This is a genomic window from Fructobacillus sp. ESL1129 (assembly GCF_058507945.1).
The window spans coordinates 1,037,501-1,094,159 of the sequence record NZ_CP196668.1; the positions used below are offsets into that span (position 1 = coordinate 1,037,501).

The following is a 56,659-nucleotide window of genomic DNA, read 5'->3' on the forward strand; positions in this document are numbered from 1 at the left end:
TCTTCGCGTTGCTTCGAATTAAACCACATGCTCCACCGCTTGTGCGGGTCCCCGTCAATTCCTTTGAGTTTCAACCTTGCGGTCGTACTCCCCAGGCGGGATACTTAATGCGTTTGCTTCGTCACTAAAGGGCGGAAACCCTCTAACAACTAGTATCCATCGTTTACGGTGTGGACTACCAGGGTATCTAATCCTGTTTGCTACCCACACTTTCGAGCCTCAACGTCAGTTGCAGTCCAGTAAGCCGCCTTCGCCACTGGTGTTCTTCCATATATCTACGCATTCCACCGCTACACATGGAGTTCCACTTACCTCTACTGCACTCAAGTTGCCCAGTTTCCAAAGCCATTCCACAGTTGAGCTGTGGGCTTTCACTTCAGACTTAAGCAACCGTCTGCGCTCGCTTTACGCCCAATAAATCCGGATAACGCTCGGGACATACGTATTACCGCGGCTGCTGGCACGTATTTAGCCGTCCCTTTCTGGTATGGTACCGTCACTGTCTAAGCATTTCCTCTTAAACCCGTTCTTCCCATACAACAGTGCTTTACGACCCGAAAGCCTTCATCACACACGCGGCGTTGCTCCATCAGGCTTGCGCCCATTGTGGAAGATTCCCTACTGCAGCCTCCCGTAGGAGTTTGGGCCGTGTCTCAGTCCCAATGTGGCCGGTCAGTCTCTCAACTCGGCTATGCATCATCGTCTTGGTGAGCCTTTACCTCACCAACTAACTAATGCACCGCGAATCCATCTTAAAGCGCTGCAAACGCAGCTTTTAACCTTAGTGCATGTGCACTTGGGTTTTATCCGGTATTAGTCACTGTTTCCAATGGTTATCCCAGACTTTGAGGTAGGTTATTCACGTGTTACTCACCCGTTCGCCACTTACTTGGAAAGTGCAAGCACTTTCCGCTGTTCGTACGACTTGCATGTATTAGGCACGCCGCCAGCGTTCATCCTGAGCCAGGATCAAACTCTCATGTTAAAAGTTTGAAGATTGCTCTTCGATTAAACTGACTAGTTGCTATCTCTCGATAACGCCTATCCGTTTATTGTTTGTTACGAATTGACTTCGCAAATTTGTTCGATTTAGCTGTCAAAGCTAAATCGCGTTACAGATTTGTTTGTTCAAAGTTTTGTTCAGTTTTCAATGTGCTAACCCGTTTGGGCAACTCATATATCATAGCAGGCATCATTTCTTTTGTCAACTACTTTTTATTGAGTTTTCTTGCCCTTCGACCTTTGCCGAAGCGCTTGTCCCTCGCAAGGAACAATAATTAGTATACTGACTTTCTTCCTCTTGGTCAATGCTTTTTTTGATTTTTTTATTAGATTTTTGATGACTTCCCATTTGGCCAAATTTTATTAGACTTTTTGAGCTATTTTATTTTATATTTTTTACTTTTCGATTTTAAAATTTATTTTTTTAAATTAGTCATCACTTTTTTCGTCATGATTTCGTATAATGTTATTAGAAAGATTCTTTTTATAGAAAAGGAGATAGCCATGCCTTGCTACATTTTAACCGACAAAGCAAAAGATCGACGCTACCTTCAAAAGGTACTTGTCGATTCGCTCTTCTTTGAAACACCTAATTCACTCCTCCATGCACTGGGTCGAACCAATCATGGACAGATTATTATCTTGGACTCCTCAATTCGTTCCTTTGATGAAGCCGGCTTACAAACTGCTAAAATTATTCGGCAACATGATCCAGATAGCCAGCTAATTATGATTGCTGAACGGGCCACTCTTGCCGAAAAATGTTTTGAAGCGCAAATCGGTCTTCTTGACTTTATCATTAAGCGTGATTTCAGTACATCCTTTTTTGCCCGATTACTTCGGGCGATTTCCCGTGCCGAACAAAACCTTCGTCAAATGCATGAGTCTCGCCCCATCCCCATTCGGCTACCGGATGGTGCTAATAGTCGTTTGTTTGATTTAAACAAAATCATCTACCTAACAACCGACAGTGGCAGTCATCACTTATTCATCCATGAGGAGAACCATGTTTCACGGATTCGTGCTTCCATGCGTGAAATTGAATCATGTCATAAGAATCTTTACCGCGTTCACTCGTCATTTATGATTAATGTTGCCTTTTTGCATGCTTATCATGCAGACGAACACATGTTATTACTAATAACTGGTGACCGCATTCCCGTTTCGCGCCATTACGCTGGTCGGCTAAGAGAAATTCTTCGTTGGCCATCTGAAAACCCGAGCACATCTGCATCCTTACAAAAGAACTAAAAAAAGCCGGTCGATATTTTATCGACCGGCTTTTTAGCGCTTGCATTCGCTAGCTTTGTGCTAATTAGTTATCTTGGGATGCTTCTTCTACATCCGCTTCATCAGCCATGGGTTCCAACTTTGTAAAAGTAGCAACCTTGGAATCATCTTCCAAACGAATTAAACGAACACCCTGAGTTGAACGACCAGTTGTTGAAACATCAGCAATTGAGAATCGAATCATCACACCAAGGTTTGTGGTAACCATGATGTCTTCATCGCCATCAACCGTGACCATTCCGGCCAATGGTCCGTTCTTCTCCGTAATGGTTGCCGTTTTAATTCCTTTACCGCCACGGCCCTTAACCGGATATTCGGCTGCAGCGGTTTGCTTACCATAACCCTTTTCAGTAATGATGAGCACCTTGCTGTCTGGCACCAGAATATCCGCACCAACCACTTCATCGCCTTCGCGAAGGTTGATACCACGAACACCAGCAGCCGAACGACCCATCAAACGAACGGCTTCTTCAGCAAAGGTGACGGAATAGCCATTATGGGTAGCAATGATGATGTTTTGCTCACCATTCGTTTCCAAAACCTTTAGAATTTCATCGTCCTCGCGCAGTGTCAACGCCTTCAATCCGGAAGTCCGAATGTTAGCAAAGTCCTGCACCTTCGTTCGCTTAACGACACCCTTACGAGTAACAAAGAAGAGATTGTCTTCACTTTCGGCAGGACTACCGTGAACCGTTAACAAGCTTTGGATGGCTTCGTCTTGATCGAAGTTCAGCAAGTTAATCACAGGGATTCCCTTCGCTGAACGACCGTATTCAGGGATTTCATAACCCTTCATTCGATAGACTTTTCCCTTATTGGTAAAGAAGAAGAGCGAATCATGCGTCGACAAATTGGCCAGTTGTGCCACGAAGTCTTCATCATTCAGATTCATTCCTTGAACACCACGACCACCACGGTTTTGTGCCTTGAATTCGGATGCCGCCACACGCTTAATGTAACCATTGTGAGTCAACGTTACAATGACATCCTCTTCTTCAATCAAATCTTCATCTTCAATACTGGTTACATCCCCAACCTGTAATTCGGTACGACGGGCATCCCCGAACCGGTTTTGGATTTCGAGCAGTTCATCGTAGATGACCTGATCAATGCGCTCTTGGTGAGCCAAAATGTCCTTCAAGTCAGCAATTAAGGCGACTAACTTCTGATATTCGTCCTCAATCTTATCGCGTTCCAGTCCGGTTAAGCGAACCAAACGCATATCCAAGATTGCTTGGGATTGCTTGTCCGACAAGTCATAACCATCAATCAAACGTCCCTTGGCTTCATCCGAAGTCTTTGATGACCGGATGATATGAATAATCTCATCAATATGATCAAGGGCAATCCGCAAACCTTCCAGTATGTGAGCCCGTGCTTCGGCTTTCTTCAAGTCGAACTGTGTCCGTCGACGAACAACCGAACGTTGGTGCTCCAAGTAGGCTTCCAGAATTTCTTTCAAGGAAAGTGTCTTTGGTGCACCATGGCTAATGGCCAGCATGTTAAATGAGAAACCGGTTTGCAGCAACGTCTGCTTGTAAAGGTTATTAAGAATAACCGAAGCAGAAGAATCACGACGAACATCAATGGAAATACGGAGTCCGTCACGATCTGATTCATCACGGATGGCGGTAATCCCATCAATCTTTTTGTCACGAACCAATTCTGAAATCCGCTCAATCAAACGCGCCTTGTTGACCGCATATGGCAATTCGGTCACGATGATCTGTTCGCGACCAGTCTTGGTTTGTTCGATATCGACTTTGGCACGGATGGTAATGGTTCCACGACCAGTTTCGTAAGCCTTTCGAATACCCGCCTTCCCCATCACAATTCCACCAGTTGGAAAGTCAGGACCAGGCAAAGCTTCCATCAAGTCGGCGGTTGTCGCTGCGGGGTTTTTCATCAAAATGTGCAAAGCCGAAATGACTTCACCCAAGTTGTGCGTTGGGATGTTTGTGGTCATTCCAACGGCGATTCCCGTTGCCCCGTTCACGAGTAGGTTTGGAATACGGGCTGGCAAAACATCGGGTTCACGTTCTTCGCCATCATAGTTAGGCACGAAGTCAACCGTGTCCTTGTTCAGGTCACGAACCATTTCCATGGCAACCTTCGACAAGCGAGCCTCGGTATAACGCATGGCAGCGGCTGAATCGCCATCGACAGACCCAAAGTTTCCGTGTCCATCAACCAAAAGATACCGGTAGGAAAAGTCCTGAGCCATTCGCACCATGGATTCATAGATGGCAGAATCCCCGTGGGGGTGATACTTACCCATGACATCACCGACGATACGAGCTGACTTTTTGTGTGGTTTATCAGGCGTGTTTCCCTGCTCAATCATCGAATAGAGAATTCGACGGTGAACGGGCTTCATTCCATCACGAACGTCCGGCAGAGCACGGGCGACGATGACCGACATCGCGTAGGAGAGGAAGGAGGTCTTCATCTGCTGCGCGAGGTGGGTATTTTTAATACGACTATCTTGTTCTTCTGGCATTTCTTACTCCGAATCAAGCAGTGGCTTAAATATCAAGGTCTTGTACGTAGACCGCGTTGTCCTCGATGAATTGACGACGTGGTGGCACATCGCCACCCATCAGCATATCGATGACGGCATCCGCTTCTTCCGCATCGGCTGGATCTACCCGCAACAAACGACGGTTTGCTGGGTCCATGGTCGTATCGGCCAACTGGTCGTAATCCATTTCACCAAGACCCTTGTAACGCTGAACCTTTGGCTTGGCGTTCGATGGCAATTGGGCTAGGTAATCGGCCAATTCTTCATCCGTATCCAAATAGGTCATGTGCTTCGCGTTTCCAATTGTCACACCATACAAAGGCGGTTGCGCAATGTAAATGAAACCAGCATCAATCATTGGCCGCATGTAGCGGTAGAAAAGCGTCAGTAACAGTGTTCGAATGTGAGCACCATCAACATCAGCATCGGTCATAATGATGATTTTATGGTAATTGGCTTTTTCAACGTTAAAGTCATCCCCAAAACCAGCCCCAAGTGCAGTGAAGAGGGAACGAATCTCTTCGTTAGCCAAGACACGGTCCAACGAAGCTTTCCCAACGTTCAAAATCTTTCCACGAATAGGCAAAATAGCCTGTGTCAAACGATTACGACCCTGCTTAGCCGAACCACCGGCTGAGTCACCCTCGACAATGAACAATTCAGAAATTTCTGGATCCTTTGACGTATTGTCGGCCAACTTACCTGGCAAGTTTGAAATTTCAAGGCCAGACTGACGGCGGGTCATTTCACGCGCACGTTTAGCGGAGAGCCGGGCCTTTTGAGCAAGCGTTCCCTTTTCAACGATTTGCTTGGCAACCGTTGGGTTTTCCAGCATAAAGCGTGAAAACGTTTCGGAAAACATGCGGTCAACCGCTTGACGAGCGTCTGAATTACCAAGCTTCGTCTTGGTCTGCCCCTCAAATTGGGGATCCGGGTGCTTAATCGACACGATGGCCGTCATTCCTTCCCGGACGTCTTCTCCAGTCAATGACTCACCGTTTTCTTTAATCATCTTTTGCTTACGGGCATAATCGTTAATAACACGCGTCAACGCGGTCTTAAAGCCGGTTTCGTGTGTTCCACCTTCGTAAGTGTTGATGTTGTTTGTAAAAGTCTTGAGGTTTTCTTTGATTTCCGTCGTGTACTGAAGAGCAACTTCCACGACAATGCCGTTCTCTTCTCCTTCGACGTAGACGGGTTGGTCAAAGAGGACCTGCTTTCCTTCGTCCAAGTAAGAAACGTACTCCTTGATTCCACCTTCAAAGTGGAAGGATTCAGATACTGGTTCATCCGGACGGTTATCCGTGATGGAAATCCGCAGTCCCTTGTTCAAGAAGGCCAGTTCTCGGACACGTGAAAGGAGCGTTTGGTAATTGAAAATTGTTGTTTCCTGGAAGATATCAGGATCGGGCTTAAAGTGAACGATTGTGCCTCGTTCAATTGGAAGCGGACCAGACTTTTTTGTCATGCCAGTCTTTACACGACCCGTTTGAAAGTCCATGTAGTAAAGCTGACCGTCACGAACAACTTGAACATCAAGTGAAGTCGAGAGGGCGTTTACGACCGAAGCTCCAACACCGTGAAGTCCACCCGAAACCTTGTATCCGCCACCGCCAAACTTTCCACCAGCATGCAAAATGGTAAAGACCGTCTCCAATGCTGGTTTTCCAGTCTTACTTTGGATATCAACCGGGATACCACGACCATCATCCGTTACGGTAATGGAATTATCCTTTTCAATCGTAACCGTGATATGGCTTGCAAAACCAGCAAGGGCTTCATCAATTCCGTTATCCACAATTTCCCAAACGAGGTGGTGAAGTCCTTGTGCAGTGGTGGTTCCGATGTACATACCAGGACGCTTACGAACCGCTTCAAGCCCTTCTAAGACTTGAATCTGGTCGGCATTATAGTCGTCCGCATCAGTAGTCATCTTACTGGCGTTTTCGATATCCTCGGCGGAAACGGATACGGTTTCCATCTCATTTTTTTCTTCTTCAGCCATGATTCTCCTCTTGCTCCTTTGATTCTTCCACCTGAATTGTTCCGTCCTTGACCAAAAAGATTTTAGGTTCTTTGATCAACGACCGAGCAACTTCGGAAAGGGAGGGAGCGGTAATAAAGGTTTGCACCTTATCTTCGATTGTCATCAATAAGTGGGTTTGTCTCGAAGCATCCAGTTCGGACAGGACATCATCGAGCAGCAAAATCGGATATTCTCCGGTCTCTTCGTGCATCAAATCAATCTCACCTAGTTTTAGCGCCAGTGCCGCCGTGCGTTGTTGACCCTGTGAACCGAAATTTGACACGTCCACCCCATTCACTTCAATGACAAAGTCATCGCGATGGGGACCAACCAGTGTCGTTCCTTGTTTTTTTTCACGATCGGCATGCTTTTCAAAAGCAAGCGTCAGTGCCTGTTTCAGCGTCTCTTCATCCGAAATTTCCTGGACGTTCACCGCCGTTTTGTACTGGATAACAAGTTCTTCTTGTTGATTCGCCACCTGACGATGAATACGCGCAGCAGCCTGTTCTAATTCCGTTAAGAAACGTTTCTTCAAAAGAATGAGCTTGCTAGCAAGTTCAATCAATTGCTCCGTCAATACCGAAAGAAAGACAGCATCTTTCTTTCCGCCGAAGGACCAGGCCTTTAAATAGGCATTCCGGTCCCGGAGCACTTTGCGATATTGCGCCGACAACTGTAAATAAGTTCGGTTCATCTGCCCAAACTCAATATCAATAAAGCGTCTGCGGACGGCGGGAGCGCCTTTGACCAAGTCCAAGTCTTCTGGAGCAAAGAGAATGACGTTTAATTGGCCAATATAGCTTGATAGGCGAGACTGGTCCAGATGATTCACCCGGGCCTGCTTTCCTTTTTTCGACCAAGTCAGTGAAAGCGGCGTTTTCCCAAAGCGACTCACGATAATCCCTGCTACCCGTGCTTGATCCTGGCCCCACTGAATAAGGTCCTTATCAACCTTTGTACGGTGGGAACGAGCCAAAGCCAAGGCATAAATGCTTTCCAACAAGTTAGTCTTTCCCTGAGCATTTTGTCCCAGAAAAACGTTGACCCCTGGTTGAAAAGTCAGGTGCGCCTCATCGTAGTTACGAAAGTGACTGAGCGTTAATTCGCTTAGTTCCACGAAGAAGGTCCCGTTGGTCTTTTCTGAGAGGGTTTCTTTTGCTCCAACCTCTTAGAACGAGCAGCCTTTGTCATGGCCTTTTCTTTGGCCTTTGCCGACTTGGCCTGCTGCTTTTGAAAACGGGCCAAAATAGCTGCTTTCTCTTCACGCTCGGCCAACTCTTCCGCTGACTCACGGTCAATGGTAAAAGCCTGCCCAGCCGTTTCAATCAAGTCACCGGGATAGAGTTTCTTTCCCCGACGCTGTTCTTCTTCGCCATTCAACAACACCCGTTGCTCAGCCAAGTAACCCTTGGCCTGACCCCCAGAGTGAATAATGTTGGTGATTTTCAGCAATTGCTGAAGCGTAATGTACTCGGTTGTAATTGCCAATCGTTCGGCCATGAGCCACCCCTAATTCCTAACAGACTTACCCCGTTATTATACCATACTTATCGCTATTTCCCTCTAAACGCTTGATTTAAGCAATTTCTCTTCTTTGAGTGACTTTTCCCAAAGAAAGACAAAAGCCGTTTGCCGCTTTCCTAGCAAAAAAGAACCACAATACCAGCTAGGTATCATGATTCTTTTACAATTTTAAATTAAAACGTCCGGACGGGCGTAATCAACTGGAGTTGCTTATTATCCGTTTCACCTTCAGGAATAATGATGAAGGGGCGTAGGTTCGTGGTGAACTTCAACTCAACGGTCTTCCCTTGAAGCACACGCAAAGCGTCACGAACGTAATCAGGGTTAAAGGAAATTTCCAAATCATCCCCAGCAATTTTGTCTGCCGAAAGCGTCTCTTTCACCTGACCAACTTCTTGGGAGTTACCAGAGATTTCTGCCTGTTGGTCTTTAATCGTCAGCAGAACCACGTTATTTCGCGATTCGTGTGAGAGGAGTGAAGCACGGTCAATGGCCCCAGATAGGACACCAGCATCGATCTCAATTTCCGTGTTGGCTTCAGACGGAATCAACCGGTCGGTTTCAGGGTAGTTTCCCTCCAAGAGTCGCGAATAGAAAGTCGTTCGGCCAAAGATAAAGACAGCCTGGTTGGCCGATAGCTTCACTTCAACGACGTTGTGACCTTCAAGCAAGGACTGTAACTCATTAAAGGCCTTAGCTGGAATAATAACGGAGGCATCATCGATGTTTTCAGCCCCGACAAGGGTAATAATCCGCTGTGAAAGTCGGTGTGAATCGGTCGTGACCGCCTTCATTTGGTTACCTGATAGGGAAAGGTGAATTCCCGTTAAAATTGGACGACTTTCCTGAGTGGAAGCCGAAATCTTTGTTTGGGCAATTAATTCAATTAATTGAGCTGCTGATAGTTTTAATGATTTGCTCTCTGATAGCTCAGGTAGCTTTGGGTAAGCCGAACTAGGTTGTCCGTTAATTTTAAAGGATGCCGATCCTGAAGTAATGAGTGCCTGTAGCCCTTCGATTGAAAGGGTCATATTCGTTGCTGGTAGGTGCTTAACGATGTTAATAAAGAAAGTCGCCGGAAGCGTGATGCCACCAGTTGACTCAATGACTAGTTCATTTGCCGTGTCATCGGCTGCTAATGAAATTTGAATGGAGATATCAGCATTTGAACCAGTTAAGACGAGTTGATCTTCTTCTAAATCTAGTTTTAAGTTCGTTAAGATTGGAATGGTTGTCTTTGATGAAATGGCTCGAGAAACATCATTCAAGGCCTTGATAAATGCTTGACGGTTAATCGTAAATTTCATGGCACATAGCCTCCTTTGTGGCAGGTGCGTTTAATAAATAAATAGGGTAATAAATAACTAGTAATAGTAATAAGGGCTGTGGGTTCCGGGGATTAGGGAACAAAGCCCGGAAACAGAGGCTTTAGCCTGTGGAAAAGTCCGTGAAAAACTCAGACGAAATTTAATGAGTTATCCACAGGGTTATTGGCCATTGCTGATCTCTTCGGCCAGTGATTGCACCATTTCTTTCATACGGGTATCTTTTTCAATCTGTTCTTCAATTTTCGTGAAAGCATGGGAGATTGAAGAATGATCACGATTGCCAAACGCCTTCCCGATTTGTGGTAACGACATGTCTGTCATGGTCCTAGTAAGGTAGATGGCCACGTGTCTGGCACCCACAATGTCAGACTGCCGACGACTCGATTTCATGTCGTCAACCGTTTGCATAAAGTAAACCGCCACAACCTCTTGGATGCGCTCCACAGTAATCACTGGTTTTTTATTGGCATTGATCTCTTCCAGAATAATCTTGGCTGTTTCAATCGTTGCGGGCTTATTTTGAAAACGGATTTTCGCTTCAAAGCTGTGAAAGGCGCCTTCTAGCGTTCGGACATTGCCGTCAATTGATTCACCGATTAATTGGAGAACGTCGTTTGGAATATCGAGTTCGTTTTTTTCCTGCATGTTTCGCAGAATACCAACTTTTGTTTGGACATCGGGCTTTTGGATGTCTGAGGTAATTCCTTGTTCAAAACGGGACTTTAGACGGTCTTGTAAATCAGGAATATCGTTCGGGTAACGATCTGACGTCATGACAATTTGTTTGTTGGCTTTGGTCAGGGCATTGAAGGTGTTAAAGAACTCTTCCTGCACCTGAGGTTTGCCAGCCCAGAACTGAATATCATCGACCAGTAGCATGTCCAACGAACGGTATGTTTTTTTGAAAAGGGCAGTTGCGTTTGTCTCGTTTCCCTTCCTTAGGGAGTTGGTAAAGTCGTTCAAGAAATCTTCAGCCGTGGCGTACTTGATGCGAGCGTTTGGGTTGGTTTTTGCGTAGTGGTTTCCAATTGCTTGCATCAGGTGGGTCTTTCCCAAACCAACGCCACCGTAAATCAGGTAGGGATTATAGACTTTACCGGGGCCTTCCGCAACTGCCAGCGCAATGGCTCTGGCGTTCTCGTTTCCAGAACCCATGACGAATTTTTCGAAGGTAAAGTCGGGGTTTAAACCGGCATCCTGTGAAAAGGGAATATGTTCTTCGCTAGGGGCAGGGGTCGTTAGTGAAGTCTGAGGACCGTCGGCTAATTGTGTTTGGGTTACTGCCGAACGTTGGAATTCAGGTCTTATGAAGGTTCCGGTCTCGTTACTAACAAATTCAACGAATTTCATGGAAATTTCTTGATTCCATTGATCGATAATCTTGTCAGCGAATTCTTCTGGCACCGCTAAAAGGAAGCGCTTATCTTCAATGCCAATTGGCTTTAAGGGTGCGACAAAGGCATCAAAGCTAAGTGGACCGAGATCTTGATACAGTTTTAAATTGAGCTTATCCCAAAGTTTATTTGGGGAGAGGGTATCAGCCATTGAAATCTCCAGTAAAAACGTAAAAATGAAATGATGAAACTAAAATCAGTATAGCAAAAAAAAAGTGACTAGCCTAGTTATCCACAGAAATGAAAGTCGAATTGAAAAAATCCCCGGTTGTGGGAAATAAAAAAAGTGAATGTGGAAAGCAAAGGGAACAAAAATTCGCTTTATCCACAAGTGAACAGAGTTATCCACAGGATAAGGCCTATTAAGTCAAGATCTTGTCGAATAATCCACGTTATCCCCAGATTGGCACCAACAACCTGTGGATAAGTGGATAACTTGTGTAAAAGTGCTGGGTAACTTGTTTTATTAGCTGCTTTATTCAAGTCCCTTTGATTTCCTTTTGATAAATTTGTGGATAAGTTTTTTCTATATATATAGTCGATTTTGAGGTAAAAGCCTTTCCATGCTTGTCAGGGTAGGGTATCCATGGTATGATTAATCTCGAATTGCAAAGAATTTTGCAGACAAATAGTTAATGGAGGTAAATCCTAATGAAGCGTACATTCCAACCAAAGAAGCGTCATCGCGCACGCGTACACGGTTTCCGTAAGCGTATGTTAACGAGCAACGGTCGTAAGGTTTTGGCTCGCCGCCGCGCGAAGGGCCGCAAGGTATTATCTGCCTAAACAGGTCGCTGCTTGCAGTGGCCTTTTTATTTTCATTGATTCATGCAGGGGAACCTGCGTACATAACAGTTTAGGTGGACAGTATGCGTAAGTCATTTCGTATTAAAAAGCCAGAGGAATTTCAAAAGGTTTTTGATCACCATCACTCAGTAGCCAATAAATACTTTGTGGTGTATCGTTTGCAAAAGAAGGATCAAAAACATTTTCGTTTAGGTCTTTCAGTCGGAAAAAAGATTGGAAAGGCGCATGATCGCGTGCACGTTAAACGGCGGATTCGGCAGACGATGTTGGAATTAAAGCCCTTGTTAGACCAGCAAAGCGATATATTAGTGATTGCACGACCAAACATTGCCGGGGCTTCACAGGCTTTTATCAAAAAGCAACTCGTGCACGTCTTGGGATTGGCAAAATTATTAAAGGATGAAAAACATGGTTAGAATTAATAAGTGGGTTAAGACAATTGGTTTCCTTCCGCTCTTGCTAGCGGCCCTGGCCATTGTTGGGATTGTTGCAGCCGACCTGTCGTACACCGGTCATGTTCCTGGTTCAGGAATTTGGGGGGGCTTTGTTGCCTTCTTTATCCGTTCCATTCTTGGTGTTTCTTCATGGTTTGGGACATCTTATGGGTTGGGAATTGTGTTGTTCACCATTCTCATCCGTTTCTTCATCCTGCCGTTGATGGTCTATCAAATTGATTCAATGAAGAAAATGCAGGTTCTTCAGCCACAATTGAAGGTTCTTCAAGAAAAGTACGCTGGCCGTGATACCGAGACGCGTACTCTATTAGCCCAAGAACAGCAAGCTCTTTATAAGAAACATGGTGTTTCACCATTTGCCTCCATGTTGCCACTGCTTGTTCAGATGCCTGTTTTGATTGCCCTTTATCAAGGAATTCATAATTCTTCAGTTTTGCGGTCGGGTTCGTTCCTTTGGTTGAACTTGGGGAATCAAGACCCATATTTCATTTTGCCCGTTTTAGCGGCGCTCTTTACCTTCGGATCATCATGGTTGTCCACGCAGGCTAGTCCTCAACAAAACACCATGACGAAGGTGATGCCGTTCATCTTCCCATTCATTATCTTCTTTACGTCACTGGCCGTGCCAGCTGCTGTTTCCCTCTATTGGGTAGTTGGAAATCTCTTCCAGATGATTCAGACTTTCATCTTGCAAAACCCATTCAAAATGAAGAAGGAACGTGAAGAAGCCCGTGCCAAAGAAAAGGCAAAGGCTCGTAAGATGCGGAAGGCCAAGCGTTCGAAGAAGCGCTAAGGGTTACTTGTCCTTGATATTTTAAAAAGGTGGTTCGCCATGATTGAAATGTTAAAACAGACCCCGAAATTTTGCTGGTATCACGTGACCAATATGTCAGCTGAAGATCGTGATGAACTGCTTTCAAAGCACGGGTTGACTGAGCAGATGCTTGGCTACGCGAACGATCGAAATGAATCCGTCCGGATGGAATTCGATTCGGATGCTGATGAAGCGCTCATCATTTTGGACGTCATTTCGGCCGAACCAGAACCCGTGTTAACACGACCCGTTGGAATTGTTTTGGTGAAGGGGAACCTTTATACCTTTGCGCATCGGCCAACGGATTACATTAAGAAGGAAATTCTGACTGGTTCCATCAATGGCAAGCGGCCGGAAGATGAACAGCTCTCTGTCTTTGAATTCTTAATTACAGGGATTTATCCATTGATGACCATGTATGGTGAAGAAATCACTGAGATTAATCGACAGCGACGAGCTATTCAGGCACAATTTGGTAATCGTAAGCAACTAACGAAGCAGACGAATGATTTGTTACATCTGCAAATTCAAATGATTTATTTACAGAATTCGTTAGCCAATAATTTGATTATGTTGAACCAAATTCGGCGATCGTATAAGACTAATGCGACCGAAGATGATTTGGATCTCCTCGATGCTGTGCGAGTCGAAGTTGAACAGGCGCGTGACATGGCTGGTTTAGCGATGGAAGTGATTAACGCCGTGACGAAGGCTACAGGTACACTTGGAAACCGTGATTTGAACTGGACGATGAAAGTCTTGACTGTTTATTCAATTGTATTCACGATTCCGACAGTTGTTTCTGGTTTTTACGGCGAAAACGTCGATTACTTACCCTTTGCTAGTCATAGCTCTGGATGGTGGGTAACGATTGTTATAATGATTGTCTTAATGGTGGCGGCAACTTATGCTTTCCATCGTTACGGTTTCTTAAAGAAATAAAAAGGACGAATATTTCGTCCTTTTTTTGTTAATTTAACCTGCTTTCCTTTTTTCTAAAGAACAATTGACGTATAATGGTAGGGAACTAAATTATTTTAGGAGGCGTCATGTTGTTTAAACCTCGGGAAAAAAAGGAATTTTTAGATACCCGTGACCGACTGCTTAAAAAATCATCGGAAAGCATGGTATCTTTCCGCCGCTTTATTTTTGCACCGAACCTACTAACCTTTGTCATTTCTGTTGTTGTTGGTAATGCATTTGGTTCAACGGTTAAAGAATTAGTGAATACCGTTTCACATTTCTTTTATGCATTATGGCGCTGGATTGTTCGATCAGGTCATCCGTTGAATTTTGATTCAACACTATCTGCTTTGTCTGATTTGTTTACTTCTTCGCTGACGTTAATCTCCATTGCGCTCGCCGTGTTCTACTTTATTGAGTTCATCAATAATTGGTTGATTGGTACGGAACAGGAGAAGTGGGGTTACGATGAACCGCACCAAGATTCATTAGATATGCAGGCTTTGCAAAAGAAAAACAATGCCTTGGTCAAGGAAAACATTGCCTTGCAGAAAGAAATGATTGAACTAATGAAGGATATCAAGAAAGATAAATAAGGAGAGAAATCATGAAAGTTACTACTGTCTATACGGCTATTGCAGCGCTTGTGTTGTTATTCATTTCAATCGTCACTTGGGTGTTTAACTCGAAGGACATTGCCTTGTTAGCGGCTAACCTCGCTACAATTATGTTGTTGGTTGTCTACCTTTGGGGAAACCGCAAAAACGACAAAAATTAAGAAGATGTTAAGAATATAAAGAGTAGTTTAAGCTAAGCCCGTGTGCTTAGCTTTTTCTTTAAAAATGTTTCACGTGAAACATTTTTAAATGGTTCTTTTACGAGAACTGAAGGAGGGGGAAATGCTATTTAAAGACCAAGAAGTATCATTCGAAGCTGCTAAAGTGCCGGATTCAGTTGAAGAAGTAGTGAGAAATCAGCAATATGGACCACAAAAATGGGAACGCTATGATTTGTATCTACCAAAAGGTAAAGAAAAATTAAAGCCGCTGCTTCTAGATTTACAAGGTGGTGGGCTTGTTAGGGGGGATAAGTCTACTGAAAAGCTTGAACCCAATCTTCGATTAACAGCAGATGGTTTTGCCGTAGCATCCATGAACTACGAGCTGATTTCAGAACGTAATTATTCTTTCCCGAACCAAGTTGCCGAGGTGCGTGCGGTGCTCATTCAACTAAAGAAAAGAGCGCAAGAATTCGGCTTAGATACGCAGCGCTTTTACCTAACTGGCGAATCGTCTGGAGCCCAACTGGCGTTATTGACGGTTGCTTCTGTAACAGCAGGGGTTAAAGTTGGACGTAAAAAGGGCTTAGATGATTCATTAGTCGATATGCCAAGCATTCAAAAGGTCATTGCTGCCTATGGCCCTTATGAGTTTGATGTTTTTGATGAACAATTTAAGCGATTGCATGTTCAAAAGAAATATTCAGAATCGGGCGAAGCTAACTCCTTTGAAGGGATGGCAGTGGCCGGCCATCAGGTAACTGATAACCCAATTGCTGTTAGCCAAGCAAACCCAGCAAACTATTTTACAAAAGCCATGCCACCAATTTTTGCGATGGCGGGATCGGCAGATCAGGTTGTTCCTGAACTACAAAGTAAAGAGATGGTCGAAAGATATGAGAAGATGTCCGGAAAGCAGGCCGTTACTTACTGGCTACCAGGAGGTCATCACGGCATTTCAGATTTTGATACGGATGACGTGTATCAGATGAAAAAAGAATTTCTTAAAAAAGGCTAAAGAAAAAGGACTGAAAAATTCAGTCCTTTTTCTTTAGTATCCGGTGCAATTGAGGTGAGCGAGCGAGAAGAGAATCGACTAATCGCTGAGACTCTTGGAAAATCAAGGTATTGACATAAGGACGGGGAATAACTGTGTTAAACCAGCGTTCTCCTTCCAATGGAATACCAGAGATGTAGAAGCCATCAACTGCCTGGTCTTTCTTATTCAAAACGGTGAAGGTGTTCGGGGCAATTTTAATCGTGTTTCCAAATAGTAATTGACCATTCTCTTTTTTAAAGCGATCATTTGGCTCAATTAACCCTTGCCTTGCAAGTGAACGAATTAATGGTGATTTAGCAATTCGAAAATCAATTGTTGATAATCGTGCTTCAATCAGAACAGTTCCCTGAAAATGTTGACCGAATTTGTCACTCGCTTCAAAGAAATGCTCGTTGTGACCCGTCTTAAATCCGGGACCAGCAATGGTAATGATTCCGGCTTTTAGTAATGCGAGTAATTGACGCATTCGAACTAGAGGAGGACCAGCAGATAGTTGATTATCGAACTGGCGGAACTGGGTTAGCATCTTTTCGTAGCCATCTTCGGTGAAGTAATTTTCATTATAGAGCGTGCGAACGATATCGCGCATGTCTCGTAGAAGATCATAAGCGCCGGTCAAAGGCGACCAGTTGTTACCGAGTTGAGCCGATTGAATATCGTTTTCAATGTGAGTAAGGAGCTCTTTATTAAAAGTTTCAGTATCCTGCCAGTTCATGGCTGGGAAGATTTTTCCATCCCAATCGATTTCAGTTTCAAGATCTAAGTTGAAACGATCATTTAGAGAAGACCAGCTAAGTGGATTATCGAGCGCATGTAAGATGTTGGCCTTGGTCGAATCGAAGGGTAAATCAGACTGCATGACTTGATTGTAGATAAACTTATAAGTCATTTCCTGCTTAAGAAGTGACATAAATTGACTAAAAGGAATCTTGCCGTGGTTCATGGCGGCGATTGATTTTAAGTGCTTTAGTGTAAAGAAGCGAGGAACGTACAGTTGTGAAGCTTCCTTTTGGTTAATGCCCTTTGATCGAGGGGGAAGACCGTTGAAGGAACCGGCAACAATCACCGGCTCACGTCCAGAAGGACGGTAGGTTAAAGATCCGTTACGGTTCGTGATGAAACTACCACCTTTACCTGCGGTTAAGGATAGGAGAACATCGAAGAAAGAAAGACCCAACCCTTCAATTAAAACAGTATCTGATCCAGTAATTGTTTCAAAGTCGTTTTCAGCGGGGTGCGAGGCAGGATAGTAGACAAAACCCACTTTGTCGGCGAATTTTCGTAATGATTCTTGTTTTTCGTTTAACTGATTGTCGATATGACCAGGCGCTAAGATCACGCGGTCGTATTTTTCAATGTAGTTGTTTCGGGTCCATAGTTTAAAGCGACGGGGACCCTTCGTCATGTTGATGATTTCTGTTTGATGAAAGCGAATCGTGATATTTTCGGGCTTAGCCGCTAATAGTTCATCAAAGTACCAAGCAGCGTATATGCCAAATAAACCACGGGAAGCAAAGGTATTCGAGGAGATTAATGAAATCACTTCGTTTTCATATGCTTTAGGATATTCTGGATGTTCCTTTAAGTAGTCAAAGGCTCTAGTATGTGCCCAGTCAAGCAGATTTGGTCGATCAATTGGTGAATCGTTATCATAAAGCTCATAATCATCGAATAACGTCACTTGATTGGCAAAAGTATTCATTAAAAAAGTGTGGTTATTGGTTAGGAACGGATCCCAAACCCGACCACCAATGGGACTAGGGTCGAATAAGTCGATTTCAACCTTCGCTGCTTTATTAATTGTAAAAAGAAGTCGGCCAAGGATCGAAAGATTACGAGGCCCTGCGCCAATTAATGCAATTTTCATCGTTTTTTCACCCCGTTGTTAATGGAAAAAGAACAACGTTTCTCATCAATTTAAGTTAAGAATAGATCACTTTGTTAGCGCTTTTATTCTTTTATTCACATTCTCTATTGTAAAAAAGACGGGGAATGATGTCAAAGTTCTGACCGGTTCTTACAGGTAAAAAGTGCAAAAAAAGCGCATTCTTGCTATAATGAACCTATCATTTGTTGCAGAGCGAAGGGGCACTGGGGAAAAGAGAACCAACGGTTGCTGTGAGTTGGGCTTAACCTCTTCGGGTACACAACAAAACAAAATGACGTTTGCGCCGCGTTAAGGCAGTCTGAGTGACCCAGTTGGGTAATTTTAGGTGGTACCGCGGCAGGAGTCGCCCTAATTCGAATGGATTAGGGCGACTTTTTTATATCATTGAAAACAAGATGAGTAAGGAGAAAATCATGAATTTTATTGAAGATTTAAAGTGGCGTGGTGCCTTAAATCAGGTAACGGATGAAGAAGGATTGCTACAGGAAATGAATGAAGGGCAGATTGGTGCCTATGTGGGGACTGATCCAACGGCGGATTCCCTGCACCTAGGTCATTTGATTCCGTTCATGGTCTTAAAGCGTTTTCAAAACGCTGGAGGTAAGGCGGTTATCATCGTTGGTGGTGCCACGGGATCGATTGGAGACCCCCGCCCAACAACTGAGCGAAAGCTGCTTTCTGAAGAACAGTTAAAGGAAAACGAAAAGGGAATTGCTGCTCAAGTTACTAAGCTGTTCGGACAAAACGGAACGAAGATTGTTAACAATGCCGACTGGTTAAACACGATGTCTTTGCCAACCTTCTTGCGTGATTATGGAAAGCTTTTTTCCATTAATGTCATGCTGAAAAAAGATGTCGTGGCTTCTCGTTTGGAAACAGGCATTTCATATACGGAGTTTACTTATCAAATCTTGCAGGCCATCGACTTTTTGCATCTTTGGCAAGAAGAAAACGTCCGTCTTCAAATTGGAGGTTCCGACCAATGGGGAAATATCACTTCAGGTGTGGACTTGATCCACACAATTGAAGGAAACGATGCGCCAGCGTTTGGATTGACGATTCCGTTGATGACGGACTCGACTGGAAAGAAGTTTGGTAAGTCAGAAGGAAACGCCATCTGGTTGAACGCTGAAAAGACCTCACCCTACACGTTCTACCAGTTCTGGTATAACCAGGCAGATGCCGATGTTGTGAAGTATCTAAAGTACTTTACTTTCCTATCGAAGGAAGAAATCGAAACGCTTGAAAAAGAAGTAGCCGAAAATCCAGGTGCTCGTTTGGGACAAAAGCGTTTGGCTGAAGAAGTGACGGCCTTTGTTCATGGAAAAGAAGCTGTGGAAGAGGCAGAAACTTTGTCAAAGGCTTTGTTCTCTGGGGATGTTGCTGAATTAACGGTGCAACAAATAAAGGATGTCTTTTCAGGGGTACCCGGCTTTGAAGTGGCGCCCGATAAGCAAAACATTGTCGATTTCTTGGTGAACGCGGGAATCGAAAAGTCAAAGCGTCAGGCTCGTGAGGACGTCACGAACGGGGCCATTCGGATTAATGGTGACAAGGTAACAGATGTTGACGCTGAAGTTGACCCGGAAGCGGATTACGAAGGGCAGTATGTCTTAGTTCGTCGTGGTAAGAAGAAGTATTTCTTGGGAACAGTTAAATAAATTTTGATTAATGATGAAAATTTAGCAAAAAGCTTGACCGCTTTAACATTAGTTTAATCTCATCAGACCATAATAAGAAACATGATATAGCAATATATCAAAGGATCAGATACCTAACCATATAAATACTTCTCTCTAAACCTAATTTATACCTTCTCTCCCGGTTAGGTGTCTGATTGATTTGAATTGCTCCCCGTAAGGGGAGCTTTTTTTATAGAAAGGTTAAGGATAATGGAATGACTGTTCCAACCCCTTCACTTTGTTATAATGAAGACGACTCGAAATAAGTTTAAGCCCGGTGAAGAATTCACTATGTGGCGTTTACAAAAGGAGACAACGCATATGTCATTATTAGAACTGCGTCACGTGTCGAAAAGCTTTGGTTCTTACAAAGCTTTGGACAACGTGTCATTCAACGTCGAACCCGGTCGCATTGTCGGATTGATTGGTCCAAACGGTGCCGGTAAGTCCACTGCCATGCGTGCAATGACTGGATTAATGCGATTTGACTCAGGTGAAGTCATTTTTGACGAACAACCAGTTAAATTCTCTAAGACAAAAGCTCTGTCTAAGATGGGAAACTTAATTGAATACCCATCAATCTATCCAAACTTCACAGCCGAAGATCACATGAAGTATTACGCCATGGATTCAAAGGATCCAGAAGACATTCATGAATTGATGAAGTTGACCGGTATTGATGGTCCAAACTTCGGTAAGCGTAAGGCTAAGCATTTTTCTCTTGGAATGAAGCAACGTTTAGGAATTGCCATTGCTTTGGTTCGCAAGCCCAAGTTGGTTATCTTAGATGAACCAATGAATGGATTGGACCCCCAATCAGTCCGAGAAATTCGTTCGCTAATCCAACACTTAGCGGAAAAGGGCATTGCTTTCGTGATTTCTTCCCATCTTTTGGATGAATTGCAGCGCTTAGCTGATGACGTAGTCATTATTAACAAGGGAAAGATTATCCGTCGTGCGACGATGGCGGAATTCCTTTCGGAAGACAAGGCGCAAGTGAAAGTCAAGACTTCGGATAACCACGCCATGGTGCTCGCGGCAGAAGCTGCTGGTTGGCAGGTTAAGATGTCAGAAGATGGTGAAGTGTTGATTACCGCTGAAAACGGTGTGAATGCACAGGCTGTTTTGGCCAAGGCAACTGAGGCTAATGTGGAAGTACAAGACATCCAGACAGGAACTGTCAACTTGGAAGACCACTTGATGGAAGTGCTATCTGAAAACAGCACACGCGCTTAAACCTTAGCAAAGGAGAAATTATGATTACCCTATTAAAACAAGAATGGATGAAGGCTGTTAAGCAAAACCGCTTTTACATTTGGGCTTTGTTGGCCTTCATTATGCCAATTGCCGTTCTGAACACATTGATTCCAGCTGAACAACAGTTTTACGCTTATTACTACTTTGGTGGTGCAAGCATTATCGTTGCCATCGCCGGGTCGGTGATTGCGGCACTGACTTTTACACAAGAATTTGGTTATGGAACGATTCGCCCACTCCTATCACGGCAGTATTCCCGCTTTGAAATTTTCATTTCAAAGATTGTGATGATTATCGTCGAATACGTTTTGGTTCTTGCTTCTGCTATTTTGGGAACATTGGCGGGGCGTGCGATTTTCCAAATGATGCATGGAACGACGGGGACTGATATTGACTGGCAGACTTTCTTCTTTGCCCAGTTTATGGACGTTGTCATGACGTTGTTCTTCTTCGCCATTGTTTTGCTCGTATCAAACCTAGCTAAGTCCTCAGCAGCGGCCGTTTCGATTGGAATTGTTTTGTCAGTAGCAACTTCAGTGATTACTGCCATTACGACCTACTTGGTTCGCTTCTGGGAACCATTCAAGTGGAATCCTTTCACGGTACAAGCACTTCTATCACAGTTTAACGGAAGCAAAATGATGAACTTCCAGTTGAAGATGTACTTTGGTGCTGATGTATGGGTGATTTGGTTGGTTTATATCGCCTATTTGTTGGTAATTTATGCGCTGACTTTCATGATTTTCCAGCGTCGTTCTGTATAAAAAACGATAAAAAGCAGGCTTCGGCCTGCTTTTTATGTGGCATGAGTGAATTAATTAGGTCTCTTTCTCTTTTTTTGCTACAATGAGCAGAGGAGTTACTTATGTCACGCGAAAAGAATGTCTTTAATGATAAACAACGAATTTTACGACTGTATTCAATTTTAATTTCAAAGCAGGCCATGTCAGTGGAGCAAATCGAAGATCTTTTTTTCGTTGGGCAAAAAACAGTACAGCGAGACATTGCTGCGATTCGGGAGTTTTTGGCCGACTTACAACAGGGTGAAGCGGTTCAATCTGAAGTGATCTATGATCGCAAAATGAAGAAATATAAAATTACCGAGCGTGATCATCTTTTTGACGTATTTGATAAGATTAACTCGGAAGAAAATCCCTTTGATTTTTAGACAATCAAAAAGTCGGACAGAATGTTTATTACATTCTGTCCGACTTTTTATTCCTTTTCGTTAGCGTGTAAAGTAGCGAAGAAGGTCTGTTTCAGTTAAAGCCTCTTTCTCTTCGTCACGAACATCTAAAATGATTTTGCCGGCATTCAAGACAATGAGCCGGTTGCCATAAGTGAGGGCGTCTTTTAGATTGTGGGTGATCATGAGGGACGTGAGGTGGTTATCCTTGACCTGATGGTTTGTCGCTGCCATCAGCTGGTCAGAAGTCTTTGGGTCAAGGGCCGCGGTGTGTTCATCTAGAAGGAGCAAGCCGGGTTTGACTTGTGTTGCCATTAAGAAAGAAAGTGCCTGGCGTTGTCCCCCGGATAGGGAGCCAGTGGCGGTTTGCAATCGATCTTCAAGGTTATTCCCCATAGTCTTTGTCAGCTCGTAGTATTTTTCGAGCTTCTTTGCCGTTAGTTGCCGGTTTTTGAGTGTCCGACGGGAGCCTCTTTTTTCTGCCAGTAGTAAGTTTTCGGCAACGGTCATTCGAGGAGCCGTACCCAATTTGGGGTCCTGAAAGACGCGGGCGAGGAAGGCTGTTCGCTTGACAGCAGGAACGGCGGTAATGTCTTCCCCGTTGTGCTCAACCCTACCAGAGCTGAGTGGGAGGTCGCCAGAAATGACGTTGAAAAGGGTGGATTTTCCGGCCCCGTTTGTTCCCAGAACAGTGATAAAGTCTTCTGGATAAATGTCTAGGTTCAAGTGGTCCATGATGGTCGTACCATTTGGTACGGTCACAGTGGCCTCTTTCAATGAAAAGACTGGGTTAGTCATGTGCCTTACCTCCCATGTGTAGGACTTTATCGAGCTTAAGATACTTACGTGCCTGCGGAATCATCATGGCAATAGCCAAAATGATGGATGAAATCAGATTCAAATCGTTGGTTGAGAAACCAAGTTGCAAAACAGCCAACAAGACCAGGCGGTAAATAATCGAACCAATGACGACAGCGACCAAACGTTGGTTCAGTGACAAATCACCGAAGGCCACCTCACCAATGATGATGGAAGCGAGGGCAATGACGATAATGCCAATTCCCATGTTAATGTCAGCAAAGCCGTTATTTTGGGCAATAACTGCACCACCAAAGGCGATGAGGGCGTTGGAAACCATTAGTCCCATGATGGTCATCTGATCGGTTTTAATTCCAAAGGCGGCTGCCATGACTTTGTTATCACCGGTAGCGATAAAGGCTTGGCCGAGTTCGGTTTGTAGGAACCACATGAGGAAGCCCAAAATAATCGTAATAACGATGAGGCCGAGAACCACACCATCGAAGTACTTTGGCAAGTCCTGTAGGAAAGACAAGGAAAAGATGGTCTTTTGATCCAAGAGGGAAATGTTAGCGGAACCCATGATGCGCAAGTTAATGGATAGACAGGCGGTCATGACCAAAATTCCAGCCAACAAGATGGGGATTTTTCCTTTGGTATAGAGAACACCGGTAATTAGGCCGGCCAAAGCACCAACAAAGAGGGCGGCGATGGTTGCTAAAAAGGGGTTCGTGCCGTGAGCGATTAAAGCGACAGCGGTAGAGGCACCTAAGGGGAAAGAGCCCTCAACCGTCATATCCGCAAAGTTTAAAATACGGAAAGTCAGGTAGAGTGCAACGCCGAGAACAGCCCAGAGAATTCCTTGTGAGATGGATGAAACGATAATAGACATTAGTAGGCCTCCTTATTGGCTTTGGCATCGGCAACCATGTGTTCCGGCAGCGTGATACCGAGGTCTGAAGCAGTTTGCAAGTTCACAGCGTAGTTTCCCTTTTCAACGGACTGCACGGCCATGTTTGAGGCTTTTTCACCCTTCAACACGCGTGCGGCCATTTGGCCAGCCTGGTAGCCAACCTGGTACTGAGACTGTGAATAGGTCACAAGACCACCATCAGCAACCATCGTATCGTTTGATGGAATCACCGGAACATTCTTTGCCTTAGCCGCTGAGACAAGGGTTTTCATAGCCGTGGCCACGGAGTTGTCTTGTGGTGCGTAGATGGCGTCTACTTCACCAGCCATGGTGTTGGCGACTTGGAGCATGTCGTTGGTCGATGAGATGGTGTAGGACTTGACCGTGTAACCCGACTTTTGCAAGGTTTTTTTCATCTGGGCCGCGTTGTAAGTACCACCTGAATCGGAAGTGGTTGAAATGATACCGATGGTCTTTGCCTTTGGCAATACTTCCTTAATAACAGCAGCTTGTTTTTGGTAAGGCGAGTCGCCGGCCACTCCGGTCACGTTCTTACCTGGCTTTGACAAAGAATTGACTAATTTCGCACCAACCGGGTTGGTGATACCCGCAAGGATGACGGGGGACTGCCCCTTCTCGGCCTGTGCTAACGATAGAGCAGCTGGCGTGGCGATACCAACGGTCAAGTCCATGTTTTTATTAGCAAAGTCTTGTGCCATGGTTTTCAAGTTCGCTTGGTTTGCCTGGGCATTTTGGTAGGAAATCTTAACGGTCTTTCCGTCTGTATAACCTCCAGCCTTCAAACCGGCGACAACACCCTCATGAATCTGATCCAAAGCAGGGTGCGTTACGAGTTGCAGAATACCAACGGTTGGTACCTTATTTTCTTTCTTGCTAGTTCCGTTGCCTTCTGCAAAGAAGGCAAAAACTAGAAAAGCAAGAATCACCGAAGTGACGGCTAATAAACGTTTATTCATGATTTTCTCCCATAAATGCTACCTAAGCTGTTTTTTTGCATGAAAAAAGCCTGCTTGGGTATTGTGATGTACCCAAACAGACTTTTATACATTAAAAAGAAGCCGGTTGGGACAAACTGTCATGACAGCTTGTCCGTATTCCGTCAAGCTGCGTTCCTACCGGCGCCACCATTGGCGATTCAATTGCGTTTGAAATGCAGTCATGTAATTGCTCCTAAAACATTAAAAGTTGACTTAAGCATACAAGAGTGCGCTACCCTTGTCAACAAAAATTAAAGAAAAATGTCTTTTCTCTAAGAAAATTAATCAAAGAGCTTAAAACGTTCGTCATCCTTTACGAAAGTCTTTGGATCCGCTGGTGCTTCGATGGAACCGAATGGCATCTCGCCACGGAGAGTCCAGCTGGCAGGAATATCAAAGGCTTCCTTCACTGCTTGATCAATTAGTGGGTTGTAGTGCTGAATGGAGGCGCCGATGTTATCTTCAGCCAAGCGCATCCATACCGAGTAGAGGGCAATCCCGATGGCCTCTTCGGCCCAACTGTCGAAGTTAGAGGCGTAGAGCGGTGCTTGTTCCTTCAAGCCCTGAACGATGTTTTCATCAGTGAAGTAGAGGACGGTTCCGAAACCAGCTTCAAAGGCGCCCTTGACTTTGGCAGTGGTTGCTTGGAAGGCTTCTTCTGAGGCTGAAACCTTTTTTAATTCTACTAAAGTCATTTCCCAAAGCTTTTCGTGAGCAGCACCCGTCAAAACAACGGCTTTAACTGATTGTGAATTAAAGGGGGATGGGCTTTCCTTAACGGCTTCCTTAATCATGTTGAAGAGCTCTTCTGGACTCTTCTTAACTTCTTTTCCCAATGCGTAAATTGAACGACGCTTTTTTTGTAATTCTTCGAATGTCATGGCTTACTCCGTTTCTTGTATTTTATAAAAGTACAAATAGTATGTTATACTAGTCGAGAATAAAAAACAAGGGGGAATGGTCATGAAGCCATCGTTAAAATTAACCAATGCCATCCACATTTTGATTTACATTTCGACTACTGACCAAAAGGCTACCTGCTCTTCCAAGGAAATTGCGGCCTCCGTGAACACTAACCCTTCGCGGATTCGGGCCCTCATGGCCGATTTACAAAGTGCGGGAATAATTGAACGCCTTGGCGATCACTTTTCACGACCAGTTTTAGCGAAACCTGCTGCTGCCATTAGTTTGGCCGATGTTCTTCAAGCAGTTGATCCTAACCCAGGCGTTTTTCCACTGGATAACAAAGTCAGTGATGACTGTCCGATTGCCCAGCAGGTTAACCCGGTACTTTCCACTTACTATGAAGAGATTGACCGGGCCCTCATTGAAAAGATGGCTGAAATCAATCTTGAAAACATTCTACAAGACGTTAATCAAAGGGCTGGGACCAATCTCTGTGTGATTAGCGGGGTTTCAAATGAAAAATGAGCGCTTGCCGTTGCTGGCCTTGGCCGTGTTTTTGGGAGGAGCAATCGGCGGGGCTTGCCGCTTTGCGCTTACCCTGGTTCCCTATTTGGGCGGCTGGCCAGCCATGACGGTTTTCATTAACTGTCTTGGAACCTTGGTGCTTTCAACATTGGGTGCCTACTTGAAGTCCTCAGATGAGGCACCAGCCTATTGGCAGGCGTTCATTGGAACAGGTTTTTGTGGTGGCTTCACAACTTTTAGTACCTTGATGTTGCAAGATGGTCATAACTTGATGACTGGGCACGTTCTTTTGGCCCTTTTCCTATTAGTTAGCAGTATTATCTTAGCCCTAGGTTCGCTTGCTTTTGGTCAGCGGTTCGGGAATTGGCTGGCTAACTGGAAGAAACGGAGGGAACGCTTATGATGGGACGGTTCTTGTTGGTCATGGGTGGAGCAGGTCTTGGCGCGTTGCTTCGCTATTTACTGCTGGCAATCTTTCCTTTAAAGAAGTCCTATTTTACGGGGATTTTTTGGATTAACGTGCTTGGATCTTTGGTCATGGGCTTCCTGTTCACTGTTCATCTTGACCAAAAGCTGGTAATCTTGTTGGAGACTGGTTTATTGGGTGGTTTTACAACCTTTTCGACAATGATGACGGAAAGTGCCCAACAGCAAAACGGACAAAAACAAATGGTGTACCTGCTGGTGCAACTATTGGCGGGCCTCGTTGCCTTTACCATTGGCTTGGTGGCCGGTCAATTACTCGAAATAAGACTTTAGATAACGATTTAGGAGACATGATATGGCTAAAATTGCGGTCATTACCGATTCATCATCCGCCCTACCACAGAGTTTACGAAATTCATTTTCAATTATTGAAGTGGCCATTCCCATTTTGTTTGGCCAGGAAACCTTCTTAGGTGGTCAGGACATCACTTCCATCGCACAGCTGGTGACAATGATGGGGGAGAAAAAAGAATTACCCACGACGTCGCAGCCCTCTCCGGCACAGTGGGAAATGGCGCTTAACCAGGCTAAGGACGCGGGCTATGACGAAGCGGTTATTATTACGCTTTCGTCTGGAATCTCCGGTGCTTTTCAGACGGCTAAGTTGGTTGCTGAAGGCTATGAGGGCTTGAATCGCGTTGAAGTAGTGGATTCAAAGCTTGTCAACATGGGCCAGGCCGCCCAGGCCTTATTGGCAGCTAGGTTGTCAAAAGAAGAAGCCACGATGGATGACATTCTGGCTAAGCTGGCGGATTTTCGAACACACATGGGCGTTCGCTTTGTCGTCAATGATATTTCGCACTTAAAGCGAACCGGTCGCCTTTCTCGGGGACAGGCGCTGATTGGTGGCTTGTTAAACATTAAGCCGATTTTGAACTTCGACATTGAGGGAGATGGCAAGATTGGGGCGGTTGGCAAGGCACGGAAGATGTCAGGGGCCAAGGACTTAATCCAAGAAGCCTTCGAAGCGTACCTGGCCAAAGTCGACTTTCCAGTGCGGGCCTACGTAATTGATGGTAATAACCAAAAGCTTGGTGACAAGTGGTTGAAGGATTTTACTAGCAAATATCCAGCGGTATCTTTTGAAAGGGCTGAAATGGACCCTGTGATTGGGGTCCACACTGGGGATGGGGCCATGGCCCTGATTTGGACGAAAGACTACCAATTCTATTCGAAGTGATGGAAATAACGTAACGAAAAAAAGACCGGTCGTTTGACCGGTCTTTTTATGTTAATGATGAATGGTTTAGTCGATGTTTTTGATTCCTAAAGCAGAGTCGAGCACGCCATTACGGCCGGATAGGCTGTAACGAAGATACTTTTTGTTGACATCAACGGTCATCTCTTCATCCATTTGATCCGTTGAATAAGGCTTTGCATAGACGGTTCCCAAGTTGGAATCAATCGTTGCACCAAATTCTGACAAATCGGTATTCTTCGGAACGAAGAGTAGATTGAACGAAAGGGCCAGTGTGCAATTGGCTTCCTTCGAGAATGGACCAACACCGTCATCAAAGTCCAAAACAATCTTCTTGTCAGGGGTTGCGAACTTTTCCAAACGTGCCTTTGCTGCATCAGTAAATGTCAACTTCATGAATAGACCTCCTGCTTCTGTTTTCTTTCTTAACAACAAATACAGTGTAAGGGAATTAACGTAAAAAGTCAAATTGGTATACTTGTTATTTTTGCCTTGTTGATTCGACTTTGCCAAAAGTGAAAAACTAAGCTAAACTGTTACAAAGCCTGTTGCCCCGTTTTTGAGAGGAATCAAGATGAAAAAAAGGACAAAAGCATATACGATTGTCTATGAAGTTTTAAACGCTGCCACGCATGGCGTTGGTTTTTGTTTGGCGTTAGTGGCTTCGGTCTTCTTAATTCAGAAGGTTTCGAGTCAGTCACCCAGCCCGCTAACGATTGCGGCCGTTACCATCTATATTTTGTCAATTTTGCTATTTTTACTGGCTTCGACACTTTTTCATTCGCTGGTCTTTACTAAGGCCGCGAAAGTCTTTCAGTTTATGGATCATGCAGGGATTTACCTGGTGATTTTGGGTTCTTACACGCCCTATACGTGGCTAGTCTTGAAGTGGCCAATTGGCTGGGCCATTTGGACTGCCATCCTAGTGATGACCTTTGCTGGTCTCGTCTATGACATCTTTTTTGTTGGCCGCTGGCCTTGGGTAGCGGTGACCATTTACCTTGTGATGGGTTGGCTCATTATTTTAGTGATGCCCATTATCTGGCAATCGCTTTCGCCAGCTGCTTTCTGGCTTTTATTAACCGGAGGCGTGGTATACTCGCTAGGAACCATTTTTTATCTCGTCCCACAAATTCCAATGGGGCATGTTTATTGGCACGTTTTTGTTATTATTGGAGCGGGATTAATGTATTTCTCCATTTACCAAACGATTTAGGAAACTTGAAGGGAAACATAGGAAAAAGAAAATCATCATGGAAAAACTAAATTACCACTATCAGGACGCCTGGCGCTACACGACCACGGCCACCTGCCAATCACCAATTGATGTAGTGGCAGACAAGCTTGTTGATGGGCCGGCAATGGCCATTGACTGGTCGGGCTTAACCATCAGCCCACTGCTAAAAAAAGAACAGGTCATCGGCGACCAATTCTTTTGTCATGGAAAGCTTGTCATTGATGGACAGACGGTTGAACTCGTCCGTTTCCACATTCATGACGGTTTTGAACACCTATGGGACGGCCAAAGTGGTGCAGCCGAACTGCACCTTGTTTTCAAACGCGCTGATGGGGGAACGCTGGTACTCGCTGTCTTCTTAGAGGAGGATGCAGAGGCGGAACCGCTCTTTGCGCCGATTTTAGCTGGGCAACAAGCACAGGCTGATTTGTTGACTTTTCTACCGGCAAAAAAAGAGAGCATTCTGACCTATAAAGGAACGTTAACAACACCACCATTAAAAAAAGATGTCGATTGGCTTCTATTAAAAGAACGCCTGGGGATAAGTCCAGTAGATGTGGCGGCTTTTGCCCAAGCCTACCCGGATAATTACCGTAAGGTGCAACCGCTAGGAAATCGCTCGGTGGTACGTCATCAAATTACGAGTCTTCCTTGACCGTAGGGCTTGTTGACGAGTAGAGTAAATAGATAAGAAAAACAGCGCAGCGTATGTTGTGTCTGTTTTTATTTTGCTAAAGGAAGTGAATCATGAAAGAAGCAAGTCTTAAACGGGCAGCCCTGGTTGTGGCTGCCGCCCTCTTTATGCAGATGCTCGATTCAACAATTGTCACTACGGCACTGCCGCAAATTGCAACCGATTTATCGGTTAACCAATCGTCAGCCTCATTGCTGGTTTCGGTTTACATGCTTTTTGCCGCCATCTTCATTCCCTTGTCGGGTTGGATGGCAAAAAAGATGAGCCGCAAAACGCTTTTCTTGTTGGCGGTCATGCTCTTTACCCTCTCGTCAGTAGCTGCTGGACTAGTGAATAATCTAGCCTACATTTTGGTCATGCGTGCGATTCAGGGGATGGCGGGGGCCATGATGGTACCCGTTGGGAAACTCATCATTTTGGAAAACGTTGCGGCTAAGAATTTGTTACAAATTCTCTCCTTTCTGGTTTGGCCCGCTTTGATTGCACCAGCCATCGCGCCATTACTTGGGGGCTATGTTATTTCGGCGCTCTCCTGGCATTGGATTTTCTTCTTGAATTTGCCGATTGGGCTTGGTATTTTGCTAGCCGGCTATCTCCTGATTCATGATCAAAATGATCGGGAAGAAGCACCGTTTGACTTGGTTGGCTTTCTCCTCGTTGCGTTGGCTGCTGGATTGATTTTGGTAGATGCCGAAGTGTTATCGCGTGGGTTGCCGCTGTTGGCCGTCGGGTCTGCGGTCCTTATATTGGGCATTTTCTTTGCTTTTCTGGCCTTTCGTCATTTACAAAAAGTCGAACAGCCACTCTTTGCTTTAGACGCCCTCAAAATTAAGTCTTTCCGGATTTATCAGACGGGGGGTTCCATCTTTTGGATGACGATTGGGGCCTTGCCTTACCTGTTGACCCTCCTACTACAGGTACCGTTCCACTGGTCAGCCATTGAGGCAGGAACGTATGTCATCTTCATCTTCTTAGGAAATTTGGCCATCAAGCCGTTTACAACGCCAATCATCCGGCGGACGGGCTACAAGTATGCCCTGGTGATTGCCCTTGGACTGGCCACCATGACGACTTTCCTAATGGCGGCCTTTACAATTGAAACGGCCAAGCCGTGGATTGCCTTTGTCGCCTTTGTTTCCGGAGTTGGTCGTTCATTAGCATTGACTTCCTATAATTCGCTTGCCTTTGCGGAACTTTCTAAAAAGGAAAAGAACGCGGCGAATACGTTACAATCCGTCATGCAGATGCTGTCACAGGCCTTTGGTGTCGGATTTGTGGCGACTTTGGTCGCTTTGTTCTCAAAAATGTTTGTCACTAGTCTGGCTTACCAGGTAACACTCTTTTTGGTGGCGTTAATTTCGCTTTATCCATTACTTGAGGTATTGACCTTGCCGAAAAACGTTGGTGAAAAAACGTTATAAAGTCTTTAAAGACCGCTTTGCGGTCTTTTTTATTGCAAATAAATGAGAACTACTGGATAATGGCTGTAGGAAATGAGTACAAAAGGAGGTACGAGATGACAACACGTTATCAAGATGATTTTTATCAGGCAGTCAATGGTGACTGGATTGAAAAAGCCACGATTCCAGCGGACCGACCAGTAACTGGTGGTTTTTACGATTTGGTCGAGGGAATCGAAAAAGAAGAACGCCGAGTGCTTGAGCAAATTGAAAAGGGGGAACAGGAAACCCCAGAAGACCTCCGTGAATTTGTTAAATTGCATCGTTTAACCAATGATTGGTCAAAGCGTGCGGAAAATGAAAAGCGTGAGGTTAAGAAGTTTTTGGCACCACTGCTTGCTTTAACGTCTTGGCAAGACTTTCAAGAGCAAGAGGGTCAGTTGATTAAGGCAGGCTATTCAACGATTCTGGAGCCCACCATTAGCCCGGATTCGAAAAACACGAGTCGCAACGAACTTTGGCTAGCTAGTCCAGATTTGATTTTGCCGGACACGACTTCGTACCAAGATAAAGAGCAGAAAGAAGCACTTTTGTCTACCTGGTCAGCGATGGTCAAGGGATTACTCCAAAAGTTGGACTTGGCAGATGAAGGAACAGACTGGATTGATCAAGCATTGGCCTTTGATCAACTCTTAGCCGATCGCGAATCTTCTTCGGAAGAACTATCCGATTCATGGAAGAACTATCACCCAATGACGGTTGCTGCCGCACAGGAGAAGGTGCCGGCCGTTGCCTTGGCTAAGACGTTAACGACTTTGGTAGGGGAAAATCCGGAGAAAGTTATTATCTATGACGGGCCATTCTTTGACCGGGCCAACGAGGTATATGCCGAGCAAAACTTTGACAATGTGAAGGGTTGGTTGATTATCGAAAACCTGCTCGAGGTCGCCGGTTTTCTTGGGGATGAGACGCGTGTGCTGGCTGGTCAATATGGGCGCGCATTATCTGGAACCAAGGAAGCGGTTAAGCCAGAGAAGGCCGCTTTCCGTCAAGCGCGGGCCTTCTTTTCACAACGTATCGGAAAATGGTACGGTGAAACCTACTTTGGACCAAAGGCCAAGGCGGACGTTGAGGCCATGGTGCAGGAGTTAATCAAGGTCTATGAAGGTCGTTTTGACCAAATTGACTGGCTTTCCGATGATACGCGGGCCAAGGCAAAGGTGAAGTTGAATGCCCTAGGTGTTAAAGTCGGGTACCCTGAACAGTTGCCGGATTACTTACTGAAGCGGACCGTTGACGAACAGGCATCTTTGCTCGAAAACGTGCAGCGCTTTTCGAAAGAATCAGTTGCTGAACACTTCTCAAAGTGGGGGAAGGAACCTGACAAGTCCCGCTGGGGCATGTCGGCTGATACGGTCAACGCCTACTATTCACCAGATTTCAACCACATCGTCTTTCCGGCCGCCATTTTGCAGGCACCTTTCTATGACTTGAAGCAGACGGCTAGTCAGAACTTTGGGGGCATTGGAACGGTCATTGCCCACGAAATTACGCACGCTTTCGACACCAACGGTGCTCGCTATGATGAAAAGGGAAACTTAAAGGAATGGTGGACAAAGGAGGATTTTGCCCACTTTGAAGAAAAGACGGCAGCCGTTGTGAAGGCTTTCGATGGGTTGGATTCCGCTGGTGCCAAAGTCAATGGGCACCTCACGGTTTCGGAAAACGTTGCCGATTTGGGTGGCGTTTCCGCCGCTTTGGCTGCTGCCAAGGCGGGTGGGGATGCCAACATCAAAGCGTTCTTTGAGAACTTTGCCACGCTTTGGCGGCAAAAGGCGGAACCAAAGTACATGGCTTTATTGGCCACGATTGACGTTCACGCCCCCGCTAAGTTGCGAACGAACGTGACGGTCAAAAACTTTGATGACTTTGAAAACGCTTTTGAAGTGAAAGAAGGGGATGGTATGTACTTGGCCCCAGAATCTCGAATTCAAATTTGGTAAAAAATTTCTTGAAAAACCTTGTCAGAAAACAGCTTTCTTGTTAATATAGAGAAGTTGTTTAAGACATGGGAGTGTAGCGAAGTCTGGCTAAACGCGACGGACTGTAACTCCGTTCCTTCGGGTTCGTAGGTTCGAATCCTACCGCTCCCATTGCCTCGCTTCAGGCAAATTTGAAGCATTGCCCCTTGGCCAAGTGGTAAGGCAGAGGTTTTTGGTACCTCCATGCGCTGGTTCGATCCCAGCAGGGGCAATCAGGGTGTTAATAAAAAGCAGACCGGAAGGTCTGCTTTTTTTGTTGCTGTAAAAATTCGGGAAACGATTTCCTTGTGGCTTTTATGCCGTTTTGGGGAACTTTATTCCACATCGTGATAATAGCTGGGAGAAGACGGTTTACCGGCGTATGATGACAGTAATGAAAGCGTAAAAGGAGTGGGGCTCGTAAAATTCATTGATAGGGAATCAGGGTCGATTCTCTGCCTGCAATAGAGGAGCCTAATGATGATCGTTACTGCCTACCACGGAACTAGCAGAAAGAACGCTAAAAAGATTTTAACGGAAGGTTTTCGCATAGAAAAAGGAAGACAGCGTTATCCCAATGATTTAGGCCATGGTATTTATGGTTATCTGGATAGTAGTCCAGAAAAGGGGGATGTCTATTTTATGCAGACGGCAAAGGAAAATGCGCTGCTGTTTGCAAAACAAATTCGAAAGGTGCCCGAAAAACAGATAGTTGTTCTAAAGCTAACCATACAAATCGACATTCAGAACTATCTCGATTTAAATCAATTGGTTAACCGAAACCATGTTTTGCATTTGTATCAAAAGATAATTGGTGGGGTATTACGGGATATTAAAAAGGAATATGTTTCGGATCGGATTAGTCGGCGGCGACAAATGGATGGCGTTGTACTTGAAAAGTTGAATCAAGTCGGTATTATTTCGTTGCCACCGGTGGTGATAAAAGATACGTTTACGCGATTTAATGGCATCCTGTCGAATTTTACTAATGGTCGGGAAATCGTCATCAGAGACCCGAGGTATATTCACTTCATTGAAGCGATAGAAGAGCAAGGAGTAATGAAATGATTATTGATGGAAAAGAAGTTCAAGGCGTTATTCTTCCCGTTTTAACAGATGAAGAAATAGAAGAAAAATTAACTCCAGCTATTCGTCAGGAATGGCTCGAGCTTTTCGAAGAACAGGACCGGCGGATTGAAGAATGGCAAAATGAGCATAATTTCTAAAATCCGCTTGTTTCCGCTTATTTAAAGTTATGCAAGATATTCTTGCTTGGCAATCGGCCGCTAATTTCGTAACCTGTAAGAGATGAATTTACGGAGGTGATGAGATGGAGTTTGGCAAACGGCTACAAAAATTACGGCAAGAAAAAGGGCTGACCCAAGAACAGCTAGCGAAAGAATTTTATACGAGCCGACAAAACATCTCCTCTTGGGAGAATGGTAAGACTTATCCTAATATGAAGGATTTAATTCATTTGTCTGATTTCTTTGGTGTAAGCCTGGATATCTTTTTAAAGGAAGATGGCCAAGTGCAAGAGAGTTTGGAGAAGGCGCCGGTGAAAAAGTTATTAACGCGTGTTTACGTTAAGCTAACAATCAGTCTTTTACTATTATTATTAAGTGATGTGGCGCAAGACCTTCTCAAGGTGCCTTTGCAAGCGGAAGTTTGGCTGATTGTTTTCTTTATCATTGTTAGTGCAGCTAATAACATTGAAGAATTCAACAAAGAGTTTGGTATTAAAGTGATCTATCCCTGGCAACGGCACCTCCGCAAGTAACAAAATGAACAAATTTAGCAGTGCTTGCAGACATTTGCTAGTGTTTGCTTTATAATTGGTCTTGTTAGATAAAGAAATGATTTGGGAGGCACACATGGCAAAATTAACTGTACAAGATTTGAAGAATTTGGCCGGTAAGAAAGTATTGATGCGAGTGGACTTTAACGTCCCTATTAAGGCTGGCGTTATTGGAAACGATAACCGTATCGTGGCTGCTTTGCCTACCATCAAGCATGTGTTGAAGGAAAACGGTCGTGCCGTTTTGTTCTCACACTTGGGACGTGTTAAGAAAGAAGAAGACAAGAAGGAATTGTCTTTGGCACCAGTAGCTAAGCGCTTAGGCGAATTGTTGGGACAAGAAGTGATCTTCGTTCCTGAAACGCGTGGTGCTAAGTTGGAAGCCGCAATCAACGACTTGAAAGATGGTCAGGTATTGATGGTGGAAAACACTCGTTTCGAAGACGTGAAGAATGGTGAATACGTCAAGTTGGAATCTGGTAACGACCCTGAATTAGGTAAGTACTGGGCTTCACTTGGAGATGATCTCTTCATTAACGATGCCTTCGGTACAGCTCACCGTGCCCACGCCTCAAACGTTGGAATTGCTTCAAACGTTGACCAGGCTGCTGCCGGTTACTTGATGGAAAAGGAAATCAAGTTCTTGGGTGATGCGGTTGATACACCAAAGCGTCCATTCGTTGCTATCATTGGTGGTGCAAAGGTTTCCGACAAGATTGAAGTTGTTCAATCATTGTTGAAGAAGGCTGACAAGGTGATCGTTGGTGGTGGAATGGCTTATACATTCGACGCTGCTAAGGGTAACAAGATTGGTAACTCACTCTTTGAAGAAGACAAGGTACAAACAGCCAAGGACTTGATGGCCGAAGCTGGGGACAAGCTAGTTTTGCCAGTTGACTCTGTTGCCGCAGATGCTTTCTCAAACGATGCCAAGACTGAAGTTGTTGATGCCGATGCTGGTATCCCTGATGGCTACATGGGCTTGGACATTGGTCCTAAGTCAATTAAGCTCTTCGATGACGTGTTGAACGATGCCAAGACGGTTGTTTGGAACGGCCCAATGGGTGTGTTTGAAATGCCAAACTTTGCTAAGGGTACGTTGGCCATTGGTGAAGAACTCGTTAAGGTAACGGAAAACGGTGGGACGACCATCGTTGGAGGTGGTGACTCAACTGCTGCCGTTCAAGCCTTGGGTGTTGCAGACAAGTTGTCACACATCTCAACTGGTGGTGGGGCATCCCTTGAATACCTTGAAGGTAAGGAATTGCCTGGTATCGCCTCATTGACGAACAAGTAAACAAATTTTCAAAAGTCGACTGCGGTCGGCTTTTTTATTTGGTCTTTGAGTTGGCCGATGGTTTCATTCTAAATTTGTAAGGCGTATAATGGATACAACGTAAATTGAGAAGGGGTGTACTGTGTCAAACGAGCAAAAAGTCCGCGAACAAGAATACCTAAATGAAACCTTAAAGAAGATTGACTTGGCCCAACTAGAGGCTGAAGCCGAGGTTAAAAAGTCCAAGGGATCCTTAGCCGATGTATCAGCTGCCTGGGATGACGTCCGCGTCAAGACATCAACCTATTCCGGTATCGTGGAAACGGCGATGTCCATTCGTCAGCAACAGCAAGCGATTCAGGAACGACAGTCAGCTAAATCTCGTGCGGAAGATCGCTACAAAACGTTGGCGAAGCAAAAGGATAAGCCCTATTTTGCGCGCATCGATTTTTTGGACAATGCGGAAGAGAACCGTGAAAAAGAGACCGTTTACATTGGTCTGGCCTCGTTTGCTGACGATGACGGCCGTTTTTGGGTCTACGATTGGCGAACACCAGTTGCCTCAATCTATTACGATGGTGGTCTTGGTAAAGTCGACTACATGACTCCTGCCGGTAAGCAAACGGCTGATGTGACATTGAAGCGTCAGTTTGAAATTGAAAAGGGTGTGATTGTCACGCTTTTTGATACGGAAGAAGCGATTGGGGATGCCATGCTTCTCAATGCGCTGTCTGGTGAGTCGACGACCAAGATGAAGTCGATTGTCACGACCATCCAAAAAGAGCAGAACAAGATCATCCGTAATACGGATGCGGACCTACTCTTTGTTCAAGGAGCGGCTGGTTCTGGAAAGACGGCGGCCATTATGCAACGAGTGGCTTATCTTCTTTATCGTTACCGTGGTAAGTTGAACTCGGGTCAGGTGGTGATGTTTTCACCTAACCAATTGTTTAATGACTACGTGGACCAGGTCTTGCCAGAATTGGGTGAACAGAACCTGGTGCAGCTGACTTTCTACCAGTATGCGTCACACCGTTTGCCACGGTTTGAAGTTCAAACGCTGGAAGACCGCTTTGAAAAGAATAAACAAAACGAGAAAATTGATCACCTACTTGGTTCGCTTGACATGTTCCGGGCTGTCCAAAGCTATGCTCAGGATTTGAATCAATCCGGATTAAAGGTTCGGAATCTGAACTTCCGTGGCGAAGTACTCTTGAGTAAAGAGAAGATTCAAAGCGTTTACTACCAATATAATGAGAACTACAAGTTGTCACAGCGACTCGAAGCAACCCAGGAAAGTCTGATCCGTTCGCTTCGCTCGCAGGTTGGGGTTCAAATGAAGTCCGACTGGGTCGAGCTAGCCATTGAGAACCTGTCGAAGCAGGAATATGACGAATTAGTTGGGGCTGGTCAAGTTCGGTTAGGGGATGACCAGGTTAATGACGCGGGTGATTTGACTCGTCGTCATCAACTTGGCGAAGGCCCAAAGGAACGGACTTTTGCTTCTGATAAACAAGAACGTAACTTCCTGGCGAAAAAGATTGCAACAAAGGCCCTGCGTCCGCTAGCTAAGCGCGTTCGTCGCGCAGGATTCATCAATATTAACGCGCAGTTTGTTGATCTCTTACGGGCACTGCCAAAGTATTTGAATTTGGCCGACTTTCAAATTAGTTCAGACGAATGGACGGACTACATTGCCATTGTTATTGACCAGGTTAAGGAGCGAAAGCTATCGCTATCAACGACGACCATTTATCTCTATTTGTATGATTTGATTACTGGAAAGCACGGGCAACGTGAAATTCGTTACCTCTTTATTGACGAAATTCAGGACTATACGCCTTTCCAATTGGCCTTTTTGAAGTTTTCTTTCCCAAACGCCAAATTTACGGTTTTGGGCGACCTGAACCAAGCAATCTTTACTCAAGACTGGGCTTCATCGTTGGAAGAGGACTTTGCCTCACTCTTTAATCCCGAAAAAGTCGACTTTGTTGAGTTGACGCAAACTTACCGTTCAACGAAGCAGATTACAGACTTTTCAAAAGCCTTGTTGAAAAACGGTAAAACCATCGAGGCCTTTAACCGGTCAGGTGATTTGCCGGTTGTTAAGATGGCGAAGACGGAAGCGGAGGCTGTCCAAGCGGCCCGTGAACAGCTTGCCGTTAACGAGGGGGATGGCGAACAAACGGCCATTATCACCCAAACATTGGCCGAAGCGAAAGCCTTGGCCGAGGAGTTAAAAGACGAACCAGTGACACTCATTCGTTCCGAAAACCAGCGTTTGGCACCTGGGGCTGTCATTTTGCCGTCATACTTAGCCAAGGGCTTGGAGTTTGATGCCGTCATTGTCTGGCAAGCTGATGCCGCTCATTATCAGTCAGATGATGTTCGTCGCCTGTTGTATACTGTGACGTCCCGAGCCATGCACCGTTTGACCTTGATAGGCGCTGGTCATGAATCGCCAATGATACAGGCATTGCCGAAGTCTCTTTACAAATTGGAGGCCGTTGATGATTGAACGATTAATTGAAGAAGTAAAAAACGCCCATCAGGGTGCTTTTTTTACGATTGGACTAACCGGTTCTGTTGCAGTTGGAAAGTCAACGCTGGCTGACCAACTTGCGATGGAAATCAAGGCGGCGGGCCTAACAGTTCAAGTGCTCTCGACGGATGCTTTCTTGAAGACAAATGAACAACTTCATCAAGAAGGTATCTTTGATGAAAAGGGATTTCCAAATAGCTATGACCTAAAAGGAATGGCAACGTTTATCGAAAATTTCCGGAATGGACAACAGACTCAGCGCACGGCTGTCTATTCGCAAACCCTGGCTGACCGGGTTCCTGGGAAAGAAAGCATCATTGACCGGCCAGATGTTTTGATTTTAGAGGGGGTTGTCGCCCTACAATTACCGAAAAAACTGCTTGATTTAACCGTCTTTTTAGAAGCGGATTTGCAGGATATCCGTGACTGGTATTTAGCCCGTAATTTATTAGCGACCGTCAAGTCCGCAAACGAACCCAATTCTTGGCGGGCCCAGTACGCTGATATGCCGCTCTTGGACTTTTATAAACTTGCCATGGGGGTGTGGGAAAAAACGAACCAGCAAAACTATGACCGCTTTATCTACCCAACGAAGGGAAAAGCCGACTGGGTGGTTTCAGTCGACTACTATCACCAAATTCAGTCGATTACGCCAGGTACTGCTAAAGACTAGACCTTAGTTTAAGGATTCTGTTAAGATTGGGCTTGTTTGACTTTTAAAATTTTTAGCAGTAGTATACTTGTCTGGATTATTTCTTGTTATATATGGAGGAAGAAATGGCAAATTCAACGGATAACACCACTGGGAAACCGGTGAATAAATTAGCCATGATGGCCTTGCTGATGATTGGTTCCTTTGTGATCATCTTGATGCAGACCTCATTGGGAACGGCCTTGCCAGCGCTGATGACGGCATTTAATGTCGATTCTGCAACCGTGCAGTGGCTGACGACTATCTTTTTGATGGTTAACGGAATCATGGTGCCAGTTTCGGCTTACATGACAACACGGATTCCAACGAAGTATCTTTACTTGACGGCTTTGGCCGTCTATATCTTAGGGACCTTTATGGCCTGGACTGCCCCAACATCTGCCTTTTGGGTCTTGATGTTGGCCCGTGCCTTGCAAGCCATGGCTGCGGGAATTGTTATGCCTTTGATGCAGGTTGTGGCTTTGACGATTTTCTCAGAAAATTCTCGTGGAAAGGCTTTGGGTTCCATTGGGTTGGTTATCGGAATGGCACCAGCCATCGGACCGACTTTGAGTGGTTGGATTCTGGACAGCAAGCATGACTTTCTTGGTTTAACCTGGGGTGGTGACTGGCGCTCAATCTTTGGATTGGTCTTGCCTTTGGCCATTATCGTTTTTATTCTTTCCATCTTTTACTTTAAAAACGTTTTGGAAACGAAGAAGGTTTCACTTAACATCCGTTCATTGATTGAATCAACGGTTGGATTTGGTTTGTTGCTCTTCGGATTTGCCATGGTTTCCGACCACGGTTGGGGCTCATTCAGCTATGTTATCGCCCCAATCATTGTGGGTGCTCTGGTTATTGCGGAATTTGCCCGTCATCAGTTACACATGGAAACACCGTTTTTGGATGTTCGGGTGCTGATGAACAAGCAATTCGCCTTGACAACAACGATGGTTTCCTTAACTTTCATCGCCATGTTGGGTGTTGAAATGGTACTGCCAACCTACATGCAGACGGTACGTGGTTTGACGGCCTTGAATTCTGGTCTGACTTTGCTACCCGGCGCCTTAATGATGGGCTTGATTTCACCAATTGCCGGCTCTTTCTACGACAAATATGGTGCCAAGCGCTTGGCAATCTTTGGCTTTGCCCTCGTCACCTTGGCCACTTTGCCTTACTACTACCTAACGGCAGAAACGCCAACCATTTACATTACGGCGCTCTACATGGTTCGAATGGCCGGTATTGCCTTTACCATGATGCCGTTGACGTCATCGGCCATGGGTGCGTTGGCTAAGGAAGAAAATGCTCAGGGAACGGCCGTCAACAACACGGCCCGTCAAATTGCTGCTTCACTTGGAACGGCTGTCTTGGCCTCCGTCATGCAGTCGGTTGCAAACGACAACATGCCAAGCAACGCCTTGAAGTCGGCAGATCCGATTGCCTATGGATCAAAGGCGATTACGGCAACGCTTGACGGTTTCCACACGTCGTTCTTCGTGGCAGCCATGTTTGCCCTGGCCGCTTTCGTCCTTGCCTTCTTCCTACACAACGGAAAGGTCAACCAACCAGAAACAAAGGAGAACTAAGATGATTATCGTTCTATTAATTTTATTTGTTATTCTGGCTTTCCTTTCTATCATGCTGGTTAAGGATTCTAAGGTACGAATTGCCGCTACCGTTGTTTCCTTTATCGCTGTTGCTGGTTCTCTTGTGTTGATTACTGGTAACGCTCATGATCATTGGGGAATGAAAGTCAAGACGGTCACGACCAAGGTACAGATTTATTCTGCCCAAGACCAAAACACGTATGGTGTCTTAGCTTACCAACCAATTGGTACTTCAGGCCGTGAAAAGGCTTATGTTTACAAGGCACAAGCAAACTCTTTGAAGACAACGGTTGCCAAGCCTGACCTCAAGACGACGACTTCGATTGAGCATGTTGATGGCAATCAGGCTTTCCAAGTGACAAAGGCGAAGGAATACGTGTATGACAACGGCTTTTATCAGTTCCTCTTTGGTTGGGCTGGTAACAACCACGAGGTTAAGTCGAAAGTCGTGACCTACCAAGTACCAAGTACTTGGATTGCACTGTCTGCAGAGGAAGGGGCTAAGCTAAAGAGCATCTTAGCTGCCAAAACAGCTGCTAAGGACGCCGACTTTATCAGCTTTATTCAACAAAATAAGCAGGAAGCGGTTGATAACCCTGAACAGGCAGCGCGTGATGCGGTTGCTTATTACCAAAACGTATTAAATAACGGTTAAGCGAATGGTTTTGGCAATTGGTCTTGACCACTATGTGAGAAATCGGACTTATTAATTGCCAAAGCCAGCTGACTGTGCTACACTAATCTTGTATTTAAGTTTGAATTTTGATTTTGATTTGTTTTTTTCGGAAGGCGTCATACCAAAAGAATCATATTTATATACATGACACAGATGGGATGATCCCGAAGGAGAAACAATCATGGAAAAAGGCACTGTAAAGTGGTTTAACAGCGAAAAGGGCTACGGCTTCATTACTCGCGAAAACGGTGAAGATGTGTTCGCACACTTCTCAGCTATCCAAGGCGACGGCTTCAAGACTTTGGAAGACGGACAAAACGTAACGTTTGATGTTGAAAACTCAGACCGCGGTTTGCAAGCTGTAAACATCGTTAAGGACTAATTCTTTCATTAGTTTTAAAAGCTCAGACATTTGTCTGGGCTTTTTTCTTTTGTCCGAACAATGCAAAGAACTTGGATAATGTTGTATAATAAACAAGAATTATTCAAGCAAACAAAGGAGCTAGAACATGGCAAAATTAGTTTTGATCCGTCACGGACAAAGTGAATGGAACGCATTGAACTTGTTTAACGGATGGGTGGACACAAAGTTGTCCGAACAAGGTATTGAACAAGCCAAGCACGCAGGGGAATTGTTGAAGCAAGAGGGCATTGTTTTTGACCAAGCCTACACATCAGTTTTGACCCGTGCCATCACGACTTTGCACTATGCTTTGGAAGAAGCTGGTCAACTTTACGTACCAGAAGAAAAGTCATGGCGTCTAAACGAACGTCATTACGGTGCTTTGCAGGGACAAAACAAGGCGGAAGCCGCTAAGAAGTGGGGAGACGAACAGGTTCACATCTGGCGTCGTTCCTACGATGTTTTGCCTCCATTGCTTGATGACTACGAAAAGACGGTTGAAGTACAGGGTAAGACATACCCTGCTTTTGATGCTCGTTACGCTGATGTACCTTACGGTGATTTGCCATTGGGTGAAAACTTGAAGGTTACTTTGGAACGTGTTTTGCCTTTCTTTGATGCTAAAATCAAGAAGGATTTGGAAGCCGGCAAGGACGTTGTCATTGCTGCCCACGGTAACTCACTTCGTGCTTTGGTAAAGCACTTGGAAAACATTTCCGATGACGACATTTTGAACGTTGAAATCGCAAACGGTCAACCAATCGTTTATGATTTGAACGCTGATTTGTCAATTAACGACAAGAAGACATTGAAGTAATTAAAAAGTCCACTAAAGCTCATCGTTTTGGTGGGCTTTTTCTGCAGGCAAAATAAGGAGCGCAAACATGGTAAAAAAAGAAAATAACGCCCCACTTTATAAATTGTATGAACGACCACCCTTTCCAACCTTAATCGGTCTTTCTCTCCAACATCTTTTCTCGATGTTTGGTGCGACCATCTTGGTTCCGTTATTGGTCGGACTGAACCCCAGTGTTGCCCTTTTTTCTTCTGGAATTGGTACGCTGATTCATTTGCTCGTGACAAAGGGGCGTGTACCCGCCTACATGGGCTCATCGTTCGCCTTCATTATTCCGATGACTTCGCTTCTGAAGACATTTGGCTACCCTGCGGTTGGCCAGGGTGTGGTGGCTGTCGGCTTGTGTTATTTAGTCATTGCCCTGCTCGTTGCTAAAGTCGGTACCGGTTGGATGGATCGAATCTTTCCTCCCGAAGTCGTGGGTCCGGTGATTATGGTGATTGGCCTTTCATTGGCCCAGACGGCTGCACAGTCCGGAACCCAAATTAATGGGCAATACGACTGGCGGGCCTTTTTGGTGGCTGGCCTCACGCTGTTGGTCATGATCTTTACCAATCAATACTTAAAGGGCTTCCTCGGGATGATTTCGGTTTTAATTGGAATCGTCGTTGGCTATGTGCTAGCCCTTGCCTTTGGCTTGGTGGACTTGTCAGGAATTGGGCAGGCCAGCTGGTTCTCGATGCCTAAGTTTGACTTTTTGTTCATGAACCACGGGCACTTTGACGGTAACTTTTATCCACTGGCCATGCTGACGATGGTGCCGCTTGTTTTGGTCACGTTATCTGAGCACATTGGGCATTTACTTGTCTTGAAAAAGATTACGGGGCACGACTTTTTCACGGATCCGGGCTTGAATAAGACCTTGGCTGGCGATGGGTTAGCCTCTGTCTTTGCCGGTCTAGTTGGTGGTCCCGCCGTGACTTCTTATGGAGAAAACATCGGGGTTATGCAGTTATCAAAGGTCTATTCCGTCTGGGTTATCGGAGGGGCTGCTGTCTTTGCTGCTGTCTTTGCCTTTATTGGTAAGTTAACGGCCATTATTCAATCGGTTCCCGCCGCAGTAACGGGTGGTGTTGGTTTGATGCTGTATGGTGTTATCGCTGCTGCCGGACTACAGGTGTTGGTTGATAATAAAGTCGATTATTCACAAAAGCGTAACTTGTTAATTGCCGGACCAGTGATGGTTATTGGGATTGGAAACTTCCACTTAGCGTTGACCTCACAAATTGACTTTTCAGGTGTGGCCTTGGCGACTGTATTGGGCGTGATTTTAAATATCTGTTTACCAAAGTCAACTAAGTAACTCATCCAAAGAAGTATGATTACGTCGTCATCTATTTGGTTGGATTTTCACAAAAAAGAGAAAAAAGAGGCACTTCAATAGGAAAATTACAAAAGAATAGCTGGTGAGTTTTTATCATTTATTTCTTTTGAAGGGCTTGATAAAGCCTTTTCTAAGCAGTTAATCAACATATTAAACATTTTGTTGCATAATTGTACGACACATTTAAAATTTTCTTGATTTGTTGTGAATTTAGCACAAAATCGCTTGTATTTAGAAAATAGTGGGCGTATTATTGGGGGTATATTTTGAGGTATGGGAGCGAATGTCTTATACCAAAATAAAGAACTGCAGAAAGGAGAAAACCGATGGATGAACCGACATCAACCTTTTCGTTGTTGGGTCTGACTTTCACCTGGACAACAGTGATTTCAACTTTGTTAGCGATGACCGTTGTTGTCTTGTTGGCAGTCTTCCTAACGCGAAAAGTTGCGATTCGACCGTCACGTGGGCAAAACGTGATTGAGTATGTCTTGGACTTTGTCAGGGGAATTTTAGGGGACCAGTTACCTAACAACCTGGCCCGTCAATTTGGGCTGTATAGCTTTACCCTGTTCTTGTTCCTTGTTGTTTCAAACGAAATGGGACTGTTACTACAAGTTAAGACAGCTTCAGAGGTGACCTTGATTAAGTCCCCAACGGCCGATCCTTTAATTGCATTTAGTTTAGCTATTATGTCTTTGATGCTCGCTCATGCAACTGGTGTGAAAACACTGGGCTTGGGCGGCTATCTGAAGAACATGTTCCTAAAACCATATGCTGCCATGTTCCCGTTGAATGTCGTTGAACAAGTGACGAACTTTTTGACACTTGCGCTACGACTCTTTGGAAACATCTTCGCTGGAGAATTGATGTTGAATTTGCTGGCAAGTATGGCCTTTTCATTAAATGGCTTTGGTTGGATCGTTGCATTGCCGCTAGAGATGGCTTGGCAGGCCTTCTCGTTATTGATCGGTGGCATCCAGGCCTACGTCTTTGTTATGCTGACGGCCGTGTTTACGGCCCAGTTATCAGGCGAGGAATAGGCCTTTGTTGCTGATGTAGTCAACACGGGGGACCGTTATCATCCAATAGTAAAGAAGAAACGCTCTTTCGTATTAAAAGGAGAAAGCAAATGGATTTACAGAACTTAGGAGTTATTGCAGCTGGAATCGCCTTCGCCGGAGCTGCCATTGGTGGTGGTATCGGTGTTGGTATCATGTATTCACAGTTTTTGGCCGGAATGTCTCGCCAGCCTGAATTAGCTGGAAAGCTTTTGTCACGTGCCTTCCTTGGGTTGGCTTTGGCCGAAGCCCTACCAATCATCGTTGTTGGTATGGCCTTTACTTTGATTAACAAGTAAGCAAAAGCCCTAGAGGAGATAGATGATGGCACAAACATTATTAATGACAAAGGCGATGCCTCTTGGCGATATGGTCTTTATTATTGTTGCCTTCCTCCTACTGATGGTCATTCTCAAGAAGGTGGCCTATGGACCGTTAACAAAGGTCTTGGACCAACGTGCAGATAAGATTAATAAGGATTTGGATGAGGCTGAACAAAAGAACCAAGATGCCGCTTCCTTAGTTGAACAACGTCAAAAGGAATTGTCCGATTCAAAGAATCAGGCCAGTCAAATGATTACCGTGGCTAAGAAGTCCGCCAAGGAACAATCAGACGCCTTGATTCAAGCAGCGAATACGCAAGTTGCTGGTATGCGCCAGTCTGCTCAAGAAGATGCTGCACAGATGAAGGATGATGCAATGAACACGGCCAAAAAGGACGTGGCGGACTTGTCCGTAACGATTGCGTCAAAGTTGATTCAAAAAGAATTATCTGCTGATGACCAGCGGGCCCTAATTGATGCATACTTAGCAGAATTGGGTCAGCAGTAAGGAGGACAGATGGCTAATAAAAAAGGAAAAGTGGTCGACCAATACGCTAAGGCACTCTTAGCCTACGGCGCCGACCAAGATTCTTTTGACAGCCTACTGGCTGATTTGAAAGTCGTGACACAAGTGGTTGAAAGCACGCCAAAACTGACGGCGCTTTTAGCTGCACAAACGATTTCAGAAGAAGACCAAGTCTCCTTATTGGACACATTGACTAAGGGAGCCAACCAGGCGGTTGTGAATTTAACAAAGATTTTGTTGTCACACCACCATTTCGCCTTGCTAGGCGCTGTTACCAATCGATTCATTGAGCTGTACCAACAGAGTCAAGGAATCGAACCCGTCGTTATCACGTCAGCAGTAGCTGTTGATGATGAGCAAAAGGGACGGTTGGAACAAGCCTTTTTGAAGCAAAGTGGCGCAAAAACGGTTGAAGCTACTTACCAAATCAATCCCGATTTGGTTGCCGGTGTGTCCATGCAATCCAAGTCAATTTTGATTGACGGATCGCTGAAGACGAAGATTGCCAAATTGAAGGCAGAGTTACTAGGTTAGTGAGGGAAAGACATGGCGATTCAAGCTGAAGAAATTTCTGCTTTAATTAAGCAGCAGCTCGAAAAGTTCGACACAAAACTGACTGTAGAAGAAATTGGAACCGTTACCTACATCGGTGATGGTGTTGCACGAGCAACTGGATTGGCAAATGCCCTTTCTGGTGAGTTGTTGACTTTTAACAACGGTGCATACGGAATGGTTCAAAACCTGGAAGAATCTGAAGTGGGAATCATTGTTTTGGGTTCCTCAGAAGGTATTCGCGAAGGTGATACAGTTAAGCGGACGGGACACGTAATGGAAGTCCCTGTCGGTGAAGAACTTATCGGGCGTGTCGTTAACGCTTTGGGGCAACCCATTGACGGTTTAGGCGACTTGAAAACAACAAAGACTCGACCTGTCGAAGCCAAGGCACCTGGTGTCATGGCTCGTAAGTCAGTTTCTGAACCAGTTCAAACCGGAATTAAGGCCATTGATGCCCTTGTTCCAATCGGTCGTGGTCAGCGTGAGTTGATTATCGGTGACCGTAAGACTGGTAAGACATCCATTGCCATCGATACAATCTTGAACCAAAAGGATCAAGACATGATTGTTATTTACGTAGCGGTCGGTCAAAAGGATTCAACGGTTCGTGAACAGGTTGCCACGTTGAAGCGCATGGGTGCCATGGATTACACAATTGTCGTGAATGCAGGACCTGCTGAAGCGGCCGCTCTATTGTACTTGGCGCCATATGCCGGTGCAGCGATGGGTGAAGAATTCATGTATAACGGCAAGCATGTCTTGATTGTCTTTGATGATTTGTCAAAGCAAGCAACGGCATACCGTGAGATATCCTTGATTCTTCGTCGTCCGCCTGGTCGTGAAGCATACCCTGGTGACGTCTTCTACTTGCACTCACGTTTGCTTGAACGTGCAGCCAAGTTGTCAGACGAATTGGGTGGTGGCTCAATGACGGCTTTGCCAATCATTGAAACGCAGGCCGGGGATGTGTCGGCCTATATTCCAACGAACGTTATCTCCATTACCGATGGACAGATTTTCTTGGATGCTGATCAATTCCGTGCCGGTGTTCGACCAGCCATTGATGCCGGAACTTCTGTTTCCCGTGTTGGTGGGGATGCCCAGATCAAGGCCATGAAGAAGGTTTCTGGAACTTTGCGTTTGGATCTCGCATCCTACCGTGAATTGGAATCCTTTGCTCAGTTTGGTTCCGATTTGGATGCTTCAACACAAGCTAAGTTGAACCGTGGTAAGCGAACGGTTGAAGTTTTGAAGCAGCCGTTGCACAAGCCAATGGCTGTTCAACACCAGGTCTTTGTGCTTTATGCCTTGACACATGGTTACTTGGATGATGTTGCTGTTGATGATATTCAACACTTCCAAGATGAATTCATTGCTTACTTGAATGCGAGCCAAAAAGATTTGTTGGATGAAATTGTGACAACAAAGCAATTGCCAGATACCGATAAGATGGACGCAGCGGTGAAGAACTTCAAGGACAGCTATACAGGCTCTTCTGCTGATCAATAAAAGGAGGCAAAATGGCTTCTTTACAAGATATTAAACGGCGGATTGCCTCAACTAAGAAAACGCGACAGATTACATCAGCCATGCAGATGGTGTCGACAGCCAAATTGAGTCAGATTCAACGCTCAACAACTGGTTACCATGAATATGCGTACCGTTTGAAGGCGGTTGTCTCACATTTGATTGAGGCCCATGTTTTGGATAATGTTGACGCGTCTCATTTGCCAATGGTTGCCAAGCGACCTGTTAAGAAGACAGGAATTTTGCTGGTTACTTCTGACCGTGGCTTAGTTGGGTCATACAATGCCAACATCATCAAGAAAACAAATGCCTTGATGAAAGAAAATAACTTAACGCCAGACAATGCGGTCATTTTAGCGATTGGTGGTAACGGGGCCGACTTTTATAAAAAGCGTGGCTTCACCGTTGCTCTTGAACACCGTGGTTTGTCGGATGTACCGACTTTTAATGAAGTGCGGCAGGTGTTGAAAAGCGTGATTTCTCTTTATGAGGCGGAAGCTTTTGATTCATTGCACCTTGTCTACAACCACTTTATTAACCGTCTTCAAGCTGACCAGCGCAATGTGCAGTTATTGCCGTTGACGCGTGAGGTCGTTGAGGAAACACGGGTACAAGAGGGTGAAGATGGTCAGGAGCAATCCTTTGATACGCTTTCTGCCTATGATTCTGAGCCGGATGCGACGACTGTTTTGAACGTGGTTTTGCCACAATACATTCAGTCACTCGTCTTTGAAGCGTTGCTTGATGCTAAGACAGCCGAACATGCTGCTTCATCGACGGCAATGTCTTCTGCAACTGATTCAGCTGATGACATTATTTCATCACTCGGTTTGCAGTATAACCGTGCTCGTCAATCACAAATCACGACTGAAATCACTGAAATCACTGGTGGAATGGTCGCACTGGAATAAGTTAATGAAGACGGTGTTTGACACTGTTAGCAGAGAAAGGAAACAAGCATGACTACTGGAAAAGTCGTACAAGTGATCGGTCCAGTCGTTGATGTGGCCTTTGATGAAGGGGTTGAAATTCCAGAAATTAACAATGCTTTGCTTGTTGATTTGGGAGACGGTAAGACTCTGACAATCGAAGTTTCGTTGGCCTTGGGGAACGGCGTCGTCCGGACCATTGCCATGGACGGAACGGATGGGTTGCAGCGCGGCATGGCTGTTCAAGACACTGGTAAGCCAATCGAAGTTCCCGTAGGGGAAGCAACGCTTGGTCGTGTCTTTAACGTTTTGGGCCAACCGATTGATAATGCAGGAGCAATTGCTCCTTCCGTTGCACGTCACCCAATTCATCGTGCAGCACCAGCATATGATGAGTTGACCACTTCCCGTGAAATTTTGGAAACGGGAATTAAGGTGATTGATTTGTTAGCACCATATATTCGTGGTGGTAAGACTGGATTGTTCGGTGGTGCTGGTGTTGGAAAGACGGTCTTGATTCAAGAGCTGATTCACAACATCGCCCAGGGACACAACGGTATCTCTGTCTTTACCGGAGTCGGTGAACGTACCCGTGAAGGTAACGACATGTACCACGAAATGAAGGAATCAGGCGTTCTGAAGCAGACCGCCATGGTTTACGGTCAGATGAACGAACCACCTGGTGCACGTATGCGTGTTGCCCTGACTGGTTTGACAATGGCCGAATCATTCCGTGATAACGAAGGAAAAGATGTTTTGCTCTTCATCGACAACATCTACCGATTCACGCAGGCCGGATCTGAAGTTTCCGCCTTGCTTGGACGTATTCCTTCTGCCGTTGGTTATCAGCCAACTTTGGCTTCTGAAATGGGTAAGCTTCAGGAACGAATCACTTCAACAAAGAAGGGTGCCGTTACGTCAATCCAGGCCGTTTATGTGCCTGCCGATGATTATACCGATCCTGCTCCTGCCACGACTTTTGCCCACTTGGATGCCACGACCAACTTGGAACGTTCATTGACACAGCAAGGAATTTACCCTGCCGTTGATCCTTTGGCCTCAACTTCTTCCGCTTTGGATCCTGAAGTTGTTGGACAGGAACACTATGATGTTGCTACGGAAGTGCAGCGAACGTTGCAACGCTACCGTGAATTGCAAGACATCATTGCCATCTTGGGTATGGATGAATTGTCGGATGAGGAAAAGGTTACGGTTAACCGTGCCCGTCGCATTCAGTTCTTCCTTTCGCAGCCTTTCTCAGTTGCTGAGACCTTTACGGGTGTGAAGGGGGAATATGTCCCAATTGCTGAAACGGTTCGTTCATTTAAGGAAATTCTTGCTGGTAAGTATGATGATCTGCCAGAAGATGCTTTCCGTAACGTTGGACCAATTGAACAAGTGGTTGACAAGGCGAAGTCAATGGCCCAATAAGGGGGTAATCCATGGCTGAACAAGAACAACAAAAGGGAATTGCCGTTAAGATTGTGACACCAGAAGGTGAGATTTATGATCAGACAGGTGCCGAAATTGCGGTAATTAACACCAAAGGTGGACAAATGGGAATCATGGCAGGGCACGAGCCAGTTTTGGCTGCCCTTGCCATTGATGAAATGATTGTCAAAAAAGATGACCAAAAGCGTTCGTTAGCGGTCAATGGTGGTGTGGCTGAGTTTTCACACGACCTATTGACGGTGATTGCTGATTCGGCTGAAATTGCTGATAATATTGATGTTAACCGTGCTGAAAATGCCAAAGAACGTGCTCAATCACGTCTTGCTCACGCGCAAGAAGTGAAGGACAGTCGTGAAATTGCAATGGCACACGTTGCGTTAATGCGAGCAGTTAACCGCATTCACGTCGCTTCGATCCGTAGTGGTCAATAAACGAAAAGGGCTGACATCTGTCAGTCCTTTTTGTTTTATTTTGATATTTTAATGCAGGCTTAAACTTTGGAAGTGTATCATAGTGTATGGAGTAGTCATTACTAACCGACGGTTGTTTTGATGAATGAAGCAAAAAGGAGAACAAAATGACGATTAAGAATAAGTTATTAATCGCTGCTGGATTGGCCGGCTCGGTTGCCCTCGGGCATCAAGCCGCTTCAGCCAATGATACGCAGCAACATACAATCAAGTCCGGTGAAACGTTGAGCGCCATTGCCAACATGTACAACACGTCAGTTGATGAAATTGCGAAGGCGAATAACATTTCAAACGTTGACCAGATTTACACTGGTGAAAACCTTATTATCGGTCAAGCCAATACTTCTTCTGCAAGTACTGATAGTACATCAGCACAAACAACAAACGCAGCCAACGCTGATGGCTCATACACTGTCCAATCAGGTGATAACCTTTGGACATTGGCATCCCGTTTCAACACCACAGTGTCAAACTTGGCATCTTGGAACAACATTCAAAATGTTGACCAATTGACGGTTGGGCAAGTGTTGAAAACGTCAGCCGATGATCAGTCAACGCAAACTGCAGCGACGACCACGGATACGCAGAGCCAAACTGATACACAATCAGAAGCACAGGCTACTTCAGCATCAACCACTGCTCAGGTAACGGATACTGCTGCTACAACGCAAGACACGTCTGCCGCAACGGTTGTTAGCACTTCTGCTACAGTAAGTAACCAATCAACAACGGCTGATTCAACGGATGAACAAAGTGCTTTGCAGGCCATCATCATGCTTGAATCAGGTGGTAACGTCAATGCGACGAACGGTATCTACTACGGAATTGGTCAATTGTCACCATCATTGCGTGCCCGTTATGGTGGAAACACGGCTGACTACCAAGATCAGTTGCAAGCAATGAAGAGCTACATTGCCGATCGCTACGGTTCAGCGGTTGCTGCTTTAGCACATCATCGTCAGTACAACTGGTACTAAAATAAATTTTTTTAAATTTTCTATTGACGAGGTCAGGGTTAGCTTGCTATACTAACATAGTTGTTTGATAGCGATATCAAATAACAACTGACCATGGCCCGTTGGTCAAGTGGCTAAGACGCTGCCCTTTCACGGCGGAATCGAGAGTTCGATTCTCTCACGGGCTACTAAAGAGTCGCCAGCATTTGCTGGCGGCTTTTTTGTTTGCTTTTATCAAGATTTATTTTCATTTTTCTCTAATAAAACATTGACAGGGTGCAATGCGATTGATAAACTACTGGTAACAAACGGTGATGGGAAAAGTAAAAGGTGGATGCTTTACAGAAAACCAGCGGTGATGGAAGCTGGTAAGAAGAAACCTTTGAAGATGGTCCTTGAGTTTTGTACCGGTGAGCTTCGAGTCAGCCGGTACCGGGTGCGCCCGTTAAGGCGTTAGGGTATCTCTTGTATAGGCGTACCTGTTGAGTAATTAGTAGTGATGCTGATTAAAATCAGGGTGGTAACACGATTTCGATTGTCCCGTAGTCTTTTGACTACGGGACTTTTTAGTTATAAAAGGAGAAGGAAAATGGGAAAAGTTTATGATGTTGCGGTTATTGGAACAGGGTCAGTTGGATCGGCAGCCGGATACTATGCAGCTAAAGAAGGGTTAGCGGTTTTAGAATTAGATAGCCATCGGCCACCACATGAACAGGGATCGCACCATGGTCAAACGCGAATCATTCGCTATGCCTATGGAGAGGGCGAGAAGTATTTGCCCCTGCTTCTAGAAGCGAAAAAACTATGGGCAGATCTTCAGGAACAGTCTGGCCAAGATATTTTTCATCAAGTCGGTGTGGTGAATGTTGGTCCTAAGGGAGCGGACTTCATTGAAAACGTGGCGCACACGGCCGATAAGTTTGACTTGAACGTGCAGTTTTTGGAAGGTCAGGAAATTAACGACGCTTTTCCAAATTTGCATTTTAATGATGATTACCGAGCGGTTTATGAAAAAGATGCTGGCTACCTTCATTCAGAGGTTGCAATCGAAACGTATCTGAGACTTGCGGAAAAGCTCGGTGTTGATCAGGACTTTTCCTCAGCTGTTTCGAGCATTAACTACCGAGAGGATGGCCTAGTGGTTATTACAAACAGCCAAACGACTTATTTGGCCAAAGAGGTTATTTTGACCACCGGTAGCTGGGTGAAGAAGTTGGTTCCGACTTTGCCAATCACGGTGAAACGAAAAGTCTTTGCCTGGTTTAAAATTGATGATCAACGCTTGACGGAACAGCGGGGCTTTCCCGCCTTTACGATTGAAATTGCGGGTGATGCAACTTACTATGGTTTTCCAGGAGAAAATGGTGATATTAAAATCGGCAAGCACGACGGCGGTCAAGTGATTACAGAACCAGCTGAACGCGCTACCTATGGTTCGTATCCAGAAGACAAGGAGGAGATTAAGCCCTTGTTGGCACAATACCTGACGGGGACAGCGGGACTGGACTTTGGGGCAGCCTGTACCTATGATGTTTCGCCCGACGAGGACTTTATCATTGATCAATTACCAGGACATCCTCAAGTTAAACTGGTCACCGGCCTGTCGGGGCATGGTTTTAAGTTCGCTAGTGTCCTTGGAAAAGTCTTGGCAGACCAAGTGGCCGGGAAGGATGTTTTCCTTGATTTGAAACCTTTCTCGCTTAATCGTTTTTAATAAGAACAAAAGAAAAAGCCCGCTAGGGGCTTTTTTATTGTTTTACTGTGCCAATTGATTAACTGGTGGGTTAAATTCACGCATGGCTTCGGCCAGGTGCACGAGGTTAGTGATGAAGCGCTGGGTTGGCGCTGCCACACCGTTTGCCTCCGCCAAGTCGGCAATCCAACCGTTGATGTAGTCAACTTCGGTCGGACGGTTTTTAACAAAGTCTTGATACATGGAAGGGAAGTGCAAAGGAACCACTTCACGGGCCACGTAGTCAACTTGAACGAGCATTTCCTCGCGTGTCTCCAATAAAGTGATACCGGCTGCAGCAGCTGCATCGTAGGCTTCGTCCACCAATGGCTTCGCAATGGTCGGCACGAATTGGTCATAGGAAAGCAAGTTTCCCATGCGGGCCTGGAACATGGTCGCGATTGAGTTTTCCACGGCGTTAAAGAATACCTTGGTCAACAACGTGCCCATAAAGTTGTTTGAATACGTTGGATTCAAGTGGGCAGCCTGAAAGTCTTCCATGACTTCTTTGGTCGCTTCCGTTTCTTCTCCGGATAAATTCGAGTATGCGGAAGCGCCGGAATTGGCTTTACCAATGAAGTCGACGTCGCCAAAGTCATTCAAAATCGTCGCGATCATGGCCGTTCCGCCAATGATCTTGTCATCCTTGAAGTAGGATTGCAATTTCTCAATGTGGCCCATTCCATTCATGGCTCCGACGGCCACTTGGTTATCCTTAAAGTGGGGCGCCATACGCTCCAGGGTCTCAGCCAGTTGCATTTGCTTCATGAAGAAAATCCAAACATCCGGCTCGCCGGTATATTCTTCTGGTGAGTAAATATTGACTAGCACGGGGTGCTTGTCTTCGTGATCGCGTGATTGGTAGACGAGGTTGCCCTGTCCCTTAATTTTGTCGATCGATTCTTTTGTCGGCTCGACAAAGTCAACGGACTTACCAGCCACTTCCTGAAGCAAAAGCCCATAGCGCAACCCCATGGCACCCGCTCCAACAACAGCATATTTCATCGTACAACCTCCTATTTCATTAAATGTTTTTCATTTGTTTTTAATAATATACCAATAACAAAGCTTGTCTGCAAGACTTTATGTAATTCGTTATAATAAGAGGGTTAGAAAATAAAGGGAATTCATTCAATCATGGAAAAAGAAATTTACTTAACCGGTGACCGACCAACCGGAAAACTGCACATTGGGCACTATATCGGTTCCCTAAAGAACCGGGTGGCCATGCAAAACGAGGGAATTTACGACCCTTACATTATGATTGCCGATACGCAAGCCTTCACTGACAACGCCCGTGATCCCGAGAAGATTCAACGGTCACTTCGTGAAGTTGCCTTGGATTACTTAGCGGTCGGGATTGACCCAAAGAAGTCAACGATTTTTGTTCAGTCTCAGATTCCGGCTTTGGCGGAACTAACGATGTTTTACATGAACTTAGTTTCTTTGGGGCGTTTGGAGCGCAACCCAACGGTTAAGACAGAAATTCAACAAAAGGGCTTTGGAGAAGGGATTCCTGCTGGCTTTTTGACCTATCCTGTCTCACAGGCGGCCGACATTACGTTGTTTAAGGCAACGAAGGTACCGGTTGGGGATGATCAAAAGCCAATGATTGAACAGACAAGAGAGCTGGTTCGCGCCTTTAACAATGCGTACCATACTGATATTTTGGTCGAACCTGAAGGGGTTTTCCCACCAAAGGGACAGGGTCGCCTACCAGGGATTGACGGTAACGCCAAGATGTCCAAGTCTTTGAACAACGGCATTTATCTGTCAGATGATGACGAGACGTTGGCTAATAAAGTCAAGTCCATGTATACTGATCCGACCCACATTCGGGTGGAAGATCCTGGCCACGTGGAAGGAAACGTTGTCTTCACTTACTTGGACATCTTTGATCCGGATAAGAAGCGGGTCCAGGAATTAAAGGAACACTACCAACGTGGTGGCTTGGGGGACATGAAGTTGAAAAAGCACTTGCTTGAAGTCATGGAAGCTGAATTGGCACCAATCCGGAAACGGCGCATGGAATATGCCAAGGACATGGATGCGGTCATGGCCATGCTTCAAGAGGGGTCCCGTAAGGCAAATGAAAAGGCTGAAGAGACCATGAAGCAGGTCCGAGCTGCCATGGGTATCAATTATTTTGGTTAAGCAGCAAATGATGAGTTGTATTGAGAAGGAAAGGTCGTAACGGCATTGTTCTACCCATTGAAAAAGAGACGATTTTTACCCATTTTTTCATTAATCGTCTTCATTATCTTATCGATCATGTTGCGTTTTAACAGTACATTTTTGACCATGATTGATGCCGTAGTGGCCATCATTATTCAAACCGTGGCTGCTAGCAAAATTGGATTCTTGCTCGTACCCGCCTATTTCTTGAAAAAATTCTGGATTGTTTGGGTGCTGAGCATTGCCTGGGCAGCTTTCTTGCGGACGCTCGATTTCAAAGTCGGTTTCTGGTGGTCTTTGGCCTGTTCATCGATTCTAGTGGTGGCTAGTTGGGGATGGTCTTTGCTGACTTTCTTTTACTGGGACGATGGACCGGTGTTATCGCAGTGGATGCCGGCTGTGGCCAGCGTGGTTTGGGTCTTTTTGTTATTTCAAATTAAGCAAGCATTGGTTGTTCGACTTCCGGTGGCGCAATGGGTGAAAAAAACAATTGAAGTCATCATGGTCTTGTTTTGGATTGACTTGGCCTTTGCTGCCATCGTTGATTACGACTTTTCATCCATCACGTTGATTGGGGCTGCTCTAATTGGTTATTATTACTTCCGTTTGACTGCCACTGTTTA

At 45.2% G+C, this 56,659-nt stretch carries 56 protein-coding genes, 3 tRNA genes, 1 rRNA gene and 1 other annotated feature (2 of these 61 cut by a window edge); of the genes, 46 read left to right on the top strand and 14 right to left on the bottom strand.

Annotation, left to right across the window (positions count from 1 at the left end):
- Positions 1-985 (bottom strand): 16S ribosomal RNA (locus ACSYSL_RS05135); it reaches 565 nt to the left of the window's first position.
- Positions 986-1,506: 521 nt separating this feature from the next.
- On the opposite strand from ACSYSL_RS05135, the gene ACSYSL_RS05140 reads away from it, so the two are divergent.
- Positions 1,507-2,253, top strand: a complete 747-nt coding sequence (locus ACSYSL_RS05140) for a LytR/AlgR family response regulator transcription factor (RefSeq protein ID WP_491708501.1) — start codon at positions 1,507-1,509, stop codon at positions 2,251-2,253.
- 64 nt (positions 2,254-2,317) lie between these two features.
- Here the strand turns inward: ACSYSL_RS05140 and gyrA are convergent, their stop codons facing one another.
- From gyrA to dnaA, 6 genes are all read right to left on the bottom strand, one after another.
- The gene (gyrA, locus tag ACSYSL_RS05145) at positions 2,318-4,792 is read right to left on the bottom strand and encodes a DNA gyrase subunit A (protein ID WP_010691348.1); all 2,475 of its coding nucleotides are present in this window, start codon (positions 4,790-4,792) and stop codon (positions 2,318-2,320) included.
- A 25-nt stretch (positions 4,793-4,817) separates the two neighbouring features.
- Positions 4,818-6,794, bottom strand: a complete 1,977-nt coding sequence (gene gyrB / locus ACSYSL_RS05150; protein WP_420889348.1) for a DNA topoisomerase (ATP-hydrolyzing) subunit B — start codon at positions 6,792-6,794, stop codon at positions 4,818-4,820.
- 16 nt (positions 6,795-6,810) lie between these two features.
- Complete coding sequence (gene recF, locus ACSYSL_RS05155) at positions 6,811-7,956, bottom strand: DNA replication/repair protein RecF (RefSeq protein WP_187753625.1); 1,146 nt, start codon at positions 7,954-7,956, stop codon at positions 6,811-6,813.
- On the bottom strand, positions 7,947-8,339 hold the full coding sequence (yaaA, locus tag ACSYSL_RS05160) for a S4 domain-containing protein YaaA (protein ID WP_491708502.1): 393 nt from the start codon (positions 8,337-8,339) through the stop codon (positions 7,947-7,949). Before yaaA ends, recF begins: the two co-directional genes overlap by 10 nt.
- Positions 8,340-8,536: 197 nt before the next feature.
- On the bottom strand, positions 8,537-9,670 hold the full coding sequence (dnaN, locus tag ACSYSL_RS05165) for a DNA polymerase III subunit beta (RefSeq protein ID WP_010691355.1): 1,134 nt from the start codon (positions 9,668-9,670) through the stop codon (positions 8,537-8,539).
- Between the two features lie 180 nt (positions 9,671-9,850).
- Entirely contained in the window at positions 9,851-11,236 is a 1,386-nt protein-coding gene (gene dnaA, locus ACSYSL_RS05170) for a chromosomal replication initiator protein DnaA (RefSeq protein WP_491708503.1), read from the bottom strand.
- Positions 11,237-11,730: 494 nt separating this feature from the next.
- On the opposite strand from dnaA, the gene rpmH reads away from it, so the two are divergent.
- The 7 genes from rpmH to ACSYSL_RS05205 all read left to right on the top strand — a co-directional run bounded on the left by rpmH (position 11,731) and on the right by ACSYSL_RS05205 (position 15,920).
- The gene (rpmH, locus tag ACSYSL_RS05175; protein WP_213793221.1) at positions 11,731-11,871 is read left to right on the top strand and encodes a 50S ribosomal protein L34; all 141 of its coding nucleotides are present in this window, start codon (positions 11,731-11,733) and stop codon (positions 11,869-11,871) included.
- An 83-nt stretch (positions 11,872-11,954) separates the two neighbouring features.
- On the top strand, positions 11,955-12,308 hold the full coding sequence (gene rnpA / locus ACSYSL_RS05180; RefSeq protein ID WP_010691360.1) for a ribonuclease P protein component: 354 nt from the start codon (positions 11,955-11,957) through the stop codon (positions 12,306-12,308).
- Positions 12,301-13,140 carry a membrane protein insertase YidC gene (locus ACSYSL_RS05185; RefSeq protein ID WP_491708504.1) on the top strand — a complete coding sequence of 280 codons (840 nt, stop codon included), beginning with the start codon at positions 12,301-12,303 and terminating at the stop codon, positions 13,138-13,140. Before rnpA ends, ACSYSL_RS05185 begins: the two co-directional genes overlap by 8 nt.
- Before the next feature lie 39 nt (positions 13,141-13,179).
- Entirely contained in the window at positions 13,180-14,103 is a 924-nt protein-coding gene (locus ACSYSL_RS05190) for a magnesium transporter CorA family protein (RefSeq protein WP_010691363.1), read from the top strand.
- 107 nt (positions 14,104-14,210) lie between these two features.
- Complete coding sequence (locus tag ACSYSL_RS05195; protein WP_187753622.1) at positions 14,211-14,720, top strand: MscL family protein; 510 nt, start codon at positions 14,211-14,213, stop codon at positions 14,718-14,720.
- Positions 14,721-14,731: 11 nt separating this feature from the next.
- A complete protein-coding gene (locus ACSYSL_RS05200; protein ID WP_010691366.1) occupies positions 14,732-14,902 on the top strand; it encodes a hypothetical protein in 171 nt (56 codons plus the stop codon).
- A 121-nt stretch (positions 14,903-15,023) separates the two neighbouring features.
- A complete protein-coding gene (locus ACSYSL_RS05205) occupies positions 15,024-15,920 on the top strand; it encodes an alpha/beta hydrolase fold domain-containing protein (protein WP_491708505.1) in 897 nt (298 codons plus the stop codon).
- A gap of 19 nt (positions 15,921-15,939) precedes the next feature.
- On the opposite strand, the gene ACSYSL_RS05210 is transcribed toward ACSYSL_RS05205, so the two are convergent.
- Positions 15,940-17,829 carry an FAD/NAD(P)-binding protein gene (locus ACSYSL_RS05210; protein ID WP_491708506.1) on the bottom strand — a complete coding sequence of 630 codons (1,890 nt, stop codon included), beginning with the start codon at positions 17,827-17,829 and terminating at the stop codon, positions 15,940-15,942.
- A 434-nt stretch (positions 17,830-18,263) separates the two neighbouring features.
- Between ACSYSL_RS05210 and tyrS the strand changes: the two genes are divergently transcribed.
- The 4 genes from tyrS (at position 18,264) to ACSYSL_RS05230 (ending at position 21,957) form a co-directional block, all read left to right on the top strand.
- Entirely contained in the window at positions 18,264-19,511 is a 1,248-nt protein-coding gene (tyrS, locus tag ACSYSL_RS05215) for a tyrosine--tRNA ligase (protein ID WP_491708507.1), read from the top strand.
- Between the two features lie 342 nt (positions 19,512-19,853).
- Positions 19,854-20,768, top strand: coding sequence for an ABC transporter ATP-binding protein (locus ACSYSL_RS05220; RefSeq protein ID WP_010691369.1), 915 nt, complete (start codon positions 19,854-19,856; stop codon positions 20,766-20,768).
- Between the two features lie 20 nt (positions 20,769-20,788).
- The gene (locus tag ACSYSL_RS05225) at positions 20,789-21,553 is read left to right on the top strand and encodes a DUF2705 family protein (RefSeq protein WP_010691373.1); all 765 of its coding nucleotides are present in this window, start codon (positions 20,789-20,791) and stop codon (positions 21,551-21,553) included.
- Between the two features lie 101 nt (positions 21,554-21,654).
- Complete coding sequence (locus ACSYSL_RS05230) at positions 21,655-21,957, top strand: hypothetical protein (protein WP_010691375.1); 303 nt, start codon at positions 21,655-21,657, stop codon at positions 21,955-21,957.
- Between the two features lie 60 nt (positions 21,958-22,017).
- Here the strand turns inward: ACSYSL_RS05230 and ACSYSL_RS05235 are convergent, their stop codons facing one another.
- From ACSYSL_RS05235 to ACSYSL_RS05250, 4 genes are all read right to left on the bottom strand, one after another.
- Positions 22,018-22,773, bottom strand: coding sequence for an ABC transporter ATP-binding protein (locus tag ACSYSL_RS05235; RefSeq protein WP_010691376.1), 756 nt, complete (start codon positions 22,771-22,773; stop codon positions 22,018-22,020).
- A complete protein-coding gene (locus ACSYSL_RS05240) occupies positions 22,766-23,665 on the bottom strand; it encodes an ABC transporter permease (RefSeq protein WP_010691377.1) in 900 nt (299 codons plus the stop codon). The genes ACSYSL_RS05235 and ACSYSL_RS05240 overlap by 8 nt, the downstream gene beginning before the upstream one ends.
- A complete protein-coding gene (trpX, locus tag ACSYSL_RS05245) occupies positions 23,665-24,663 on the bottom strand; it encodes a tryptophan ABC transporter substrate-binding protein (protein ID WP_338349582.1) in 999 nt (332 codons plus the stop codon). The genes ACSYSL_RS05240 and trpX overlap by 1 nt, the downstream gene beginning before the upstream one ends.
- 302 nt (positions 24,664-24,965) lie before the next feature.
- Complete coding sequence (locus ACSYSL_RS05250) at positions 24,966-25,565, bottom strand: nitroreductase family protein (RefSeq protein WP_010691379.1); 600 nt, start codon at positions 25,563-25,565, stop codon at positions 24,966-24,968.
- Positions 25,566-25,647: 82 nt separating this feature from the next.
- Between ACSYSL_RS05250 and ACSYSL_RS05255 the strand changes: the two genes are divergently transcribed.
- The 4 genes from ACSYSL_RS05255 to ACSYSL_RS05270 are packed head-to-tail and all read left to right on the top strand — an operon-like array spanning position 25,648 to position 27,781.
- Positions 25,648-26,115, top strand: coding sequence for an Rrf2 family transcriptional regulator (locus tag ACSYSL_RS05255; RefSeq protein ID WP_010691380.1), 468 nt, complete (start codon positions 25,648-25,650; stop codon positions 26,113-26,115).
- The gene (locus ACSYSL_RS05260; RefSeq protein ID WP_010691381.1) at positions 26,105-26,518 is read left to right on the top strand and encodes a fluoride efflux transporter FluC; all 414 of its coding nucleotides are present in this window, start codon (positions 26,105-26,107) and stop codon (positions 26,516-26,518) included. Before ACSYSL_RS05255 ends, ACSYSL_RS05260 begins: the two co-directional genes overlap by 11 nt.
- Entirely contained in the window at positions 26,515-26,874 is a 360-nt protein-coding gene (locus ACSYSL_RS05265) for a fluoride efflux transporter FluC (protein ID WP_491708508.1), read from the top strand. Before ACSYSL_RS05260 ends, ACSYSL_RS05265 begins: the two co-directional genes overlap by 4 nt.
- A 22-nt stretch (positions 26,875-26,896) precedes the next feature.
- Positions 26,897-27,781 carry a DegV family protein gene (locus ACSYSL_RS05270; protein ID WP_491708509.1) on the top strand — a complete coding sequence of 295 codons (885 nt, stop codon included), beginning with the start codon at positions 26,897-26,899 and terminating at the stop codon, positions 27,779-27,781.
- 66 nt (positions 27,782-27,847) lie between these two features.
- On the opposite strand, the gene ACSYSL_RS05275 is transcribed toward ACSYSL_RS05270, so the two are convergent.
- Positions 27,848-28,195, bottom strand: coding sequence for an iron-sulfur cluster biosynthesis family protein (locus ACSYSL_RS05275; RefSeq protein WP_491708510.1), 348 nt, complete (start codon positions 28,193-28,195; stop codon positions 27,848-27,850).
- A 178-nt stretch (positions 28,196-28,373) separates the two neighbouring features.
- Here ACSYSL_RS05275 and trhA point away from each other — a divergent pair, with 178 nt between their 5' ends.
- From trhA to solA, 28 genes are all read left to right on the top strand, one after another.
- Positions 28,374-29,015: a PAQR family membrane homeostasis protein TrhA gene (trhA, locus tag ACSYSL_RS05280; protein WP_187753612.1), complete on the top strand. Its 642-nt coding sequence runs from the start codon at positions 28,374-28,376 to the stop codon at positions 29,013-29,015.
- Positions 29,016-29,052: 37 nt separating this feature from the next.
- Positions 29,053-29,691, top strand: a complete 639-nt coding sequence (locus tag ACSYSL_RS05285) for a carbonic anhydrase family protein (RefSeq protein ID WP_491708511.1) — start codon at positions 29,053-29,055, stop codon at positions 29,689-29,691.
- Positions 29,692-29,783: 92 nt separating this feature from the next.
- Positions 29,784-31,151, top strand: coding sequence for an MFS transporter (locus tag ACSYSL_RS05290; RefSeq protein WP_491708512.1), 1,368 nt, complete (start codon positions 29,784-29,786; stop codon positions 31,149-31,151).
- A 95-nt stretch (positions 31,152-31,246) separates the two neighbouring features.
- A complete protein-coding gene (locus ACSYSL_RS05295; RefSeq protein WP_491708513.1) occupies positions 31,247-33,133 on the top strand; it encodes a M13-type metalloendopeptidase in 1,887 nt (628 codons plus the stop codon).
- A 67-nt stretch (positions 33,134-33,200) separates the two neighbouring features.
- A tRNA-Tyr gene (locus ACSYSL_RS05300) sits at positions 33,201-33,283 on the top strand.
- A gap of 29 nt (positions 33,284-33,312) precedes the next feature.
- Positions 33,313-33,384, top strand: a tRNA-Gln gene (locus ACSYSL_RS05305).
- A 244-nt stretch (positions 33,385-33,628) separates the two neighbouring features.
- A complete protein-coding gene (locus ACSYSL_RS05310) occupies positions 33,629-34,219 on the top strand; it encodes a hypothetical protein (RefSeq protein ID WP_338344907.1) in 591 nt (196 codons plus the stop codon).
- Positions 34,216-34,377 carry a hypothetical protein gene (locus ACSYSL_RS05315; RefSeq protein WP_010691397.1) on the top strand — a complete coding sequence of 54 codons (162 nt, stop codon included), beginning with the start codon at positions 34,216-34,218 and terminating at the stop codon, positions 34,375-34,377. Before ACSYSL_RS05310 ends, ACSYSL_RS05315 begins: the two co-directional genes overlap by 4 nt.
- A gap of 104 nt (positions 34,378-34,481) precedes the next feature.
- Positions 34,482-34,931: a helix-turn-helix domain-containing protein gene (locus tag ACSYSL_RS05320; RefSeq protein ID WP_491708514.1), complete on the top strand. Its 450-nt coding sequence runs from the start codon at positions 34,482-34,484 to the stop codon at positions 34,929-34,931.
- Between the two features lie 94 nt (positions 34,932-35,025).
- The gene (locus ACSYSL_RS05325; protein WP_010691401.1) at positions 35,026-36,246 is read left to right on the top strand and encodes a phosphoglycerate kinase; all 1,221 of its coding nucleotides are present in this window, start codon (positions 35,026-35,028) and stop codon (positions 36,244-36,246) included.
- Between the two features lie 121 nt (positions 36,247-36,367).
- Positions 36,368-38,743 (top strand): RNA polymerase recycling motor HelD, encoded by a 2,376-nt coding sequence (helD, locus tag ACSYSL_RS05330; RefSeq protein WP_491708515.1) that lies wholly within the window; start codon positions 36,368-36,370, stop codon positions 38,741-38,743.
- Entirely contained in the window at positions 38,736-39,440 is a 705-nt protein-coding gene (locus ACSYSL_RS05335; RefSeq protein WP_187753605.1) for a nucleoside/nucleotide kinase family protein, read from the top strand. Before helD ends, ACSYSL_RS05335 begins: the two co-directional genes overlap by 8 nt.
- Positions 39,441-39,544: 104 nt before the next feature.
- Positions 39,545-41,050 carry an MDR family MFS transporter gene (locus ACSYSL_RS05340; protein ID WP_187753604.1) on the top strand — a complete coding sequence of 502 codons (1,506 nt, stop codon included), beginning with the start codon at positions 39,545-39,547 and terminating at the stop codon, positions 41,048-41,050.
- Position 41,051: 1 nt separating this feature from the next.
- On the top strand, positions 41,052-41,726 hold the full coding sequence (locus ACSYSL_RS05345) for a DUF4811 domain-containing protein (RefSeq protein ID WP_338344915.1): 675 nt from the start codon (positions 41,052-41,054) through the stop codon (positions 41,724-41,726).
- 202 nt (positions 41,727-41,928) lie between these two features.
- Positions 41,929-42,129 (top strand): cold-shock protein, encoded by a 201-nt coding sequence (locus ACSYSL_RS05350; RefSeq protein WP_010691409.1) that lies wholly within the window; start codon positions 41,929-41,931, stop codon positions 42,127-42,129.
- 127 nt (positions 42,130-42,256) lie between these two features.
- A complete protein-coding gene (gene gpmA / locus ACSYSL_RS05355; protein WP_010691410.1) occupies positions 42,257-42,967 on the top strand; it encodes a 2,3-diphosphoglycerate-dependent phosphoglycerate mutase in 711 nt (236 codons plus the stop codon).
- A 67-nt stretch (positions 42,968-43,034) separates the two neighbouring features.
- Complete coding sequence (locus ACSYSL_RS05360) at positions 43,035-44,309, top strand: uracil-xanthine permease family protein (RefSeq protein ID WP_491708516.1); 1,275 nt, start codon at positions 43,035-43,037, stop codon at positions 44,307-44,309.
- A gap of 347 nt (positions 44,310-44,656) precedes the next feature.
- Positions 44,657-45,373 carry a F0F1 ATP synthase subunit A gene (atpB, locus tag ACSYSL_RS05365; RefSeq protein ID WP_187753601.1) on the top strand — a complete coding sequence of 239 codons (717 nt, stop codon included), beginning with the start codon at positions 44,657-44,659 and terminating at the stop codon, positions 45,371-45,373.
- An 89-nt stretch (positions 45,374-45,462) separates the two neighbouring features.
- On the top strand, positions 45,463-45,690 hold the full coding sequence (gene atpE / locus ACSYSL_RS05370; protein ID WP_010691413.1) for a F0F1 ATP synthase subunit C: 228 nt from the start codon (positions 45,463-45,465) through the stop codon (positions 45,688-45,690).
- Positions 45,691-45,712: 22 nt separating this feature from the next.
- The gene (gene atpF / locus ACSYSL_RS05375) at positions 45,713-46,222 is read left to right on the top strand and encodes a F0F1 ATP synthase subunit B (RefSeq protein WP_421823397.1); all 510 of its coding nucleotides are present in this window, start codon (positions 45,713-45,715) and stop codon (positions 46,220-46,222) included.
- A 9-nt stretch (positions 46,223-46,231) separates the two neighbouring features.
- A complete protein-coding gene (gene atpH, locus ACSYSL_RS05380; RefSeq protein WP_187753599.1) occupies positions 46,232-46,774 on the top strand; it encodes an ATP synthase F1 subunit delta in 543 nt (180 codons plus the stop codon).
- 12 nt (positions 46,775-46,786) lie between these two features.
- Positions 46,787-48,304, top strand: coding sequence for a F0F1 ATP synthase subunit alpha (gene atpA / locus ACSYSL_RS05385; protein ID WP_187753598.1), 1,518 nt, complete (start codon positions 46,787-46,789; stop codon positions 48,302-48,304).
- Positions 48,305-48,315: 11 nt separating this feature from the next.
- The gene (locus tag ACSYSL_RS05390; protein ID WP_010691418.1) at positions 48,316-49,233 is read left to right on the top strand and encodes a F0F1 ATP synthase subunit gamma; all 918 of its coding nucleotides are present in this window, start codon (positions 48,316-48,318) and stop codon (positions 49,231-49,233) included.
- 48 nt (positions 49,234-49,281) lie between these two features.
- Positions 49,282-50,682, top strand: a complete 1,401-nt coding sequence (gene atpD / locus ACSYSL_RS05395) for a F0F1 ATP synthase subunit beta (protein ID WP_010691419.1) — start codon at positions 49,282-49,284, stop codon at positions 50,680-50,682.
- Positions 50,683-50,693: 11 nt separating this feature from the next.
- Entirely contained in the window at positions 50,694-51,134 is a 441-nt protein-coding gene (locus tag ACSYSL_RS05400) for a F0F1 ATP synthase subunit epsilon (RefSeq protein WP_010691420.1), read from the top strand.
- Positions 51,135-51,280: 146 nt separating this feature from the next.
- On the top strand, positions 51,281-52,150 hold the full coding sequence (locus ACSYSL_RS05405) for a LysM peptidoglycan-binding domain-containing protein (RefSeq protein ID WP_010691421.1): 870 nt from the start codon (positions 51,281-51,283) through the stop codon (positions 52,148-52,150).
- Between the two features lie 95 nt (positions 52,151-52,245).
- Positions 52,246-52,317 (top strand) — tRNA-Glu (locus tag ACSYSL_RS05410).
- 114 nt (positions 52,318-52,431) lie between these two features.
- Positions 52,432-52,675 (top strand) — a binding site (T-box leader).
- A gap of 43 nt (positions 52,676-52,718) precedes the next feature.
- Complete coding sequence (gene solA, locus ACSYSL_RS05415; RefSeq protein ID WP_491708517.1) at positions 52,719-53,843, top strand: N-methyl-L-tryptophan oxidase; 1,125 nt, start codon at positions 52,719-52,721, stop codon at positions 53,841-53,843.
- Positions 53,844-53,885: 42 nt separating this feature from the next.
- On the opposite strand, the gene ACSYSL_RS05420 is transcribed toward solA, so the two are convergent.
- A complete protein-coding gene (locus tag ACSYSL_RS05420; RefSeq protein ID WP_187753595.1) occupies positions 53,886-54,866 on the bottom strand; it encodes a ketopantoate reductase family protein in 981 nt (326 codons plus the stop codon).
- Positions 54,867-54,998: 132 nt separating this feature from the next.
- Between ACSYSL_RS05420 and trpS the strand changes: the two genes are divergently transcribed.
- Complete coding sequence (trpS, locus tag ACSYSL_RS05425) at positions 54,999-56,015, top strand: tryptophan--tRNA ligase (RefSeq protein WP_491708518.1); 1,017 nt, start codon at positions 54,999-55,001, stop codon at positions 56,013-56,015.
- A 147-nt stretch (positions 56,016-56,162) separates the two neighbouring features.
- Positions 56,163-56,659: the 5' portion of a hypothetical protein gene (locus tag ACSYSL_RS05430; RefSeq protein WP_187753593.1), read on the top strand. It continues 55 nt past the right edge of the window; the window shows 497 of its 552 coding nt (coding positions 1-497); its start codon is at positions 56,163-56,165; its stop codon lies beyond the right edge, outside the window.

Excerpts from the sequence above, each read along its gene's own strand:
- ACSYSL_RS05255 (WP_010691380.1), top strand. The coding sequence starts at position 25,648 with ATGAAGCCATCGTTAAAATTAACCAATGCCATCCACATTTTGATTTAC.
- trpX (WP_338349582.1), bottom strand. The coding sequence starts at position 24,663 with ATGAATAAACGTTTATTAGCCGTCACTTCGGTGATTCTTGCTTTTCTA.
- ACSYSL_RS05185 (WP_491708504.1), top strand. The coding sequence starts at position 12,301 with ATGGTTAGAATTAATAAGTGGGTTAAGACAATTGGTTTCCTTCCGCTC.
- ACSYSL_RS05240 (WP_010691377.1), bottom strand. The coding sequence starts at position 23,665 with ATGTCTATTATCGTTTCATCCATCTCACAAGGAATTCTCTGGGCTGTT.
- ACSYSL_RS05340 (WP_187753604.1), top strand. The coding sequence starts at position 39,545 with ATGGCAAATTCAACGGATAACACCACTGGGAAACCGGTGAATAAATTA.
- ACSYSL_RS05260 (WP_010691381.1), top strand. The coding sequence starts at position 26,105 with ATGAAAAATGAGCGCTTGCCGTTGCTGGCCTTGGCCGTGTTTTTGGGA.
- ACSYSL_RS05250 (WP_010691379.1), bottom strand. The coding sequence starts at position 25,565 with ATGACATTCGAAGAATTACAAAAAAAGCGTCGTTCAATTTACGCATTG.
- ACSYSL_RS05390 (WP_010691418.1), top strand. The coding sequence starts at position 48,316 with ATGGCTTCTTTACAAGATATTAAACGGCGGATTGCCTCAACTAAGAAA.
- atpB (WP_187753601.1), top strand. The coding sequence starts at position 44,657 with ATGGATGAACCGACATCAACCTTTTCGTTGTTGGGTCTGACTTTCACC.
- ACSYSL_RS05265 (WP_491708508.1), top strand. The coding sequence starts at position 26,515 with ATGATGGGACGGTTCTTGTTGGTCATGGGTGGAGCAGGTCTTGGCGCG.
- solA (WP_491708517.1), top strand. The coding sequence starts at position 52,719 with ATGGGAAAAGTTTATGATGTTGCGGTTATTGGAACAGGGTCAGTTGGA.
- ACSYSL_RS05210 (WP_491708506.1), bottom strand. The coding sequence starts at position 17,829 with ATGAAAATTGCATTAATTGGCGCAGGGCCTCGTAATCTTTCGATCCTT.
- ACSYSL_RS05220 (WP_010691369.1), top strand. The coding sequence starts at position 19,854 with ATGTCATTATTAGAACTGCGTCACGTGTCGAAAAGCTTTGGTTCTTAC.
- ACSYSL_RS05195 (WP_187753622.1), top strand. The coding sequence starts at position 14,211 with ATGTTGTTTAAACCTCGGGAAAAAAAGGAATTTTTAGATACCCGTGAC.
- gpmA (WP_010691410.1), top strand. The coding sequence starts at position 42,257 with ATGGCAAAATTAGTTTTGATCCGTCACGGACAAAGTGAATGGAACGCA.
- dnaN (WP_010691355.1), bottom strand. The coding sequence starts at position 9,670 with ATGAAATTTACGATTAACCGTCAAGCATTTATCAAGGCCTTGAATGAT.
- ACSYSL_RS05310 (WP_338344907.1), top strand. The coding sequence starts at position 33,629 with ATGATGATCGTTACTGCCTACCACGGAACTAGCAGAAAGAACGCTAAA.
- atpE (WP_010691413.1), top strand. The coding sequence starts at position 45,463 with ATGGATTTACAGAACTTAGGAGTTATTGCAGCTGGAATCGCCTTCGCC.
- ACSYSL_RS05335 (WP_187753605.1), top strand. The coding sequence starts at position 38,736 with ATGATTGAACGATTAATTGAAGAAGTAAAAAACGCCCATCAGGGTGCT.
- dnaA (WP_491708503.1), bottom strand. The coding sequence starts at position 11,236 with ATGGCTGATACCCTCTCCCCAAATAAACTTTGGGATAAGCTCAATTTA.
- atpH (WP_187753599.1), top strand. The coding sequence starts at position 46,232 with ATGGCTAATAAAAAAGGAAAAGTGGTCGACCAATACGCTAAGGCACTC.
- gyrA (WP_010691348.1), bottom strand. The coding sequence starts at position 4,792 with ATGCCAGAAGAACAAGATAGTCGTATTAAAAATACCCACCTCGCGCAG.
- ACSYSL_RS05420 (WP_187753595.1), bottom strand. The coding sequence starts at position 54,866 with ATGAAATATGCTGTTGTTGGAGCGGGTGCCATGGGGTTGCGCTATGGG.
- ACSYSL_RS05350 (WP_010691409.1), top strand. The coding sequence starts at position 41,929 with ATGGAAAAAGGCACTGTAAAGTGGTTTAACAGCGAAAAGGGCTACGGC.
- ACSYSL_RS05140 (WP_491708501.1), top strand. The coding sequence starts at position 1,507 with ATGCCTTGCTACATTTTAACCGACAAAGCAAAAGATCGACGCTACCTT.
- rnpA (WP_010691360.1), top strand. The coding sequence starts at position 11,955 with ATGCGTAAGTCATTTCGTATTAAAAAGCCAGAGGAATTTCAAAAGGTT.
- ACSYSL_RS05230 (WP_010691375.1), top strand. The coding sequence starts at position 21,655 with ATGTCACGCGAAAAGAATGTCTTTAATGATAAACAACGAATTTTACGA.
- atpD (WP_010691419.1), top strand. The coding sequence starts at position 49,282 with ATGACTACTGGAAAAGTCGTACAAGTGATCGGTCCAGTCGTTGATGTG.
- ACSYSL_RS05360 (WP_491708516.1), top strand. The coding sequence starts at position 43,035 with ATGGTAAAAAAAGAAAATAACGCCCCACTTTATAAATTGTATGAACGA.
- trhA (WP_187753612.1), top strand. The coding sequence starts at position 28,374 with ATGAAAAAAAGGACAAAAGCATATACGATTGTCTATGAAGTTTTAAAC.
- ACSYSL_RS05320 (WP_491708514.1), top strand. The coding sequence starts at position 34,482 with ATGGAGTTTGGCAAACGGCTACAAAAATTACGGCAAGAAAAAGGGCTG.
- ACSYSL_RS05190 (WP_010691363.1), top strand. The coding sequence starts at position 13,180 with ATGATTGAAATGTTAAAACAGACCCCGAAATTTTGCTGGTATCACGTG.
- yaaA (WP_491708502.1), bottom strand. The coding sequence starts at position 8,339 with ATGGCCGAACGATTGGCAATTACAACCGAGTACATTACGCTTCAGCAA.
- tyrS (WP_491708507.1), top strand. The coding sequence starts at position 18,264 with ATGAATTTTATTGAAGATTTAAAGTGGCGTGGTGCCTTAAATCAGGTA.
- ACSYSL_RS05405 (WP_010691421.1), top strand. The coding sequence starts at position 51,281 with ATGACGATTAAGAATAAGTTATTAATCGCTGCTGGATTGGCCGGCTCG.
- ACSYSL_RS05315 (WP_010691397.1), top strand. The coding sequence starts at position 34,216 with ATGATTATTGATGGAAAAGAAGTTCAAGGCGTTATTCTTCCCGTTTTA.
- ACSYSL_RS05285 (WP_491708511.1), top strand. The coding sequence starts at position 29,053 with ATGGAAAAACTAAATTACCACTATCAGGACGCCTGGCGCTACACGACC.
- atpA (WP_187753598.1), top strand. The coding sequence starts at position 46,787 with ATGGCGATTCAAGCTGAAGAAATTTCTGCTTTAATTAAGCAGCAGCTC.
- atpF (WP_421823397.1), top strand. The coding sequence starts at position 45,713 with ATGATGGCACAAACATTATTAATGACAAAGGCGATGCCTCTTGGCGAT.
- ACSYSL_RS05205 (WP_491708505.1), top strand. The coding sequence starts at position 15,024 with ATGCTATTTAAAGACCAAGAAGTATCATTCGAAGCTGCTAAAGTGCCG.
- ACSYSL_RS05400 (WP_010691420.1), top strand. The coding sequence starts at position 50,694 with ATGGCTGAACAAGAACAACAAAAGGGAATTGCCGTTAAGATTGTGACA.
- ACSYSL_RS05270 (WP_491708509.1), top strand. The coding sequence starts at position 26,897 with ATGGCTAAAATTGCGGTCATTACCGATTCATCATCCGCCCTACCACAG.
- ACSYSL_RS05235 (WP_010691376.1), bottom strand. The coding sequence starts at position 22,773 with ATGACTAACCCAGTCTTTTCATTGAAAGAGGCCACTGTGACCGTACCA.
- ACSYSL_RS05200 (WP_010691366.1), top strand. The coding sequence starts at position 14,732 with ATGAAAGTTACTACTGTCTATACGGCTATTGCAGCGCTTGTGTTGTTA.
- ACSYSL_RS05345 (WP_338344915.1), top strand. The coding sequence starts at position 41,052 with ATGATTATCGTTCTATTAATTTTATTTGTTATTCTGGCTTTCCTTTCT.
- ACSYSL_RS05275 (WP_491708510.1), bottom strand. The coding sequence starts at position 28,195 with ATGAAGTTGACATTTACTGATGCAGCAAAGGCACGTTTGGAAAAGTTC.
- ACSYSL_RS05295 (WP_491708513.1), top strand. The coding sequence starts at position 31,247 with ATGACAACACGTTATCAAGATGATTTTTATCAGGCAGTCAATGGTGAC.
- ACSYSL_RS05225 (WP_010691373.1), top strand. The coding sequence starts at position 20,789 with ATGATTACCCTATTAAAACAAGAATGGATGAAGGCTGTTAAGCAAAAC.
- ACSYSL_RS05325 (WP_010691401.1), top strand. The coding sequence starts at position 35,026 with ATGGCAAAATTAACTGTACAAGATTTGAAGAATTTGGCCGGTAAGAAA.
- gyrB (WP_420889348.1), bottom strand. The coding sequence starts at position 6,794 with ATGGAAACCGTATCCGTTTCCGCCGAGGATATCGAAAACGCCAGTAAG.
- trpS (WP_491708518.1), top strand. The coding sequence starts at position 54,999 with ATGGAAAAAGAAATTTACTTAACCGGTGACCGACCAACCGGAAAACTG.
- ACSYSL_RS05290 (WP_491708512.1), top strand. The coding sequence starts at position 29,784 with ATGAAAGAAGCAAGTCTTAAACGGGCAGCCCTGGTTGTGGCTGCCGCC.